Annotated in this window: 52 protein-coding genes (1 of these 52 cut by a window edge); 27 read left to right on the forward strand and 25 right to left on the reverse strand. The window is 66.3% G+C overall.

Features of this window, described 5'->3' with window-relative positions; translation table 11 throughout:
* Positions 1-77 precede the first annotated feature (77 nt).
* The 4 genes from PV781_RS14735 to PV781_RS14750 form a co-directional block, all read right to left on the reverse strand.
* The gene (locus tag PV781_RS14735; RefSeq protein WP_274776382.1) at positions 78-521 is read right to left on the reverse strand and encodes a cupin domain-containing protein; all 444 of its coding nucleotides are present in this window, start codon (positions 519-521) and stop codon (positions 78-80) included.
* A 19-nt stretch (positions 522-540) separates the two neighbouring features.
* Entirely contained in the window at positions 541-1779 is a 1239-nt protein-coding gene (locus PV781_RS14740; protein WP_274776383.1) for an FAD binding domain-containing protein, read from the reverse strand.
* 108 nt (positions 1780-1887) lie between these two features.
* On the reverse strand, positions 1888-2535 hold the full coding sequence (locus tag PV781_RS14745; RefSeq protein ID WP_274776384.1) for a TetR/AcrR family transcriptional regulator: 648 nt from the start codon (positions 2533-2535) through the stop codon (positions 1888-1890).
* 71 nt (positions 2536-2606) lie between these two features.
* Positions 2607-2795 (reverse strand): DUF3008 family protein, encoded by a 189-nt coding sequence (locus PV781_RS14750; protein ID WP_274776385.1) that lies wholly within the window; start codon positions 2793-2795, stop codon positions 2607-2609.
* A gap of 170 nt (positions 2796-2965) precedes the next feature.
* On the opposite strand from PV781_RS14750, the gene mbfA reads away from it, so the two are divergent.
* Together mbfA and PV781_RS14760 are read left to right on the forward strand one after the other, a co-directional pair.
* Positions 2966-3943 (forward strand): iron exporter MbfA, encoded by a 978-nt coding sequence (mbfA, locus tag PV781_RS14755; RefSeq protein ID WP_274776386.1) that lies wholly within the window; start codon positions 2966-2968, stop codon positions 3941-3943.
* Positions 3944-4029: 86 nt separating this feature from the next.
* Positions 4030-5013 carry a zinc-dependent alcohol dehydrogenase family protein gene (locus PV781_RS14760; RefSeq protein WP_274776387.1) on the forward strand — a complete coding sequence of 328 codons (984 nt, stop codon included), beginning with the start codon at positions 4030-4032 and terminating at the stop codon, positions 5011-5013.
* 24 nt (positions 5014-5037) lie between these two features.
* Here the strand turns inward: PV781_RS14760 and PV781_RS14765 are convergent, their stop codons facing one another.
* Complete coding sequence (locus PV781_RS14765) at positions 5038-6828, reverse strand: PHA/PHB synthase family protein (protein ID WP_274776388.1); 1791 nt, start codon at positions 6826-6828, stop codon at positions 5038-5040.
* 335 nt (positions 6829-7163) lie between these two features.
* Positions 7164-12353: a Calx-beta domain-containing protein gene (locus tag PV781_RS14770; protein ID WP_274776389.1), complete on the reverse strand. Its 5190-nt coding sequence runs from the start codon at positions 12351-12353 to the stop codon at positions 7164-7166.
* Positions 12354-12554: 201 nt separating this feature from the next.
* Here PV781_RS14770 and PV781_RS14775 point away from each other — a divergent pair, with 201 nt between their 5' ends.
* The 5 genes from PV781_RS14775 (at position 12555) to nadC (ending at position 17948) form a co-directional block, all read left to right on the forward strand.
* Positions 12555-13667, forward strand: a complete 1113-nt coding sequence (locus tag PV781_RS14775; protein WP_274776390.1) for a sensor histidine kinase — start codon at positions 12555-12557, stop codon at positions 13665-13667.
* Positions 13652-14368 carry a LytR/AlgR family response regulator transcription factor gene (locus tag PV781_RS14780; protein WP_274776391.1) on the forward strand — a complete coding sequence of 239 codons (717 nt, stop codon included), beginning with the start codon at positions 13652-13654 and terminating at the stop codon, positions 14366-14368. The genes PV781_RS14775 and PV781_RS14780 overlap by 16 nt, the downstream gene beginning before the upstream one ends.
* A gap of 198 nt (positions 14369-14566) precedes the next feature.
* Positions 14567-15562 (forward strand): quinolinate synthase NadA, encoded by a 996-nt coding sequence (gene nadA, locus PV781_RS14785; protein ID WP_274776392.1) that lies wholly within the window; start codon positions 14567-14569, stop codon positions 15560-15562.
* 5 nt (positions 15563-15567) lie between these two features.
* Entirely contained in the window at positions 15568-17088 is a 1521-nt protein-coding gene (locus PV781_RS14790; protein ID WP_274776393.1) for an L-aspartate oxidase, read from the forward strand.
* Positions 17088-17948 (forward strand): carboxylating nicotinate-nucleotide diphosphorylase, encoded by an 861-nt coding sequence (gene nadC / locus PV781_RS14795; protein ID WP_274776394.1) that lies wholly within the window; start codon positions 17088-17090, stop codon positions 17946-17948. The genes PV781_RS14790 and nadC overlap by 1 nt, the downstream gene beginning before the upstream one ends.
* A gap of 62 nt (positions 17949-18010) precedes the next feature.
* On the opposite strand, the gene PV781_RS14800 is transcribed toward nadC, so the two are convergent.
* A complete protein-coding gene (locus PV781_RS14800) occupies positions 18011-18274 on the reverse strand; it encodes a DUF2312 domain-containing protein (RefSeq protein ID WP_209100931.1) in 264 nt (87 codons plus the stop codon).
* Positions 18275-18485: 211 nt separating this feature from the next.
* Positions 18486-18812 carry a DUF1244 domain-containing protein gene (locus PV781_RS14805; RefSeq protein WP_274776395.1) on the reverse strand — a complete coding sequence of 109 codons (327 nt, stop codon included), beginning with the start codon at positions 18810-18812 and terminating at the stop codon, positions 18486-18488.
* Positions 18813-18995: 183 nt separating this feature from the next.
* Between PV781_RS14805 and PV781_RS14810 the strand changes: the two genes are divergently transcribed.
* A complete protein-coding gene (locus tag PV781_RS14810; RefSeq protein ID WP_274776396.1) occupies positions 18996-19529 on the forward strand; it encodes a DUF1036 domain-containing protein in 534 nt (177 codons plus the stop codon).
* Between the two features lie 44 nt (positions 19530-19573).
* Entirely contained in the window at positions 19574-20995 is a 1422-nt protein-coding gene (pyk, locus tag PV781_RS14815; protein WP_274776397.1) for a pyruvate kinase, read from the forward strand.
* 58 nt (positions 20996-21053) lie between these two features.
* On the opposite strand, the gene PV781_RS14820 is transcribed toward pyk, so the two are convergent.
* The 10 genes from PV781_RS14820 to PV781_RS14865 form a co-directional block, all read right to left on the reverse strand.
* A complete protein-coding gene (locus tag PV781_RS14820) occupies positions 21054-21272 on the reverse strand; it encodes a hypothetical protein (protein WP_274776398.1) in 219 nt (72 codons plus the stop codon).
* Between the two features lie 191 nt (positions 21273-21463).
* The gene (locus PV781_RS14825; RefSeq protein WP_274776399.1) at positions 21464-21715 is read right to left on the reverse strand and encodes a hypothetical protein; all 252 of its coding nucleotides are present in this window, start codon (positions 21713-21715) and stop codon (positions 21464-21466) included.
* 123 nt (positions 21716-21838) lie between these two features.
* Complete coding sequence (locus PV781_RS14830) at positions 21839-22060, reverse strand: hypothetical protein (RefSeq protein WP_274776400.1); 222 nt, start codon at positions 22058-22060, stop codon at positions 21839-21841.
* A gap of 41 nt (positions 22061-22101) precedes the next feature.
* A complete protein-coding gene (locus PV781_RS14835; protein WP_274776401.1) occupies positions 22102-22338 on the reverse strand; it encodes a hypothetical protein in 237 nt (78 codons plus the stop codon).
* A gap of 185 nt (positions 22339-22523) precedes the next feature.
* Positions 22524-22760 carry a hypothetical protein gene (locus PV781_RS14840; protein ID WP_274776402.1) on the reverse strand — a complete coding sequence of 79 codons (237 nt, stop codon included), beginning with the start codon at positions 22758-22760 and terminating at the stop codon, positions 22524-22526.
* 119 nt (positions 22761-22879) lie between these two features.
* Positions 22880-23083 (reverse strand): hypothetical protein, encoded by a 204-nt coding sequence (locus PV781_RS14845; RefSeq protein ID WP_274776403.1) that lies wholly within the window; start codon positions 23081-23083, stop codon positions 22880-22882.
* 187 nt (positions 23084-23270) lie between these two features.
* Positions 23271-23804: a tetratricopeptide repeat protein gene (locus PV781_RS14850; protein WP_274776404.1), complete on the reverse strand. Its 534-nt coding sequence runs from the start codon at positions 23802-23804 to the stop codon at positions 23271-23273.
* A 288-nt stretch (positions 23805-24092) separates the two neighbouring features.
* Complete coding sequence (gene ykgO, locus PV781_RS14855) at positions 24093-24218, reverse strand: type B 50S ribosomal protein L36 (RefSeq protein WP_029005012.1); 126 nt, start codon at positions 24216-24218, stop codon at positions 24093-24095.
* A gap of 168 nt (positions 24219-24386) precedes the next feature.
* Positions 24387-25067, reverse strand: coding sequence for a DsbA family protein (locus tag PV781_RS14860; RefSeq protein WP_274776405.1), 681 nt, complete (start codon positions 25065-25067; stop codon positions 24387-24389).
* 237 nt (positions 25068-25304) lie between these two features.
* Positions 25305-25778 (reverse strand): DUF721 domain-containing protein, encoded by a 474-nt coding sequence (locus tag PV781_RS14865; protein ID WP_274776406.1) that lies wholly within the window; start codon positions 25776-25778, stop codon positions 25305-25307.
* A gap of 80 nt (positions 25779-25858) precedes the next feature.
* On the opposite strand from PV781_RS14865, the gene mutY reads away from it, so the two are divergent.
* From mutY to PV781_RS14880, 3 genes are all read left to right on the forward strand, one after another.
* Entirely contained in the window at positions 25859-26956 is a 1098-nt protein-coding gene (gene mutY / locus PV781_RS14870; protein ID WP_274776407.1) for an A/G-specific adenine glycosylase, read from the forward strand.
* 553 nt (positions 26957-27509) lie between these two features.
* Positions 27510-28202, forward strand: coding sequence for a methyltransferase domain-containing protein (locus PV781_RS14875; RefSeq protein ID WP_274776408.1), 693 nt, complete (start codon positions 27510-27512; stop codon positions 28200-28202).
* Positions 28203-28366: 164 nt separating this feature from the next.
* Positions 28367-29722 (forward strand): APC family permease, encoded by a 1356-nt coding sequence (locus PV781_RS14880; RefSeq protein WP_274776409.1) that lies wholly within the window; start codon positions 28367-28369, stop codon positions 29720-29722.
* 68 nt (positions 29723-29790) lie between these two features.
* Here PV781_RS14880 and PV781_RS14885 read toward each other — a convergent pair whose 3' ends face one another.
* The 3 genes from PV781_RS14885 to PV781_RS14895 form a co-directional block, all read right to left on the reverse strand.
* Entirely contained in the window at positions 29791-30957 is a 1167-nt protein-coding gene (locus PV781_RS14885) for a site-specific DNA-methyltransferase (protein WP_274776410.1), read from the reverse strand.
* A 139-nt stretch (positions 30958-31096) separates the two neighbouring features.
* Positions 31097-31777, reverse strand: a complete 681-nt coding sequence (locus PV781_RS14890) for a Fe2+-dependent dioxygenase (protein ID WP_274776411.1) — start codon at positions 31775-31777, stop codon at positions 31097-31099.
* Between the two features lie 68 nt (positions 31778-31845).
* On the reverse strand, positions 31846-34083 hold the full coding sequence (locus PV781_RS14895) for a TonB-dependent receptor (RefSeq protein WP_274776412.1): 2238 nt from the start codon (positions 34081-34083) through the stop codon (positions 31846-31848).
* 339 nt (positions 34084-34422) lie between these two features.
* Between PV781_RS14895 and PV781_RS14900 the strand changes: the two genes are divergently transcribed.
* The 14 genes from PV781_RS14900 to PV781_RS14965 all read left to right on the forward strand — a co-directional run bounded on the left by PV781_RS14900 (position 34423) and on the right by PV781_RS14965 (position 51150).
* Positions 34423-35364 carry a CHAD domain-containing protein gene (locus PV781_RS14900; RefSeq protein ID WP_274776413.1) on the forward strand — a complete coding sequence of 314 codons (942 nt, stop codon included), beginning with the start codon at positions 34423-34425 and terminating at the stop codon, positions 35362-35364.
* Positions 35365-35597: 233 nt separating this feature from the next.
* Positions 35598-36083 carry a (2Fe-2S)-binding protein gene (locus PV781_RS14905; RefSeq protein ID WP_274776414.1) on the forward strand — a complete coding sequence of 162 codons (486 nt, stop codon included), beginning with the start codon at positions 35598-35600 and terminating at the stop codon, positions 36081-36083.
* The gene (locus PV781_RS14910) at positions 36080-39643 is read left to right on the forward strand and encodes a molybdopterin cofactor-binding domain-containing protein (RefSeq protein ID WP_274776415.1); all 3564 of its coding nucleotides are present in this window, start codon (positions 36080-36082) and stop codon (positions 39641-39643) included. Before PV781_RS14905 ends, PV781_RS14910 begins: the two co-directional genes overlap by 4 nt.
* A 141-nt stretch (positions 39644-39784) precedes the next feature.
* On the forward strand, positions 39785-40558 hold the full coding sequence (locus PV781_RS14915) for a ferredoxin--NADP reductase (protein ID WP_274776416.1): 774 nt from the start codon (positions 39785-39787) through the stop codon (positions 40556-40558).
* A gap of 100 nt (positions 40559-40658) precedes the next feature.
* Positions 40659-41858 (forward strand): amidohydrolase family protein, encoded by a 1200-nt coding sequence (locus PV781_RS14920; protein WP_274776417.1) that lies wholly within the window; start codon positions 40659-40661, stop codon positions 41856-41858.
* Between the two features lie 179 nt (positions 41859-42037).
* Positions 42038-43531, forward strand: coding sequence for a 6-hydroxynicotinate reductase (locus PV781_RS14925; RefSeq protein WP_274776418.1), 1494 nt, complete (start codon positions 42038-42040; stop codon positions 43529-43531).
* 31 nt (positions 43532-43562) lie between these two features.
* Positions 43563-44483 (forward strand): UPF0280 family protein, encoded by a 921-nt coding sequence (locus PV781_RS14930; RefSeq protein WP_274776497.1) that lies wholly within the window; start codon positions 43563-43565, stop codon positions 44481-44483.
* Complete coding sequence (locus PV781_RS14935; protein ID WP_274776419.1) at positions 44476-45060, forward strand: amino acid synthesis family protein; 585 nt, start codon at positions 44476-44478, stop codon at positions 45058-45060. Before PV781_RS14930 ends, PV781_RS14935 begins: the two co-directional genes overlap by 8 nt.
* Complete coding sequence (locus tag PV781_RS14940; RefSeq protein ID WP_274776420.1) at positions 45057-45641, forward strand: amino acid synthesis family protein; 585 nt, start codon at positions 45057-45059, stop codon at positions 45639-45641. Before PV781_RS14935 ends, PV781_RS14940 begins: the two co-directional genes overlap by 4 nt.
* Positions 45642-45704: 63 nt before the next feature.
* A complete protein-coding gene (locus PV781_RS14945; RefSeq protein WP_274776421.1) occupies positions 45705-46901 on the forward strand; it encodes an ABC transporter substrate-binding protein in 1197 nt (398 codons plus the stop codon).
* A gap of 307 nt (positions 46902-47208) precedes the next feature.
* Positions 47209-49113, forward strand: coding sequence for an ABC transporter permease (locus PV781_RS14950; RefSeq protein WP_274776422.1), 1905 nt, complete (start codon positions 47209-47211; stop codon positions 49111-49113).
* Positions 49110-49892 (forward strand): ABC transporter ATP-binding protein, encoded by a 783-nt coding sequence (locus PV781_RS14955; RefSeq protein WP_274776423.1) that lies wholly within the window; start codon positions 49110-49112, stop codon positions 49890-49892. Before PV781_RS14950 ends, PV781_RS14955 begins: the two co-directional genes overlap by 4 nt.
* Complete coding sequence (locus tag PV781_RS14960; RefSeq protein WP_274776424.1) at positions 49889-50593, forward strand: ABC transporter ATP-binding protein; 705 nt, start codon at positions 49889-49891, stop codon at positions 50591-50593. The genes PV781_RS14955 and PV781_RS14960 overlap by 4 nt, the downstream gene beginning before the upstream one ends.
* 98 nt (positions 50594-50691) lie before the next feature.
* Positions 50692-51150, forward strand: a complete 459-nt coding sequence (locus PV781_RS14965; protein ID WP_274776425.1) for a MarR family winged helix-turn-helix transcriptional regulator — start codon at positions 50692-50694, stop codon at positions 51148-51150.
* Positions 51151-51224: 74 nt separating this feature from the next.
* Here the strand turns inward: PV781_RS14965 and aptA are convergent, their stop codons facing one another.
* On the reverse strand, positions 51225-52577 hold the full coding sequence (gene aptA, locus PV781_RS14970; protein WP_274776426.1) for an omega-aminotransferase AptA: 1353 nt from the start codon (positions 52575-52577) through the stop codon (positions 51225-51227).
* Between the two features lie 222 nt (positions 52578-52799).
* On the opposite strand from aptA, the gene PV781_RS14975 reads away from it, so the two are divergent.
* Complete coding sequence (locus tag PV781_RS14975) at positions 52800-54602, forward strand: tetratricopeptide repeat protein (RefSeq protein WP_274776427.1); 1803 nt, start codon at positions 52800-52802, stop codon at positions 54600-54602.
* Positions 54603-54882: 280 nt separating this feature from the next.
* On the opposite strand, the gene PV781_RS14980 is transcribed toward PV781_RS14975, so the two are convergent.
* From PV781_RS14980 to sufD, 3 genes are all read right to left on the reverse strand, one after another.
* On the reverse strand, positions 54883-55257 hold the full coding sequence (locus PV781_RS14980) for an SUF system Fe-S cluster assembly protein (RefSeq protein ID WP_209102379.1): 375 nt from the start codon (positions 55255-55257) through the stop codon (positions 54883-54885).
* Entirely contained in the window at positions 55254-56510 is a 1257-nt protein-coding gene (locus tag PV781_RS14985; protein ID WP_274776428.1) for a cysteine desulfurase, read from the reverse strand. Before PV781_RS14985 ends, PV781_RS14980 begins: the two co-directional genes overlap by 4 nt.
* Positions 56511-56742: 232 nt before the next feature.
* A protein-coding gene (sufD, locus tag PV781_RS14990; protein ID WP_274776429.1) for a Fe-S cluster assembly protein SufD crosses the window boundary here: on the reverse strand, positions 56743-57671 show its 3' portion. 412 nt of this gene lie beyond the right edge of the window; 929 of the gene's 1341 nt are visible here — the last part of the coding sequence; its start codon lies beyond the right edge, outside the window; it ends in the stop codon at positions 56743-56745.

Consider the following 57671-nt stretch of genomic DNA (forward strand, 5'->3'; position numbering starts at 1 on the left):
TCGAGCGCGGTGAGGCGCTCGATTGGGGGTCGGAGCTCGGCGCCAGCAGGGTGCGAAAACCCTTCACGCCAAACCTGTCAGGCTGCGTCACGCAGATGGGCCGTCACCTCCTGCGGAAGTGGAAGCGGGGCGTTGGCACTGTCGAGAAATTCGACGGTCGTGAAGACGAGTTCGGTGTCCCCGGTATTTTCAAGGTCATGAATCATGAACCCACCGGCCGGGAAGCTGAAATGGCGCGTCTCGCCGGGCGCATAGGTGACTTCGGCAACACGCCCGTCCGCGTAATGCGACCGGGCAGAGCCCCCCGTCACGGCGGTCCAGAAATAATCGAGCACATGGGTGTGGAACGAGATCCGCTCGCCCGGCTTCAAGGCCAGGTGCCACACCCGCACCCGCTCCGTCTGAGAAACAAGCCGCGACCCCACCTGCCCGATGCCCACACGCGCCTGAAACTCCGCGCGTCGTGCCGCATCCCAGCTGGCGGGCGGCTCCGGCCAGGCTTTGATCACATGCTCTCCCATGGCGTTTCTCCCTTTGTTTTCAGGCGGCGATGCCGACAGCCACCGCCGTCTCGGCCATGACGCATTCGGGCTGGCGATGATGCTCGGCGGCGGCGCGATCGGCCTCGCTCAACGGTTCGGTTTGCATATAGGCACCCAGGCGACGGGCGCGGCGCACCACCGCTTCGCCATAGGCCACGCGCTTGCGCGAGAAATCCGCCAGGGCAGCGGGAATGTCGTTGCCGTGCCGCTCCAAGGCCGCAACCAGCTCGGCCGCATCGCTCGCCGCCTTGGTCACGCCCATGCCCACATGGGGCCGCGCCACGAAGGCGGCATCGCCCAGAATGACTGTGTGCGGGGCAAGATCGAGCCGGGGCGTCTCAAGGTCGCGGATCACCTGGATGAAGGGTTGCGCCGTGCGCTCCACCACCTCGGCGAACTGTGGCGACAACGTCTCCCGCGCCGCTTGGCGGGCGGCATCCACCACGTCGGGTCGGATGCGGTTCGGCGGTATGGAGACGGGATGGGCCACGCCGTCGATGTCGGTGAGCAGGTCCTTCAGCACGTCGGGCGGTGCAGGTCGGTACCAGACGAAATTGAAACGCCTCTGGCCCCATTCCATGGATTCGTCGGCACCTGCCACCGGATAGCCGAGCATCTGCTCGGTGGCCGGCAGGCTGAAAGCGAAGTGGTCGCACAGAGCGGCGCGGGTGGCGTCGCTCAGCTCGTTCTCAACCACCATGCCGCGCCAGGCGATATAGCCGGCATAAGCAGGCTCGGCCTCAGGCAGGAATTGAGCGCGCACGGTGGAGCCGATGCCGTCGGCCCCCACCAGCAAGTCGCCCTCCGCACTGCTGCCGTCGGCGAAATGCGCCCGCACTCCGCCGGGCCCATCTTCCACTCGCACGAGGTCGAAGCCGTGATGATAGTGTTCGTCCGGCAGGACCGCGCGCAGCAGCCCGTAGAGATGCCCCCACGAGGTGACGATCTGTTCGAGCGGCAATTCGTGGGTCAGCCGCCCGTCGCGCGCGAAGACACGCCGGCCGGCCACATGCACCCCCACCCGGGCATCGGCGGCGTCCACGCCGCAGGCATGCATGAGATCCAAGAGTTCCGCATGGGTGACGATGCCAGCGCCGCGGCCCGACAATTCGCTCCCGGTGCGTTCATACACATCGGCCTGCCATCCGGCGCGACGCAGCAGCAGAGCAGCGAACAGCCCCGCCATGGAGCCACCGATGATGATGGCGCGTCGCCCCGCGCCGAGGTTCTCGCCCATGGTCCCCTCCTTGGCCGCCCGCCACCAGAGGCAACGGACATATTGATCATTTGATCAATCATCACCCAAGGAAGGGGCGCCGTCAACAGATATTGATCATCTGATTATTTAATGCGCCCCGTCCAGGTCGGCGAACACGGCGGGTGCACCGGACAGGAAGGCCCGCACGCGCAAGGCGATGTCCGCGTCGAGGTTCACCGGACGTGGAATTCCGTAGATGAATTCCCGCACACCCAGATAGAAGATCGCAGCGTGCAAGCCCCAGATGAGTTCCACTTCCTCGTCCCGCACGGGGGGATCCAGGGGCAGCCCGCGCTCATGTCGGATCTCCCGTGCAACACGGTCGAAGGCGGCGCCGCGCAGAAAAGCGAGATAGCGGGCGTTGAAGTCGAGCCCCTTGAGACCTGCGAACATGAACAGGCGCACCCATTCATGGGTCAGCAGCAGACGGGAATAGTCCCGATAGAACCGAACCAGCCGCTCCTCCAGCGAGAGGCTGCGATCTTCGAGCTGCGCCTCCCATTCCCGCCGCCACGGCATGAGGAAGACTTCCTCATAGACCCGATCAAGCAGGGCTTCCTTGCTGGGGAAGTAGCGATAAAGAAGGGACTGCGTGATCCCGGCCTCCGCCGCCAGATCGCGCGTGGTGCCGTCGAAGCCTTGCCGCGCGAAAAAGGAGATGGCGGCACGCAGGATAGCTGCCTCCCGCGCCTTGGGATCAAGGCGACGAGGGCCGGGCGGGCGGGGCTGCGGCATGGTCGTCGATGCGGTCCTGTTTTTCCCGCCATAGCACACGACACCCGCACCGGGGGAGCCCGTTGGGTCCCTCAGTCCTTCTTCACATGATCCGGCTTTCCAGCCCGCTTCGTAGACGCCATTTTTTCCAACTCCTTTTCGTCCATGCTTTCATACATGGACTTGGATGCCCCCTGCAGATCGGAGACCTTCTCTTCGCCCCGCTTGGCCGACAAGGCGGCGCCGGCGGCTTTCTGCTGGGCCTTGGACTTGGCAGGCATGACACCCTCCTTCTTTATGGGTCATATGCGGGCAACGCGGGCATGGCGCCTTGGGTTGCGTACCGGCAGACCGGCATGCGCGCGGGAGCGAGGAGGCCAGCTTCATTGTCATACCACCGACGTACAGTTTCGTAATAAACTGGAATTATTACAAACTAGGCAAATGCGTCATGCTCCCTGGCTTCGCCGCCCGCCGGCAGTTTTCCGATCTGAGTGAAAAGGAAATCCTGGCCCTCGCCATCTCCTCCGAGGAGGACGATGCCCGCATCTATGCGGACTATGCGGAAGCGGTGCGGGCGGATTATCCAGCGACGGCGCGGGTGCTGGACGGAATGGCCGCAGAGGAGGGCCGACACCGCCGCGCCCTCATCGCGGAGTTCGAGCGCAGGTTTGGAACCCACATCCCACTCATCCGCCGCGAACACATCTCCGGCTATTATGCCCGGCGACCGGAATGGCTGGTGAAGAACCTCGGCATCGAGCGCATCCGCGGCGAAATCGCCCGCATGGAAGAAGATGCCGCCAATTTCTACCTGAAGGCGGCGCAGCGGGCGAGCGATACCGGCACCCGCGCCCTTCTTGGCGACCTCGCGGGCCAGGAACAGGGGCACCAGGCGACGGCTGAGGCCTTGGAAGCGGCCAACCGGCCCGAAGAGATTCGCAATGAGGAGAGCGAGAAGGCCCGCCGTCAATTCGTCCTGACCTGGGTGCAGCCGGGCCTTGCCGGCCTGATGGATGGGTCCGTCTCCACCCTCGCCCCGATCTTCGCCACTGCCTTCGCCACCCAGGACTCCCAAACCACTCTTCTCGTCGGCCTCGCCGCTGCGGTGGGCGCAGGCATCTCCATGGGCTTCACCGAAGCCGCCCATGATGACGGGGTGATTTCCGGACGCGGCTCGCCGCTGAAGCGCGGCTTCGCTTCCGGCATCATGACGGCCGTGGGCGGCCTCGGCCATGCCCTGCCCTACCTGATCCCGGAGTTCTGGACCGCCACGATCCTCGCCTGCATCATCGTGTTCGTGGAATTGTGGGCCATCGCCTGGATCCAGAACCGCTACATGGAAACGCCCTTCCTGCGCGCCGTGATGCAGGTGGTGGTGGGCGGAGCCTTGGTACTGGCGGCCGGCATCCTGATCGGCGGGAGTTGACGCCCATCGCTCTGCGTCCTTGAGGCAGGTCATGGTCCCGCCGTTCGGAGCCGGCAAGCTGCCGGTGAAACCATCTGGAGGCGGCGATGCGGGCAATGGTGCTGGAGAGGCCCAGCCAACGTCTTGTGCTGCGCACCTTATCCGATCCTGAACCGGGTCCGGGGGAGGTGCTGATCAAGGTGGGGGCCTGCGGCGTCTGCCGCACAGACCTGCATGTGGTGGACGGCGACCTCACCGAGCCCTCTTTGCCCCTCATTCCCGGCCACGAGATTGTCGGCCGCGTGGCAGCGCTGGGCGCGGGGGTCAGCCATCTCAGGCTTGGCGACCGGGTGGGCGTGGGCTGGCTTGGGCGCTCCTGCCAGTGCTGCAGCTATTGCCGCGCGGAGGAGGAAAACCTCTGCGACCACCCTCTCTTCACCGGCTACACGCGCAATGGCGGCTTCGCCACCCACACGATCGCGGATGCCCGTTTCGCCTATCCACTCGGCGAAACCGGCACGGACGCGGAACTGGCCCCGCTCCTATGCGCGGGGCTGATCGGCTGGCGCACCCTGGTGATGGCCGGTCCGGGCAAGCGGCTGGGCCTCTACGGCTTCGGCGCCGCCGCCCACATCGTCGCCCAGGTGGCTCTCTGGCAAGGGCGCGAAGTCTATGCCTTTACCCGGCCGGAAGACGAGGCAGCACAGGACTTTGCCCGAAGCCTCGGCGCGGTGTGGGCCGGCAGTTCCCAAGCCTTGCCACCCGTCCCGCTGGACGCCGCTCTCCTCTTCGCCCCGGTGGGCGCCCTGGTGCCCGCGGCGCTGAAGGCCGTACGCAAGGGCGGACGGGTGGTGTGCGGCGGGATCCACATGAGCGATATTCCGAGCTTCCCCTATCGCTGGCTGTGGGAGGAACGAAAGATCTTCTCGGTGGCGAACCTCACGCGCCGGGATGCCCATGAGTTCCTGTCCATCGCCCCCGAGATCGGCATCGAAACCGCCGTGACGCCCTATCCGCTCGAGGCTGCCAACACAGCGCTCGACGACCTGCGCGCGGGCCGTCTCCAGGGGGCCGCCGTGCTGGTGCCGTGAAGACAGCCTCAGCGCTGCACCAAGTTAGCGCTGCATCACATAGGTGCCGGGCGCGGCCATGAGCGGCGGGTAACCACCGTCTGGCGCTCCCATGGCCGGGGGCGCGACTTCGGCGGTTGAATGGGCCGCAAGAAAACCCTCCCACGCCCCCCACCAGGAGCCATCCGTCGGCGCGGTGCCCGCGAACCATTCCTCCGGCCCGATATAGGCATCGCTTGCCGCGTGGTGACGCACCCGGTAGTGGCGATGGGGATGGCCCGGCTCACTCACGATGCCGGCATTGTGGCCACCGCTCGCCAGCACGAAAGTCACGTCCGTATCGGTGAGATAATGGAGCTTGTAGACCGAGTGCCAGGGCGCCACATGATCCCGCTCGGTGCCCACCGCGAAAATGGGCACGCGGATGTTCGGCAGGGCCACTGGATGGCCGTCCACCAGATAGCGGCCGGTGGCGAGGTCGTTCCGCAGGAACAGCTCGCGCAGATATTCCGCATGCATCCGGTAGGGCATGCGGGTGGAATCCGCATTCCAGGCCATCAGGTCGATCATGGGAGCACGATCGCCCATGAGATAGTCCCGCACCAGCCGCGACCAGACGAGGTCATTGGACCGCAGCATCTGGAATGCGCCCGCCATCTGGTCCGCGGAGAGATAGCCCTGGTCCCACATCATGCTTTCCAGGAAGTGCAACTCACTCTCGTCGATAAAGAGCTGCAATTCACCCGGCTCGGTAAAATCGGTCTGGGCCGCGAACAGGGAAATGGTGGCGAGCCGGTCATCCTTGACGCGGGCCATGGCAGCGGCGGCTATGGCCAGCAAGGTGCCACCCAGGCAATATCCGGTGGCGTGAATCTTCGCGCCCGGCACGATGGCGCCGATGACATCCAACGCTGCCATGATGCCGAGGCGGCGATAATCGTCGAGGGCAAGGTCCCGATCCTCGGCGGTCACGTTTCGCCAGGATATGCAGAAAACGGTGTGGCCCTGCGACACCAGATAGCGCACCAGCGAATTCTGGGGCGACAAGTCGAGAATGTAATATTTCATGATCCAGGCGGGCACGATGAGAACCGGCTCCGCCTTCACCGTGGGCGTTGCGGGCGCATACTGGATCAATTCGATCAGGTGGTTGCGATAGACCACCTGCCCGGGCGTGACCGCCACCTCCTGCCCCGGCACGAACTGGTCCGCCCCCACGGGGGGCTGGCCGCTGCCGGTCCGAGCGAGATCCTCCATTAGGTTGCGCGCGCCCTGGATGAAATTCTCGCCGCGCGTCTCCTTCGCCCGCCGCATCACCTCGGGATTGGTGAAGGGATTGTTGGAGGGCGAGAACATGTCCAGCATCTGCCGGGCGGTGAACGAAACCACGTCCTGGTGATGCTCGGAGACGCCGGGCACCTCGCGGGTGGCGTTGTGCCACCATTGCTGTGTCAGGAGAAAGCTCTGCGCCATCAGGCAATAGGGCCAGGCCTGCCAGGCCGGATCGCGGAACCGGTCGTCCCCCGGGAGCGGGGTAATGCAAGGCGGCGCCGACCGGTCGAGGCGGGCACGCATGGCATAGCCTTGCAGCCGCGCGACCTTGCGGGCGAGCTTGAACCACAGCTCCATCTGCTTGCCCGGCGCTGCCGCCAGATGCGCGCTCCAATCCATGAGGGCCAGGCCGAGCGAGACCGGGGAGAGGCCCCCCGTCCCGCGCGCCGCCAGCGCCTGGACCATGCGATCGAAGGCGCGGAAGCCCTCTTCTCCCAAGGGCGGCTCGAAGCCGGGCGCGGTTTCGGGAGAAGCGGGAGGCGCGTTGCGCACAGGTGCGGGCATGAAACCATCCTGCGGGTGACCGTTCAGGGCGCGAGAACAGGTTCGCCGCACCCCAGACCGCAGAAGCGATCCGGCGTGCGCGGTGAACCCTCTCGCCGTCCATGCGGCGCCCGTAATGGCCCCACATGCTCGGCTCGCGCCCTAAGTGCCAGCAGGAGATGGCCACGACCTTGCCCCATATCAAGAATGCGGCAATGCGAGAAATCGGCGGCCAAGGAAGAGGAGAGGCTCCAGGCTGTGCGCGGGGAATTCCACCTGGAGCCTCGTCCCACGCCGTGCCCCTTGGAACATGGGGCCGGTGCGCGGGAAAGGCGGGCTGAGCGTCGGGCGGACGCTCAGATGATCAGGTCCACCTGGGCGGGATCGAGAGTGCCGATGCCCACGAAGCCGAACGACACCTCGCCGCCCGCCCCGATGGTGCCGTTCCAGTCGGCATTGCCGATCACGTAGCCGGAGGCATCATGGGAGATGATCTTGGCATTCCAGATGTTTTCGATCTGGTAGGGCATGTCCACATGCACCTGCCAACCCGTCACGGCGGCTCCGTCATTGTCGATGACGATGGTGGCGTTGAAGCCGTTGCTCCAGGAATCCGCCACCTTGAGCACCGCCTCCAGGTCTCCAGAGGGCGTGGGATCGGTCGGGGTCGGATCCACCGGCGGGGTCGGGGTGGCGGCATCATCATCCACGATGGTCGCTGTCCCCAAGGCGACCCCCAGGACCGCGCCATGGGGGTCCGTGAGCATGACGGTGAAGGTCTCGTTCCCCTCGTGATTCAGGTCTGAAACGATGGGAATAGAGATCACCTTGGTCTGCTCGCCGGCGGCAAACAGGAGCGTACCGCTCTTGGACACGAAATCCGTATCCGACGCCGTGCCGGGCATGGTGTGATAGTCCACCGTGACGGCCCCGGTAGCCGGCTCAGAGAGGCTCACCTCGAACTGCGCGAAGACGGTCGGCGTGCCGTCCCCGCCGCCGGCCACGTCCGTGTCGAAATCGAACTGGATGGGCTTGAGATAGGCGAGCTTGGCGGTGTTAACCGAGGTCCAATCGCTGTTGAGGATGCCACCCGTATCGCCGGAATTGGGGTTCCAGGACCAGAAGGTCCAGCTCGGTCCCTTGTCGCCGGCCGCCAGGTCCGACACCCCATCATTGTCGAAGTCGCCCGACAAGTAGGAGGTGATGGCCTCCAGCCAGGGAGCATCCTTGGGATCGGTCAGGCTGGTGCCGAACTCGCCGATATAAACCGGCGCGATGCCTTCCCGATAAATGTAGCCCCACATCTGGTCGAACTTCTCCGGCAACTGGGCGGCGAAGTCGGAGGACTGGAACCACGGCTGGGCATAGACGGAATTGGGATAATCGTGGGCCGAATAGACCAGCTTGTTGGTCGCGTCGAGATCGATGGGCCGGTCGCGCACCCCCATGAGGTTGCCGCCCCACCAGTAATTGTTGCCCTCATACGTGCCCACGCCCTCGACGAAGATCAGCCAGTTGGCATTGACGTCGCCGATCGCATTGCCGGCCCGCTCGGCCGCCGCGGCCCAATCCTTGGCGCCGCCGCCCCCCCATGTGCCATTATAGGGCTCGTTGTGCAGGTCAGCGCCGATGACGGTCGGATCGTCCGCATAGCGCTGCGCCAGCATCTGCCAGTCGGAGATCCAGGCCGCCTCGGTATATTTGCTGTTGTACCACAGGCCGTTGTCCGATGTGCCGGTCCCCGAGTCCGAGCGATGATGGTCGAGAATGATCTTGAGCCCGATTTCGCCGGCATAATCGACGATCTTGTCCATGATCTGCAGGGCGGACAGGCCCTTCAGGTCCGGGTTCTTGTTGAAATCGATGCCGTTTGGCGCCGCTGAGGTGTGCAGCATTTCCGACGAGAAGGGCAGGCGGATGGTGTTGAACCCCTCATCCACCATCTGGTCCATCATCTCCTTGTAGTTCCGGGTCCACAGGCCGTGGGGCGCGAGGGTGGAACTCTCAAAGCCGAACCAGTTCACGCCCGCGATCTGGACCGAATTGCCATCCGCATCGACGATCTGGTTGCCGGACGTGCTCAGCCAGCCGGAAGCGGCCGCGCCGGTCGCGGGGTCGCCCTCCTTCACCTGGACGTCGGAAATGCTCACCTTGGGCGTCTGCCCCGGCGGTGTCGCCACGTCGTCATTGGTGATGGAGCCGGTGGCCGAGGCCTGGGCGATTGTGGCGCCTTTGGCCGAGGACAAGGTGACCTTGAAGGTCTCGTCCGGCTCGACCGTTCCATCCCCGAGGGCCGCCACCTGGATGACCTTCTGCGTCTCGCCCGCCGCGAAGGTGAGCGTGCCGGTCTGGGCCACATAGTCGGAGCCGGCCACAGCCGTCCCGTCGGCCGTGGCGAAGGAGACGGTGACGGCGCTCGTGGCCGCCTGGGAGAGGCTGACCACGAACATGCCATGGCCGGGGGTCGCCGCGCTTCCCTCCGCAAAGCTCGCGCCGGCGATGGAAAGCGTGGGCAGCGGAGCCACGTCGTCATTGACAATGGTGCCGGTGCCGGCGCCATCCGCCAGGGTCGCGCCGGAGGGATTGGTGAGGTTGAGGGTGAAGGTCTCGTTGCCCTCAACCGCCGTGTCGCCGTTCACCAGCACCTTGACGACCTTCGAGGTCTCACCTGCCGCGAAGGTCAGAGTCCCGCTCTTGGCGGTATAGTCCGAACCCGCAAGGGCGGTGCCATCCGCCGTGGCATAGGCCACTGTCACCGGGGCGGTGGCGGCGGACGAGAGCGAGACGGTGAAAGCCAATTCCTTGGTGCCCGAATTGCCTTCAGTCACGGACGCATCCGTCACCGAGAAAGCGGGCAACACAGGCTCCGGATCGCCGCCCACCGCCACGCCGTTCAGGAGAAAACCGCTCGCGTCGTGGCCAGCGGCGCCCGAATTGGCCTGGAAGCCGAACGCCGCCTGCTTGCCGGCGCCCAGGGTGCCGTTCCAGGAGGCGTTCTTGATCACATAGTGATTGCCCACATGGCTGACGATGACCGCGTTCCAGATATTGGTGATGGTGAAGGCAGCATCGAATTCCACCGTCCATCCCTTGAGGCCGCCAGGGCCCGCCTCCACCTTCATATCCGCCACAAAACCCGCGCCCCAGTCGTCGCGGACCACATAGTCCACATCGCCTGCAGCCACCGGGGCCGCGTCGTCGTTGCGGATGGTGCCGGTCGCCGAGCCATCGGCGATGGTGGCGCCGGAGGGGGAGGACAGCTTGACGGTGAAGGTCTCGTTCGCCTCCACATTCCCATCCCCGATGGCTGACACCGTGATGGTCTTCTGCGTCTCGCCCGCGGCGAAGGTCAGCGTGCCGGTTTTGGACGTGTAGTCGGACCCGGCCACGGCCGTTCCATCGGAGGTCGCATATTTCACTGTCACAGGTGTCGCCGAGGCGGCGGACAGGGTGACGACGAACGTGCCCTTGCCGGGCGCGCCGGCAGACCCCTCCGCGAAGGAGGCATCGGCGATGGACAAGGTGGGAAGAACCGGCGCCGCGTCATCGTTGCGGATGGTGCCGACCGCCACGCCGTCAGCGATGGTGGCGCCCGAAGCGGCGGTCAGGGTGACGGAGAAGGTCTCGTTCGCCTCCGACACCGCATCGCCGATGGCGGCGACCGAGATGGTCTTCTGCGTCTCGCCCGCCGCGAAGGTCAGCGTCCCCGTCTTCGCCGCATAGTCGCTCCCGGCCACAGCCGTCCCATCGGAGGTGGCATATTTCACCGTCACCGGCGTCGCCGAGGCGGCGGACAAGGTGACGACGAACTTGCCCTTGCCGGGCGCGGCGGCAGACCCCTCCGCGAAGGAAGCGTCGGCGATGGACAGGGTGGGCAGCACAGGCGCTGCATCGTCGTTGAGGATGGTGCCCTCCGCGACGCCGTCGCCAATGGTGGCGCCCTTCGGCGCGCTCAGAGTGACCTTGAAGGTCTCGTTGGCCTCAAAGGTCGCATCTCCCATGATGTCCACATGGACCATCTGCGAGGTGACGCCCGGCGCGAAGGTCACCGTTCCGGTGGTCGCCTGATAGTCGGACGCGGCCTTGGCGGTGCCGTCCGAGGTGGCATATTGCACCGTCACGGTCTCGCTGGAGGCCTTGTCCAGCGTCACCATGAACATGAAATGCATGTGCTCGCCATTGCCTTCGCTCACGGCGAGATCGGCAATGGACACCTTGGGCGGCGTGTTCGGGGCACTGTCCAGATCGTCATTGCGGATGGTGCCCACCGCCGTGCCATCCTTGATGGTGGCACCGGAGGGCGAAGACAATTGCAGCGTGAGGGTTTCGTCCACCTCCACCTGCGTGTCCCCGCGGACGGTCACCTGCACGGTCTTGGCGGTCTCGCCGGGGGCAAAGGTGATGCTGCCGACGGCGGAGTCATAGTCCGTGCCGGCGGTGGCCGTGCCGTTGAGGGTGGAATAAGAGACGGAGACCGGGGTCGTCGAGGCGGCGGAAAGACGGACGGTAAAAGTCAGCAGTGTGGTTCCGGATGATCCCTCCGCCACCGTGGCATCGTCCACTGAGAGCGTGGGCAAGCCCGCCGGCGGGGTGGCGGCATCCAGGAGGCCCTGCCATTCGGCACGAGCGGACGTGTCGAGGGCCACGATGTTGCTGAGATCGAGCGCATAGAGGGACACGCCCGGCAGCGTATAGGTCTGCTTGTTGCCCTCAATGGAGATGACGACCGCGCCGTTCTGCTCTGTCACCGAGAATTCGCTCGCCTTGAACCAGCCGAAGTCGAGCTTGTCCGTGGCTGGATGGAAGTCGAGCGTGGTGTTGACGCCATAAAGCCACTTGATCTCAAAGGTCGTCCCCACCTGCCCGCTCGGCGGGGCGCCAGTGCCCGCCTGCGTGGGCCAGGCCTCCGTGCCGGCGATGGGAATATCGCGTGCAATCACCTGCGAGGCCGGCACCGTGCCCGAGAAGCCCAGTTGCTGGGACACTCGGTCCTCATAGACCTGCGCCGAGTGGAAGACGAAATTCTGGATCGTCAGATCCGAGACCTTCACTCCAAGCAGGATCAGCGCTTGCCCGGTGCCCGAGTTGGAAATGACCACCCCTTCGGAGCTGTTGGTCATATAGATTTGCTCGCGGGTTCCGAAATACCGGAAGTCCACGATGTCCTTGGCCGGGTCAAAGCTCACCCGGTCCACCTGCCCGATCTCATGGGAGCGGGCATAGACAGTGTGCGGCGCCTGAACGATGCCGTGCTCCCAGGCCAGCGCTCCGCTCACATCCTGGCGCAGATGATCGTTGATGATGGGCGTGAAGCTGTCGATGGTCAGTTGGCCGAGGGAGACCCCTTGGACGATGGCAACCTCTCCCGACCAGGGATTCATGAAGCCGACGCCCTGCGGCGTGTCTACGATGATGAAATTGTGGACGGAATAGTCGCCCAGATCGAGCTTGTCGCGCGCCGGATCGAAACCGACAATGTCCGCGCCACCGGGATGCACCGCAAAGACCCGCCCCGTCGAGGTGGCCTGATTGCTCTCGCTTGCCATGTCCCGTCTCCGTCAGGGTGTTCCGCTGCCCTATGGAGTGCTTCTAGACACGGCGACGCGCGCGCCGCACCAGCTCGGGCGCCACCATTCGACGATCCCGGCGAAATACTCGACGGAACAGGCAGGCAATGCACGCAAGCGCTTGTCCGCACGAAGCTTTGCTTTATTCCTCTGCGTCGGACGCGCCCGTTGGGGGGAAACGTGAGCATCGAGAAGGTCCGGCGCCGCTGGAGAAACGCCACCGCTTTTCAGCGGGTGCAGGTGGCAGGCTGGGGCGCGTTCATCGTCATCGACCTGGTCATCCGTCTGGTCACATATGGCGATCCGACCATCTCCGTTGTCCTGACCATTATCTCAGTGATGCTCTTTGCCGGCGCGGCCTATCTTCTCCGCGCCTTCTATCGCCAGAGCGTTTTCACCCAGGACATGTCCACCGGCACTGCGCTGCGCGTCATTGGCGCATCCTTCCTGGCCGCTTTCCTCATCATCACCGCCATCTACACGCTTCGCCAGTCCATGGGATGGGACATTCCAGCCTGGCGGCCCATGCAGGAATATTTCGCCCCGCTCATCTATTACTTCACCGTGGTGTGTGGCGGCAGCTTTGCCTATTTCTGGGTGCGGACCGACTGGCGCCGCCGCGCCGAGCACCAGCGGGCGGTGCAGGCCGAGGCCGAAGCCCTGCGGGCCGAACTCCTGCAATTGCGTCTCCAGCTCGATCCTCATTTCCTGTTCAACGCCTTGAACGGCGTTGCGGAAGAGATTCCCGAGCATCCCGATGCGGCGCTGGCCATGCTGCGGCAGCTCTGCACCTATCTGCGCCACTCGCTGGACAGCATCGGCGAGCCGGTAACGACGGTGGCCGCAGAGGCGGATGCGCTCGCCGCCTATCTCAAGGTGCAGGAAGCCCGCTTTGGAGAGCGCCTCACCGCGCGCCTAGTGGTGGCGCCGGAGGCGCGGCAGCGGCCGATCGTCAGCTTCCTGCTTCAGCCACTGGTGGAAAACGCCATCAAGCACGGCACGCGGCGCCATGGGCTGCGCCTCACGGTATCCATCCTCTGTGTCGGCGACGCACTACACGTCCGCATCGAGAATTCCGGAGCCCTCGCCGAACGCACGCGCCCCTCGCGTCTGCGGCCCGGCGTCGGCTTGCCCAATCTTCGCCGCCGGCTCGCCCTCCACTACCCGACGCGGCACCGTTTCCAGCTCCGCGAAGGCAATCGGACCATATCGCCGGGAGAAGCCGCCCGGGAAGGGGACAGGGTGGTGACCGCAGAACTGGTACTGGAGGGAACACCATGCTCCGGGTGGTGATCGTCGACGATGAACCGCTCGCGCGCCGGGCACTCCGACGCTTGCTGAAGCCTCATGCAGGCGTCACCGTCGCCGGAGAGGCCGATACGGTCGCCGCAGCAGCAGCCTTGGTGGCACGGGAGCGGCCGGACCTGGTGCTGCTCGACATCGAGCTGGGTCATGGGGACGGGTTCGATCTCCTCGCCGCGCTCTCTCCGACACCGCGCGTGGTGTTCGTGACTGCCCACCCCCAGCATGCGGTGGAAGCCTTCAAGGTCCGTGCCGTTGACTATCTGCTCAAGCCCATCACCCAGGAGCGCTTCGACGAGGCCCTGGACCGGGTCCGCGCACTAGTGGCCCGCCAGAATGAGGCCTCGCAGGACACAGGCACCCTTGAGCTGCGCACCCCATCCCGCACCGTCATCGCGGCCCCGGGAGACCTGTGCGCCATCCGGGCGGAGGGGGATTTCTGCCACGTCCTGCTGGCGGACCAGCCCGCCTTAATGATCCTGCGCTCCCTATCGCAATTCGAGACCCAACTCCCGAACCCGCCGTTCCTGCGCCTCGACCGCTCCATCCTCATCAATCGCGACCGCCTGCGCCGGATCGATGCCCGCACGCGGGACGAGGTCCATCTCAGCTTCCAGGGCCTTGCGGACACGCTCCAGGTCGGCCGCACCGCCGCCATCCGCCTGCGTGACGCTCTGGCCGCAACGCGCTGATCCATCGGACGCATTGATCGGCCGTTCGAGGCCGAGGGGGATCGAAACCACACCACTTCGCCGGTAAATGCTCAAAATGAGCACTGCCTCTTGACGCCTATTTATGCTCACTTTAAGCATAAAGATAGAAAGCCGACTTCGCTTCGGCTCATTTTTTGACGCCAAATATACTCAGATCGAGCATATGGGAGGAAAACCATGCTGCAACAGGTGCCAATGCCCGAGCAGGCGATGCCCCTGCCCCATCTCTATGAAAAGGTGCGGCGCCACGTGCCGGCCATGGAATGGTCCATTCTGTCGGATGACGTGGAGGCGATCCTGCGCCTGAAGCGCGAGCGCAACGCCATCCTGCTGGCGCACAATTACCAGGCTCCCGAAATCTTCCACACGGTGGCAGACATCGTCGGCGACAGCCTCGCCCTCGCGCGGGAGGCGGCGGCGACCGATGCCGATGTGATCGTGCTGGCCGGCGTCCACTTCATGGCCGAGACAGCCAAGATCCTGAACCCGCACAAGACCGTCCTTATCCCCGACGAGAAGGCTGGCTGCTCGTTGGCCGAGAGCATCACGCCCGCCGACGTGCGCGCCCTGCGCGCCAAGCATCCCGGGGTCCCTGTGGTGACCTATGTGAACACCTCGGCCGCGGTGAAGGCGGAATCCGATGTCTGCTGCACCTCGGGCAATGCCCTCAAAGTGGTGGAGGGGCTCGGCGTGCCCCGCGTCATCATGATCCCCGACGAATATCTCGCCCGCAACATCGCCGCCCAGACCAAAGTCGAGATCATCACCTGGAACGGCCACTGCGAAGTCCATGAGCGCTTCACGCCCATGGACATCGCCGAAATTCGCGATGCCTATGCCAACGTCACGGTCATCGCCCATCCTGAGTGCCCGCCAGACGTGGTGGCCGCCTCGGACTTTGCCGGCTCCACCGCCGAGATGGTCTCCTTCGTCGCCAACAAGCGGCCTGAACGGGTGGCGCTCGTGACCGAGTGTTCCATGGGCGACAATGTGGCGGTCCATTATCCCGAGATCGACTTCGTGCGGCCCTGCAATCTGTGCCCGCACATGAAGCGCATCACGCTGTCCAACATCCGTCGGGCGCTGGAAACCATGGCGCCGGAAGTGACCGTCGACCCCGCGCTCATCCCCGGCGCCCGCGCCTCGGTCGAGCGCATGCTGGCCATCCGGTGACCGCCATGACCGACCCGAACGATCGCGTCATCGTCGTCGGAGCGGGGATCGCAGGGGTGGCCACCGCCCTCGCGCTCGCGCCCCTCCCCGTGCTCGTCATGGCGCCCACCGGCGTGAGTGCCGACGCGGCCACCACCCTCGCCCAGGGTGGCATTGCCGCCGCCATCGGCGCGGATGACGATCCCACCCTGCACGCGGCGGACACCCACGCCGCCGGGGCCGGCCTATGCGAAGCCGATGCGGTGGCCCGTGTCACGGCAGAAGGCCCGGCCATCATCGCCCACCTGGCCGCCCTCGGCATTCGCTTCGACACGAATGCGAGCGGCGCCATTGCCCTCGGCCTGGAAGCCGCCCATGGCCGCCCCCGCATTGTCCACGCCAATGGCGATGCCACCGGACGGGCGGTGTTGGAGGGGCTCATCGCCCGGGCCCGGTTGGCCCCGCACATCAGCCGGCGCACGGACCTCGTCGCCGTCCGGTTGGAGGCGCGGGACGGCCGGGTTCATGGCGTCTGGTGCCGCGACGGCAGCGGACGGCTGCTGCATCTGACCGGCCGCGCCGTGGTGCTCGCCACCGGCGGCATCGGCGGGCTCTATGCCTCCACCACCAATCCGCGCAGTGCCGTGGGCAGCGGCCTCGCCATGGCGGCGCGCGCCGGGGCGGTGTTGCGGGACCTGGAATTCGTGCAGTTCCACCCCACCGCCATCGCCACCGCCAGAGATCCCATGCCCCTTGCCACCGAAGCCCTGCGGGGCGCCGGCGCCATCCTGGTGGACGAGACGGGGGAACGCTTCATGGCCCACGTGCCGGGCCGGGAACTGGCGCCGCGCGATGTGGTGGCCCGCGCCATCCATGCGCGCATCCTGGCCGGCCATCGGGTGTTCCTGGATGCCCGCCCGGCGCTCGGCGCGCACTTTGCGCGCCATTTCCCCTCGGTCGCCCAATTGTGCCGCACCAACGGCATCGACCCGGAGAAGGACGCCATCCCGGTCCGCCCGGCCGCCCATTATCACATGGGCGGCATCAAGGTGGACGGGGCGGGACGAACCTCCCTGGGCGGGCTCTATGCCTGTGGCGAGGTGGCCTCCACCGGCCTTCACGGCGCCAACCGGCTCGCCAGCAACTCCCTGCTGGAAGCGTTGGCCTATGCCCAATGGATCGCGGCGGACATCGCCAACCGGGGCGCCTCCATGCCGTCGGTCGCCTCCGCGCCGCCGGCTCACCTGCCGCCCTCAAGCCTTGAACCGATGCGCGTCCTCATGGATCGCCAGATGGGCGTGGTGCGGGAGGAAGAGGGGTTGCTGCGGGCTCTGCGCCACCTCGCCCCCCGCATGCACGAAGACGACACCGCCTTGGTGGCCGGGCTCGTCACGCTCTGTGCGCTGGAGCGGACGGAGAGCCGGGGCGGGCATTACCGCGCCGACCACCCCGCGACCGGCGCCCCGCGCCACAGCGACATCACCCTTTCCGCCGCCACCGCGCGCCTCGCCGCGCATGTGGGGCACACGTTTCGGGAAGCCGTCTGATGAGCCTCAGAACCCTTGATCCCCTCCCCGCCCTCCTCACCGAGCCTTTGGTGCGTGCGGCGCTCCTGGAAGACCTCGGCCGGGCCGGCGACATCACCACCGAGGCGGTTATCGCCGCCGATGCGCGCATGGCCGTGCACATGGCCGCCCGCCAAAGCGGTGTGGTGGCGGGACTGGACCTTGCCATCCAGGCCTTTCGACTGATGGAGCCGACGCTCGCCATAGAGGTGCTCAAGGGAGATGGCTCATCCGTCGGCGCCGGCGAACCTGTGCTGCGCATCGAAGGACGAGCGCGTCCCATTCTGAGCGCGGAGCGGGTCGCCCTCAACTTCGCCTGCCGCCTGTCGGGCATCGCCAGCGCCACCGCCGTGCTGGTGGAAGCGGCCCGCGCCCATGGCCATGCCCGCATCACCTGCACCCGCAAGACCACGCCTGGCCTCAGGGCGGTGGAAAAATATGCGGTGCGGGCGGGGGGCGGTGCCAATCACCGCTTCGGGCTCGACGACGCCATCCTCATCAAGGACAACCATGTGGCCGCGGCCGGCGGCGTGGCTGTCGCCATCCGCCGCGCCCGCGCTTATGTGGGCCATCTGGTCAAGATCGAGGTGGAGGTGGATACGCTCTCCCAGCTGGAGGAGGCGCTCGGCGTCGGCATCGATGCAGTTCTGCTCGATAATATGGGGCCGGACGCCCTCAAGGAGGCGGTGCGCATGGTCGACGGGCGCGCCATTACTGAGGCGTCGGGCCGCGTGACGGCCGCGACCGTCCCCGCCATCGCCGCCTCGGGGGTCGACGTCATATCCTGCGGATGGCTGACTCACAGCGCCCCGATCCTGGACCTGGGGCTGGACGACATCTGAGTGGGCGGAGATCGCGCCGGTGGCAAATAGCGTCCATGGGCGATCCCCATGGACGCAGAGTCTCACATGAAGACGCCGAGCGCCTGGAGATAGAGCTCCACGATCGCCTCGTGCTCGCGCCGCTTGTCCACGTCTTCCTTGCGGATCTTGAGGATGGTGCGCAGGGCCTTCACGTCGAAGCCATTGGCCTTGGCTTCCGCGAACACGTCCTTGATGTCGTCGGCAATGGCCTTCTTCTCTTCCTCGAGGCGCTCGATGCGCTCGATGAAAGACTTGAGCTGTTCCTTGGCGAAGCCCGCCGGGGCGTCGGAAGCATCGTCCGTCACGGGAAAACCTTCTGGTCCTGCGAACGCGCCCGCCGCTCCGCAAGAAGCCGGCGGATCGGCGGGCGCGCCTGAATTGAGCGAGGCGGACAGCCGGAAGGCGCCCGCGCGAGAGGCAGGATAGAGCGCAAATCACGACGCCCGCGTCAAGGAAGCTTCCCCGCTATCCACCCTGTGGGCAGAGGGAATCGACACGCGCGGCGCAGCGGATCGTTCAGTGCGACGGCTTGGCCTGCTCAAATGCCGCCTTCTGCTCCGGCGTCGCCTCGCTCTGGTGAAGCGCCTTCCATGCCTCGTAGCTCATGCCATAGACCGCTTCCCGGCTCTCGCCCTTCGTCAGCGGCAGACCGGCTTCCTGGGCTGCATCCAGATACCAGTTGGACAGGCAGTTGCGGCAGAAGCCGGCCAGATTCATCAGGTCGATATTCTGAACGTCGGTCCGCATGCGCAGATGGGACACCAGGCGACGGAAGGCAGCGGCCTCCAGCTTCTCGCGTTCCGCATCCGAAAGCGCCCGCGGGGCGTCAGCTTGTTCGCTCATGGGGAAATCCTTTCTGCGCCAAAGCTGGGCTCTCCCCGGCAATGCCGCAAGAGGTTATCCAGGGCCTGCCTCTCTCTTGCCCCGATCACCGAAGACAAAGCCGGCGCGCGGCCCCCCGCGCAGTTCCGCCTGCCAAGCTCGGGCATTGACGCTCGCCCCCGGCAGGGGCACACCAGGGAACCGATGCGCCGTAGAGACCTGCCCTCTCCCACTCTGCCACCTCTGCCATCGCCGCGCACCCTTGCCGCGCTGTGCGCCCTTGCGCTCGTGCTGCTTCCGGAGGTGGCCTTGGCGGATTTCCGCCTGTGCAATCGCACCCAGAGCCGCATCGGCATCGCCGTTGGCTACAAGGACAATGAGGGCTGGATGACGGAGGGCTGGTGGAACGTGGCCTCCAACTCCTGCGAGACGCTGCTGCGCGGCGATCTGGTGGCACGTTTTTATTACATTTACGCGGTAGATTACGACCAGGGTGGGGAATGGTCCGGCAAGGCCTATATGTGCACCCGCGACAAGGAGTTCACCATTCGCGGCGCCGAGGACTGCCTTGCCCGCGGCTTTGAGCGCACCGGTTTCCTGGAGGTGGACACCAAGCAGCAGAAGGCCTGGACGGTCCAGTTGACCGAGCAGAACCAGACCCAGGCCGACAAGGCGCCCTTGCCCCCGCCGCTGCCAGGCGGCGTGCCCATGCCCACACCCGCCATAAGGCCCAAATAGGCGGCACGCTCAGCGTCCGCCCTCACGAAAAACTGGAGGATGCCATGAGACGCCAGCGCCGCACCAAAATCGTCGCCACCCTGGGCCCAGCCTCCTCCGATCCCGCCATCATTGAAAAGCTGTTCGTGGCCGGCGCGGACGTGTTCCGCATCAATATGAGCCACACGCCCCACGACAAGCTGCGCGCCTTTGTCGGCGCCATCAGGGACATTGAGGCCAAGCACAAGCGACCCATCGGCATCCTGGTGGATCTTCAGGGGCCGAAGCTGCGCCTGGCCACCTTCGAGAATGGCTTTGCCATGCTGGAGCCGGGCGCCACCTTCGTGCTCGATGCCGATCCTGCCCCCGGCAACGGGCAGCGGGTGCACCTGCCTCATCCCGAAATCCTGGCGGCCCTGGAGCCTGGCCACGGGCTGCTGCTCGACGACGGCAAGATCCGCCTCGACGTCATCGAGGCGAGCCCCGGCCGAGCCGTCACCCGCGTGGTTGTGGGTGGGCGCATTTCCGACCGCAAGGGTGTGAGCCTGCCGGACACCACCATCCCCTCCTCCGCCTTGACCCCCAAGGATCGCGCCGACCTGGACGCCGGCCTGGAAGCGGGCGCCGACTGGATCGCGCTGTCCTTCGTTCAGCGCCCCGAAGACGTGGCCGAAGCCCGCAAGATCGCCCGCGGCCGGGCAGGCGTGATGGTGAAGGTGGAGAAGCCCCAGGCGGTGGCGCGGCTCTCCGAGATCATGGAATTGTCGGACTCGCTGATGGTTGCGCGCGGCGACCTTGGCGTCGAGATGCCCCTGGAGCGTGTGCCCGGTGTTCAGAAGCAGATGACCCGCGCCGCCCGCCGCTCCGGCACGCCGGTGGTGGTGGCCACCCAGATGCTGGAATCCATGATCACATCACCGGTGCCCACCCGTGCGGAGGTGTCGGACGTGGCCACTGCCGTGTTCGAGGGGGCAGACGCCATCATGCTCTCGGCGGAAAGCGCGGCGGGCAAGTATCCGGTGGAGGCGGTCGCCACCATGAACCGGATCGCCGAGGAGGTGGAGCGGGACCCGACCTATCGGGCAGTGCTGAACGCCCAGCGCTGCGAGCCCGAGGCGACCACCGCCGATGCCATTGCCGCCGCCAGCCGGCAGATCGCCGAGACCCTGGACCTCGGCGCCATCGTCTGCTGGACCTCCTCGGGCGCCACGGCCCTGCGCGTGGCCCGCGAGCGGCCCAAGCCCCTTACCATCGCCCTCACCCCCAATGCCGGCACCGCCCGGCGGCTCGCGCTTGTGTGGGGGGTGCATTGTGTCGTCACCGAGGACGCCCACGATGTGGACGACATGGTGGAACGGGCCAGCCGCAACGCCTATTCGGACGGCTTCGCCAAGGCGGGGCAACGCATCATCGTGGTGGCCGGCGTCCCCTTCGGCACGCCAGGCGCCACCAATATGATGCGCATCGCTTTTGTGAAGGAGAGCTGACAGACGCAGAGGCCGCACCGGCCCGGCACCAAGCGAACCGGTGCGGACCCTTCAGAATTCAGCGGCCGGACGCCTTGATGATCTCGCCAGTCTGCGGGTCGAGTTCATTGCCCTTCTCATCATGAGTCCTTGCCCATTTGAGGAAGGCGCGGTCATTGAAGCACATGCCACCAGCCGCGGCCTCAGCCGCCGCGTCGGTCAGCGCCTCGGCTTCGACCTGAGGGTCATTCTGGACCTCAATCGGCGCCTTGGCCGCCGGCGCAGTATCGTGTTGCATCAGCCATCTCCGCTCGTCGAAACCAATACACGCCTCGTCCCTTCTCACGGGTCCTTGCCGCCGGAGCCAGGAGCGCGGTGGGCCCCTTTGGATGCCATGCCAGTCCAGTTCCCTGCGTGCGATGCGAGGAGCGTCGGCCAACAGACCGCGCTGGGCGTCGGCAAAACGAGCATCAGGCGGCGTTCGGCGCCTCACTCCTCCTTGAAGGGGATGGAGCCCGACAGCTGGACCGGGTATGCGCCCGCAAATGATGGCCCCAGATGTGGGGTCGGTGTAGCCGGCTCATCAACCTTCTTGGTGGACCTCCAGAAATTGCGCTGGAATTCCCCAAGGTTCGCCACCACACCACCCGCCGCCGCCTCGGCACTGGCGTCAGACAGGATGGCGGCGTCCTCGGGAGCCTCGGCTGAAGCCTCTGCGCTCTGTTCACTGTCGCGCTGCATCTTTGTCCCCCATCATCTCGCCCGCGAGAGGCCTTACACGCCGCAAACATCCCTGCCGAAGGGAAAGAAGTTTGAGCGAGGCCTGCTTTGCGCCATCACATCGGGCAACCATGTTCAGGCGCCTCATTCCTCTGGTACGGAGATCGATCCCGACAACTGGACAGGACATGCGCCGGCGAGTGGTAAATCGAGGCGGGGGGCCGGCGTTGTCGTCTTTTCGACCTTAATACGGACGCCGGGAACGCGGCCACCCACCACATCCTCGGCGGCGGCGTCGGAGAGGGAGGTGCCGCATTGCGGTGCCTCGGTTGAAGCCTCCGCTCCCAGTACATTGTCGCGCTGCATCTGAGGTCTCCATCATCTTTGCGCGGGAAGGCCGGCCCTGGTCAGACATCCTTGCCACCGGGGCCGGGAAGCGGGGCGGGCACGGACGGCTTGGCGTTGTGCCGATCCATCACCTCGCGGAGCATGTCCGGATTGTTCGCCCACAGGCCGCGCTGCACATCGACAAAAAGCGTCTTGAGGGAGCCGCCTCCAGCAGCAGCCTCCACAGCCGCGTCGGTCAGCTGCGCGGCGTCGACGGGCGCTTGATCCTGGCTCGCGGGAACTGGCTTGCCGTTCATAATCCTATTCCTTCTTGGACGATGCCCGATCTGGGGCTGATGAGCTTCAGTCCTTGCAGTCCAAGGCACCGGTGAGGTGAAGCCCACCCAATCCGGCCTCCCGCCTCCGGCAACAGCTTCGGCGGCCTCTTCGGCCACGAATTGCACTGCCTGCCCCAAAGCCGAACAGACTCTCTCGCAGGAAACTATTGTCCCGTCTCGCTGGTGGGAACCGCGGACCACCGCTCCTTGAGAAAGTCTCGGGCCTTTTCGGGGGTCGAGATGTCGCCCCGGAGCGACCCACGAAACACGATCTTGGAGACCTCAAAGATATCGAGGAGCCCCCCGCCGGCGATCGCCTCAGCTTCCGCGTCGGTCATCAATGCGGCGTCGGTCGGCGCGGCGACCGCATCTTTGCCATCACCCTCAGGATCGTTTCCCATCCTACCCCCCTCAAACCACTACCCAGGTCGCATCAGCTTCAGCAGGATTTGCGCGCTGAGCAGGTCACGCGCCTGTCATTCCGCATGCCAATGCGCCACGCGCCCGGCTGGGTCGCGCATCAGCGCTTCTTCTGGCCGGGCGTGGCCTGGATCGACTGCATGACCTGGTCCAGCAGCATCTTGCCGCGCGACACCTTCGTGTGCGTGAGGCGGTAGAAGTAATGACGCATGCTGTTTCCGCCGGAGATGTGCTCCAGCTCGGTCTCATCCAGCTGCCGGCCAAGCGGCGCCGAACCGGTCTTTTCGGCCTCTTGCTTTGACATGGTACGACCTCCACCATGGCGCACATCTGTTGCGCGCCAACGTGTTCTGCCCAAACCATGCGGCACGGGTGAGGATGAGATCAAGGCCGAATTGGTAAAAAATCAAGAATTTTGACGGCAACACCAAGAACAGACAGATAGAAAAGGCGCATTCTTACTTATTATTTCAAAACCTTTCCTTTGCCGTTCAAATATCCCGACCATCCACCGTAACGGCGAGCTCTTTGACCATGTCCTTCGCACCGTCGAGGTGCGGATTGATGGCGAGTGCACGCCGTGCGGCGGCAAGGGCGGCCTTGTCGTCGCCCAACTCGCGCATGATCAAGGCAAGGCCGAACAGCGCCGTATAGTGCCGGGGCTCGCGCGCCAGCACTTCGCCGATATCGACGAGGGCATCTGAATAATCGTCCTGGACATAGAAAATCGTGGCGCGACGGGTCAGGGCAGCCAGATGGTCCGGCGCGATGGCGAGCACCGAGTTGAGCAACTCCACCGCCAGGTCATATTCCTTGGCCTCTGCAGCCGCCTCTGCGCGGGCCATCAGAAGATCGGCGCTGGCACTGCCGGACTGAGCGAAGATGGCATCGATTCGATTGCCCACCGCCTTGGCGCTTTCATCGTCCGGGGCGATCTTCAGCGCCTCGAAGAGCGCATCAAGCTGCGCCCGGCGATCCCGCTGCGGGCGGACCCGCGGCGCGGCGCCATCCCGCGGCCCGCTCACCTCTGGCGCGCCAGGGCGAGGAGCGGCCGGTCCCGTGGTCTGCGCCACCGCAACGGGAGCCAGAAAGAGACAGACGGCGGCGGCAAGACCTGCGCGACCAAAGCGCCGCCGCACTGGACGGGAGATCGAGCGGCCAAAAGCCGAATGCGGCGACATGGAGCAGGGGCGCATGGGGGGAGTGTCAACCGCACATGCAAAAGCGTCAACCGCCCCGTCCCTTTCGGGCGGAGCGGCTGAAATCACGAACTCTCGATGAGAAGAACGCGGCGGGCCATCAGGCCCGGATCATCAACCCTGGCGCGCCTTGTAGCGCTTCTGGGTCTTGTTGATGATGTACATGCGGCCCTTGCGGCGAACCAGACGGTTGTCGCGGTGGCGGCCGAGGAGCGACTTGAGCGAATTACGGATCTTCATGACACACTAGCCTTCGGCCGACCGCGGCGCGCTTGCCGCGCGGCTCGTCGACACGTCTTGATGGATCGAGCCGGCGTGATACGGGCCGAGGGGCGCCTTGTCAACGCCCCGCGGCCGTAAATGCCCGGCTTTCCCCTCAAAGGGAGCGCGCGAAAGCCCCGCCCCGACTCACTTTCCCTGCAGCAGGGGCGCCAATTCCTTCTCCAGGTCCTCGGGGGTCAGAGCGCCCGACACCTTCTTGCCGTTGATGAAGAAGGTCGGGGTGGAATCCACGCCCAGCTCCTTGTTCGCATATTGGGCGCTGGCCTGGACTTTCTCCGCCAACTCCTTGTCCGTGAGGCACTTCTCGAAATCCGCCTCGGTCATGCCGGCCTGCTTGTAGACCGCCAGAAGCCCCTGCGCTGGATTGGAGCTGAACGCCCAGCTCTTCTGGGTGTCGAACAGGCTCGACACCATGGGGAAATACTTGTCCTGGGGCATGCAGCGCGCCAGCATGAAGCCTGCGGTGGCCACCGGGTCGAAGGGGAATTCGCGCAGGATGAAATAGACCTTGCCAGTGTCGATATATTTCGACTTCAGCTCGGGAAAGGTCTTGGCGTGGAAAGTGGCGCAATGGCTGCAGGTCAGCGAGGCATATTCCACGATGGTCACCGGCGCGGACGGATTGCCCAGTGCCTGGGGCGGCAGGGGGCTTGCGGCGGGCGCCATCAGCTTGGCCTGGTCAATGGCCTGCGCCTGGGCCGGCGTGATCGGCCCCAGCCCCGCCACATGCGCCAGGGGGCCGGCGATCGCGGCGAACAAGGCGATCTGGCTTGCGCCCTTCAGGAACCGGCGACGGTGCAACAGCATGGAATTCTCCGAACAATGGAAGCGCATGACGGCCGCTTCCAGGCCGTCCAACGGGAAGACCGGATGAGAGCCCGCAGCCCAACGGATGGCCTTTCCGATCGCGAGAGGACAACCCTCGTCCCGATCGACCACCTCCGTGCCGGACAGGACCCGACCAACCGGCGGCACCGCGTTATCCCTCAAAGATCAGACGTGGGCGTTTAACATGGCGGTCTTGGGGCGCCAATGCGCGCCCGTTCAAGATTTCCGGCGCTCCCGCCGCACCAGGGCGCCAAGCCGCGCGAGGGATGCGGCGAGCCCCTCGTTTTCGAACGCGCCGATCTGCCGGCGCGCCTCAGCCACGGCGGCAGGATCAGGCTCCACCGGACGAGGGGGAACGCGGCGCGGCGGCACCGGACCCTGGCGGAGCGCGATGCGCGTGACGCAGCGCCAGCCGAAATAGGTGTTGATCCGCTCCACGATCTGGGCGGCGGCATATTGCATTTCGATGGCGTATGGCCCCTCCACCCGCACCACCAAGGTGGCCTCCTGGTTGCCGTCGCGTGGCCATTGCAGCTTCACCGGCATGCTGCGGGGACCCAGCTCCGGTCCGGCGATCTCGTCCCAGTGGGTCACGATCTCGACAGTGGAAAACCCGGCGCGTCCACAGGCGTCCGCGATGGTGGGGCCGACCAGGTCAGCCAGGGGCCGGGGGCCGAACCTTTTCTTCATCCTCACCCTTCCACGGCGGACCGCATACCCATTGCCAAGCGCATCTTGCGGGCCGCGCCTTGCCCCGTCAGGGTGCAGGCATGACCAGCGCCATCCTATCCGCTCAGCACACGACAATGAAGGCTCAGCCCGATCCCGCCGCTCTCCTCGCCTGGTATGATCGCCATCGCCGGCGCCTGCCCTGGCGGGCGGAAGAGGGGCGGATGGCCGATCCCTATCACGTCTTTCTGTCGGAAATCATGCTCCAGCAGACGACGGTGAAGGCGGTTGGGCCTTATTTCGTGGACTTCCTGCGCCGCTGGCCACGCGTGTCCGACCTTGCCGCCGCGCCCCTGGAGGAGGTGCTCTCGGCTTGGGCGGGCCTTGGCTATTATGCCCGTGCGCGCAATCTCCATGCCTGCGCCAAGGCGGTGGTCGAGCGGCATGGCGGCGCATTTCCGGCCGATGAGGCCGCGCTCCTCGACTTGCCCGGCATCGGTCCCTACACCGCCGCCGCCATCGCCGCCATCGCCTTCAATCTTCCGGCGGCGCCAGTGGATGGGAATATCGAGCGCGTGGTGAGCCGGCTTTACGCCATCGATACACCCCTCCCCAAGGGCAAGGTCGAAATTCGCGCACGCACCGCCGCTTTGGTTCCTCCGGCGCGCCCCGGCGACTTCGCCCAAGCCTTGATGGATCTCGGTGCCACCATCTGCACGCCCAAGTCTCCGGCCTGCAGTCTCTGCCCCTGGATGGAACCGTGCATTGCCCGAGCGGAGGGTGACCAGACGCGCTATCCGGTCAAGGCCGCGAAGGCAGACAAGCCCCATCGGCAGGGCATCGCTTTCCTGGCGGTTCGGGGCGACGGGGCCGTGCTTCTGCGCACGCGGCCGCCCAAGGGCCTTCTGGCGAGCATGACCGAAGTGCCCTCCACACCCTGGGGGGCCGTTCTCCCGCCCCCGGAGCCCCACGCCCCGCTGGCGGCGCGCTGGCGCACGCTTCCCGTGACGGTGGAACATGTGTTCACGCACTTTTCCCTGACCTTGCGCGTCCTGCGGGCGGACCTGCCGGCCCAGACGCCCGCGCCCGACGGACACCGGTGGGTCCACCCGGACCGGCTTGCGCAGGAAGCGCTCCCGTCCGTGATGCGCAAGATCCTCGCGGCCGCAGAGCCTTCGCCTGATCGACGGCCAGCCTAGGGCGGATCCCTCACCCTTGAACCGCACACGCGGATTTCATGTGAGAGGCGAACCCCTGCCTACTCGCCCCTCGCCGGCTTAATACCTTAAGGGATTGGCCCGACCACGCGGTCGGATGCCTTTGCTCCGGCTCGCTTCCGGGCAGAACGGGCTGCGTGCTTCTCATCGCGAAGCGCGTTTGTGCCGCAGGCAACATGCCGCAAGGGAACTATCTTAGCGTTACGTCGTTTTGCGATGTTGATCCACATTCTGCAAATCTTACGCACGGGAATGTGAGTTTAAATTTTCCATTTTCATTTATATTTGAAATCAAATCCCAATAAAAATAGACAAAAACGTCTATTAAAATGGAATTAATTCACATCTAAACACAAATTAATCACTCAACAGGATGAAACCGATGGAAATTTCCGCCTCCTTCGACCGCCAGTCCTGTCGCCGGCTTTCCCGCCTCCCCGCGCTTGTGGCTGCTCTTGCGCTCGGGTTCTCCCCCTCGGCCATGGCGCAAGCGATTGCACCTGCGGGACCCCAGCCTCGACTTGACGTCCCTTATGTGCCGACACCCAATGATGTGGTCGCTCAGATGCTCGCCATGGGTGATGTGGGAGCCGAGGATTTCGTCATCGACCTGGGCTCCGGCGACGGTCGCATCGCCATCGCCGCCGTGCGGGATCGGGGTGCCAAGGGCGCCTTCGGTGTGGACATCAACCCGGAGCGCATCGCTGAGGCGCGGGAAAATGCCCGTGCGGCCGGGGTTGCAGACAAGGTGACCTTCGAGCAGCAGAACCTGTTTGAGACGGACCTCAGCAAGGCGACGGTCGTGACCATGTACCTGCTTGAGACCGTGAATGCGAAGCTGCGCCCGAAGCTATTGGAACTGGAGCCGGGGACACGCATCGTTTCCCACGCCTTCTCCCTGGGCGACTGGACGCCCGACCAGAGCGCAACGGTGAATGGTCGCACCGTCTATATGTGGACAGTGCCCGCCAGCGTGGAGGGGCGTTGGACCCTGACTGACGGAAGCGAGCGCCTCACCCTCGACCTCAAGCAGTCCTTCCAGAATGTTCAGGCCAGCGCGGTCTCCGGCGGACGCAAGGCGCAGGTGAAGGAGGTCAAGCTCTCCGGCGATGTGATTGAGTTCACCCTCGCCGGAAGCAAGGGTGAACGCACCTATAGCGGCACCGTGGCGGGCGACGCCATCAGGCCGTCGCATGGCAGCGGCGACTGGACGGCCGCCCGCAGCTGATCCGTCATTCCCAAACGAGGCTGACGCCCTTTCCGACGGCGTGGACGCTCCGCCGGGAAAGACGTCAGCCTGCCCTGCCAGATAAGCCTGCCGCGCAAGAGGGGCAGGATCGTGATCCGGCAACGCCTCGCCGCCGCCCCCTGTGCGCCCTCCGGAGATCCAGCATGCAAGTGGAAGCCAGCCGGCGCTCCGGCAATGGACTGTCTGTCGTCGATGGCGTGGCCTTCATGCTGGGGGTGGTTTTCGGGGTGGGCATCTTCAAGACGCCTTCGCTGGTAGCAGCCAATGTGGCCGGCGAACTTACCTTTCTGGCGGCCTGGGTCGCCGGCGGCCTGATCACCCTCGCCGGCGCCTTGTGCTATGCCGAACTGGCATCCGCCCATCCCCACCGGGGCGGGGAATATCATTTTCTCTCGCGTGCCTATGGCCGGCCGCTTGCCGTCCTGTTCGCCTGGGCGCGAGGCATGGTGATTCAAACCGGCGCCATCGCCGCTGTCGCCTTCGTCTATGGCGAATATGCCCAGGCCCTGCTCCCGCTCGGCGGTCGCGGCGCCGACCTTCATGCCGGGCTGGTGGTGATCGCCCTCACCGCCCTCAACATGGCCGGCACGCGCCGCGCCAGCCTTGGCCAGCGCATCTTCACGCTCCTGACAATCTTCGCCATTGCCGCAGTGGCGGTTGCCGGCTTTCTGGTGGAGGAGACGGTGGCGGCTGCGTCCCTCCCCACGCGCACCGATCCGACCGCCGCCTTTGGCATGGCCATGGTGCTGGTGCTGCTTACCTATGGCGGGTGGAGCGAAGCGGCCTATCTCGCCGGAGAAATGAAGGATGTGGCGCGCACCATCACCCGCACGCTGATCTTCGGCACGCTGGCGGTGGTGGTGACTTATGGGCTCTTCAACCTCGCCCTTCTCAATGCATTCGGCCTGGAGGGGCTGCGGGAGACCCAGACACCGGTTCCCGATCTGATGCGGGCCGTATTCGGCCGAGCAGGGGAAGTCGCCCTTGCCCTGGTGGTGGCGACCATGGCGGTGAGCACCCTCAATGCCACCATCGCGACGGGCGCCCGCGCGTTCCATGCACTGGGCGAGGATGTGCGGCCTCTCGCCTTCCTTAGCCGGGCGGACCTAAAGGTCAGCCCCCCTGTGGCCGCGCTGGCGATCCAGGGCGTACTGGCGCTTGTCCTGATCTTGTTCGGCTCGCTGGCGCGGGATGGCTTCCAGACCATGGTGGATTTTACGGCCCCTATTTTCTGGGCCTTCCTGCTGCTGGTCAGCCTGTCCCTGTTCCTCTTCCGCATGCGCGAGCCGGAGCGGGCGCGGCCGTTCCGCGTACCTCTCTATCCGTTCACGCCGCTTCTGTTCAGCGCGGGCTGCGGCTATCTGCTCTATGCCAGCCTCGCTTATACCGGCACGGGGGCGCTGGCGGGCCTCGCGATGGTGGCGGCCGGCGTGCCGCTGCTGTTCTTCATCACGCGCCGTCCGAAGGTCGCACCATTGACCGAGACCCCCGCGGAATAGGTGCGAATGCCAACGCGGACAATGCCTTCAGCGTCGTCCGCGCCGGCCTCAAATATCGCTTCTGGGCTTCACTCCGAGCGCACGCCCATTTCCTCGCGCAGACGGGCGCGCAGCATGTCGATGGGATGGCGACGGCCTTCCTGCTCCACATGCCAGAAGGTCCATCCATTGCAGGCCTCCGCCCCCTGGGCGAGGGCACCCATGCGGTGGATGGAGCCCACCGCCTGGGCATTGGCCAGCGCGATGGTGCCATCGGCGCGCACGACGGCGCGCACCTGACCCTTGGAATCGGTGAGTTCCAGGCCCGGCGTCACGAGCCCGCGCTCCACCAGGGCGGAGAATGCAACGCGCGGCGCCTCCCGGGCGCTGGGCGGGGCGATGAGGGCGGATTCAGGCAGGGGCTCCACCGCATCAATGCGGGCCTGGGCTGCCTGGGCATAGGTCTCGTCCCGCTCGATGCCGATGAAGCGCCGGCGCAGGCGCTTGGCCACGGCTGCAGAGGTGCCCGAGCCGAGGAAGGGATCGAGGACCACATCCCCCGGGCGGGAGGCCGACAGCAGCACGCGCGCGAGCAACGCCTCGGGCTTCTGGGTAGGATGGGTCTTGCGGCCCTGGGCATCCTTCAGGCGCTCATGGCCTGTGCACAGCGGAATCAGCCAGTCCGAGCGGACCTGCACATCCTCATTGCCGCCCTTCAGCGCCTCGTAATTGAACACATAGCCCTTGGCGCCGGGATCGCGCGCGGCCCAGATCAACGTCTCATGCGCATTGGTGAAGCGCCGGCCGCGAAAGTTCGGCATGGGGTTTGACTTGCGCCAGATGACGTCATTCAGGATCCAGAAGTCCAGGTCCTGCATCAGCGCGCCGACGCGGAAGATGTTGTGATAGGAGCCGATCACCCACAGCGTGCCGGTGGGCTTGAGCACCCGCTTGGCGGCGAGCAGCCAGGCGCGGGTGAAGGCGTCATAAGCCGAAAAGCTCTCGAACTGGTCCCAGTCATCGTCCACCGCGTCCACGCGGCTTTCGTCTGGGCGCTTCAGTTCGCCTTGGAGCTGAAGATTATACGGCGGATCGGCAAAGATCAGGTCCACCGATCGGGGCGGAAGGCTCGCCATCTGGGCGATGCAATCGCCGATGAGGATGCGATCCAGGCTCGAAGGGTCAACGGCAGTGTCCGGCTTCACCCGAGACTGGCGGGGCGCCCGGACGGGCGCCCCTTTACGCACCACACTCATATCGCATTCCCATACGCTACGCGGAACACGAGGGCAGTGTCGGGGGGCGGAGTGAAGAAGGGGTAAAGCGTGGACGCAGCGGGAGGTTTTTTTGGCCGATCACCCGAAAACCTCTACGCCGCCTCACGCTCAGCCGGCTTTAAACCTCCGACCACTGGCGCAGGAGGTTGTGATAGACGCCCGTCAACTGCACCGCTGAGGGATGGTTCGGAACGTCGTGGTTCAGGCGGATGATCGCCATGTCCATATCGAACAGCAGCGCCCGCCGCGTCACGTCCCGCACGAGGCTCTGCGTCCAGAAGAAGGAGGCCACCCGTGCGCCCCGTGTCACCGGCGTCACATGGTGGAGCGAGGTGGCAGGATAGATGATGGCATCCCCCGCCGGCAGCTTCACCGCATGGGTGCCATAGGTGTCCTCCACCACCAGTTCGCCGCCCTCATATTCCTCCGGGTCGGAGAGGAAGAGCGTGGTGGAGACATCCGTGCGCATGCGCTCGCCGGTGCCGCGCAGGGTGCGGATGGCATTGTCCACGTGGGAGCCGAAGGTCATGCCCTCCTCATAGCGGTTGAACATGGGCGGCAGGACGCGGCGCGGCAGCACCGCCGACATGAAGAGCGGCGAGCGCTCCAGCGCGGTGAGCACCATGTCGCCCAGTTCCGCCGCCTCCGGCCCGCCATCGGGAAGCTGGAGGTTGCGCTTCACCGCGCTCGACTGGAAGCCGGCGGTCACGCGGCCATCAGCCCAGGCGGCCCGGTCCATCACTTGGCGACAGCGCGCCACCTGCTCACGGCTCAGCACGTTGGGAATGTGGATCATCATGGCAGGGCATCCGAAACGGCAAAGCCCGCGCCGGGGGACCGGCGCGGGCAAGACTTTGAGGAGGGCGCTCAGAAGGTGGCGCGCGCCGTCAGCGAGGCATAGCGCCCGGCCGCCGGAACCGCATGACCACCATAATATTGCGCGTAGTACAGCTCGTTGGTCAGGTTGTAGACGTTGAGCTGGAGCTGAAGGTTCTTCGAGACCTGATAGCTCGCCATGGCATCGAAGTTCCAATAGGACGGCACATAGACTGTATTATTGGCATTGGCGAAGGTGTCGTCCGCATAGGTGATGCCGCCACCGACGGTCAGCTGGGGCGTGATGTCGTAAGTGGTCCAGAGCGAGAAGGAGTTGGGCGGGGTGTTCGGCAATTCCTTGCCCACCGTCTGGAGGCTGGCGATGGTGGGGTTGGAGCCCACCGACAGGATCTCCGACTGGAGATAGGTGTAGCTCGCCGTCAGGTTCCACTGCTGCGTGATGGCCCCGCCCGCACTGAGAGAAATGCCCTGCACCCGCTGCTCTCCACCCAGCACTGTCGGCGGCAGGCCGGCGGCGGGATCGGTGGGCACGCGGGTATTGGTCTTCATGGTGCGGAAGACGGCGCCGGTGAGGGTCACGCGCCCGTCCAGCACTTCCGCCTTCACGCCGGCTTCCAGCGTATTGTTGCTCTCGGGAGCCAGGGTGACCGTGCCAGTCTCCAGCACGCCATATTCCGAGGAGGGGTTGGAGGAGGTGCCGTAGGTCACATAGAGATTGACGGTCTTGATGGGGCTGTAGACCACGCCAAGCCGATAGTTGAACAGGCTCTCATCACTCTGGAGCGCCGAGGTGACGCCCGCATTGGTGAAGGCGTTATAGGTGGTGTCGGCAATGTCCCAGCGGACACCACCCATGACCTGCCACTGGTCGTTGATCTTGATCTGATCGCCCGCATAGAAGGCGACATCCGTCATGTCGGTATTGTTGTTGGACGGCAGGTAAGTCGCGAAACCGCCCACGCCGCCGGTCAGGGACACATTGTTTGGATAGGCCAGCGAGGTGCGGCAGACGGCGGCCGTCGGGCTGCACAGATTGGTGCGCCACTGTTCGCGGGTTTCCTTGGTCAGCTCAATTCCCGCATTGAGCGTGTGCTCGAACGCCCCCCATTTGAACTTCGCCACCATGTCCGTGAGGTTGGTGAGCTGGGTGTTGTCGGTGACGGTGTTGAAGCGTTGCATGCCAATGGTCATGGCATTGACGGGATAGTTGTAATAGGCGGCCGGCAACGGGCTGGCGAAGGCGGTGTTGTTGGCCGGGCCAAGGCTCCGGGGTGCCGTCACCGTGGCGTTGCGGTCGTTCGACGTGTAGCGCGTGCTATTGCTCAAGGTGACGAAGTCATTGAGCTCATGCTCGATGATGAGCGTCGCCATATTGGTGTCGGTGAGCAGGCGGTCCCGGAAGGGCCCGTTGGTCACGCCATACCAATTGCTGCGATTGACCGGCACCGGCGGCGTCGCCTGGCCGTTGCCGTAATAGCCGCCGACCGGCTGCCCGAAGGTGGCGGGATTGGAGCTCAGGGTCGGCTGCGGCAGGTAGGGCACACCATAGTCCGGCACGCTGTCTTCGTGCTGGTAATAATAGGAGGCGGTGAGCGTGGTCTTGTCGCTCAGATTGACAGTGAGCGAGGGCGCCACGCCCCAGCGGCTGGCGTTCACATTGTTGCGGTCGGCAGTGTCGACATCCTGCGCCATCACATTGATGCGGGCATAGACATTGTCGTTGTACTTGCCGTTGGCATCGAGCGTCGCCCGCCAGCCCTGGCTGGTATAGCCGGTGACGTCCGCCTCCACGAAGGTGGCGTTCTTGGGCAACTTGGACACCATGTTGATGACGCCGCCCGTGGACCCGCGCCCGAAGGCGAAGGAGGACGGCCCCATGAAGACCTCCACCGCCTCGATGTTGAACATGTCGCGGGTGTACCAGCCGGTGTCCCGAATGCCGTCCCGGAAGATGTCGCCGCGGGCGGAGAAGCCGCGGATGATCGGCGCATCGCCCTGGGTGCCACCCTCGCCGGCCGAGAAGGTGATGCCGGAAATGTTGCGGAGCGCCTGCTCCAGCGTGGTGGCATTCTCTTCGCGGATCACCTCCTGGGTGACCACATTCACCTGCTGCGGCATGTCGAAGAGCGGCACCGGCAAGCGCGTGATGCCGGTGGACGTGGCCACGTAGCCACCTGTGTCCGTCTGCACCTGCACGGTGGGCAATTCGATCTCGCCAGCAGGGCTCGCCTGCTGGGCCAAAGCGGGGCCGGCCATGGCTGAAGCCATGCCAACGCCCAATTGAAGGGGTCCCAATAGGCCCAAACGGCCTGCATCCGCATGCTTGGAAGCGCGGATGCCTCCAGAAAATCCAGCCGAACCCATCCCCAAACTCCGTCGCAATATAAAATATGGAATGGCTTGTCGTAACGTCGCCCTATTTCCCTTCTATGCGAAACGTTTCTCGAACATCAATAAGCAACACAAAGATACGAATTAGACATATGATAAACTGGTGGCAGTTCCAGTTTTTAGTTATTTTAATTTGAACTTCTTTTGATGCGGGACGAGCGGCCGAACCTCGCCCAAATGCAGACGGGACAAGCGGTTTATGCAAGACTGCCCGCCATGAGCCAGAGCCCCACTCCTTCGCCCGCCGCACTCAGCCCCTCGGCTGGAGATGCTCCCGCTCCGCCCAATGCGAGCCTTGCTTTGGTGGCGCGCATCAGCCGGACCTTGCGAAAGCTGGAGCGGACATTGTCGGAAGGCGCGAGCGCCAGCGGCATCCATGACGTACGCAAGGCGGTGAAGGAGTATCGCGCCTTGCTCCGGCTCGTGGACAGCGCGCAGGCCCGGCAGGCGCGACGCGCCGCAGGCGCCGCCGCACGTGCCCTGTCAGCGACCCGCGACCGGCAGGCGGCGCGAGATGCGCTGGCGGTTTTGCACAATGCCGGACGGCTGGGTGCGCCGGAGATGGACAGGCTGCTGCCGGCCATCGGAAACGACGAGACCGCTTCTGACACTGCCACCTCAGGCTTGGCGGGCCTCATGCAGTGGGTCCGCGATGCCCGGGCGCTTCATGCCGCGGTTCTCGACCAGCAGATTCTCGATGCCAATCTGATGCACGGCCTGCGCCGCGGCTATGCCCGCGCCCGGGCCGCCGGGCGCTGGGACACCCCCGAGCACATTCATGACCTGCGCAAGCGCGTGGTCACCCACCGCTACCAGATGTCCTTCTTCGCCAAGCTCCATGGCGGCGTGGGTCTCAACCGGGCCCAGAAGGTGCAGGATTTGCGGGAAGTCCTCGGCACATGCCAGGATATCGAGGCGCTCGGGGCCGTGATGGAGCGCGTCCGGGAGGACGACCCGGATGCCGTTCCGCCCTCGCTCCTCGCCCGGCTTGCCGAGGCGGGCAAGGGGCAGCAGGCCCATCTGGTGCGGCAGGCCAAGCGAGCCCATGGACGGCTCTTCCACCGCAAGCCCAAAGCCTTCATCGCGCGCCTGGAGCGCAAGTGGCGCGCGGCGCAGAACAATGCCGAGGAACAGGCTGGCCTCCCGGCTCCAGCCTGAGCCGGCCGGCCGCGCACCCCCCCGACAACCCCGAGATCTTCCAGGCAGCCTGCCGGGCCGTGGCGCGCTTGACAAGAATCGTTCGTATAGAAACAATCTAAACCACGGGAAGCATTTCGCGACTTTCCGAACCGCCGAAAACCAGAGGGGCGGAGCATGTCATTCCATCGGAAGGATGCTGCGCGCCGGCATGCGCGGCAGCAGCAGTGTCGTGCCGCGTTTGGGGCCAGGGCATGCCCGCTCCGGTAACGTTGACGGTGAACGGCACCGAGCATGCGTTCGCCTTGCCGGGCGAAACCCCTCTTCTTTACGTGCTGCGCAACGACCTCAGACTGAACGGCCCGAAGTTCGGCTGCGGCCTCGGCGAATGCGGGGCTTGCACGGTGCTGATGGATGGCATCGCCACCCGAGCCTGCGTCACCCGCCTCGCCAGCGCCGAGGGCCGGCAGATCGTCACCCTGGAAGGCCTCGGCTCGGCCGAGGCGCCCCATCCGGTTCAGGCGGCCTTTATCGCCGCGCAGGCGGCCCAGTGCGGCTATTGCCTCAACGGCATGATCATGACCACCGTCGCCTTTCTCGCCCGCACCCCACACCCCACAGAGACCCAGGCGCGCGAGGCGCTGCGGCACAATCTGTGCCGGTGCGGCACCCACGTGGAGATCCTCAAGGCCGTCCTCCTGGCGGCGGAAAGCCTTGCCGACGCAGGAACCGCGCCATGAACGGCGCCGTAACCGAGCCCCTCGCCGACCCCAAGGACCTGCTCTCCCGCCCGGGCACCCTGGCGGTGCTTCGCCCGGCGCAGGTGGTTGGCGGGCTGGTGCGCACAGCGGCGCCGGCCGAGGGCGCCCTCGACCTCTTCCTGTTCCTGGACGAGACGGGTCGCATCCTCGCTTTCAACGGCCATGTGGATCTCGGCACCGGCATCCGCACCGCGCTCGCCCAGATGGTGGCCGAAGAACTCGACGTGCCGTTGGATCGCGTCACCATGGTGCTCGGCCATACCGGAGGCACGCCCAACCAGGGCGCGACCATCGCCAGCGACACCATCCAGGTCTCCGCCGCGCCGCTGCGCCGCGCCGCTGCGCAGGCGCGCCATCACCTGGTCGCGCTGGCCGCGCAGGCGCTGGACCTGCCGCCGGAGGACCTCACTGTCACCGAGGGCATCGTCCATCCCAAGGCCGGCGGAAATGCGGGCCTGTCCTACGCCGCGCTGCTTTCAGGCCGCACCGAACGGCTGATGCTGGCGGATGCGGTGGCGCTGAAGCCCGTCTCGGAGCACCGCATTATCGGCCAGCGGGTGCCCCGCGTGGACATCCCCGCCAAGGCGCTCGGTCAATTTACTTATGTGCATGACGTGCGCGTGCCCGGAATGCTCCATGGGCGCGTGGTGCGCCCACCTTATGCGGGGCTCGACGCGGGCGACTTCATCGGCACCAGCCTCCTGAAGGTAGAGGAGGCCTCCATCGCCCACATTCCCGGTGTGGTGGCGGTGGTCACCATGGGTGACTTCATCGGCGTGGTCGCCGAACGGGAAGAACAGGCCGCCCAAGCCGCCCGCGAACTGGTGGTGCACTGGAAGCCCACCCCGCCTTTGCCGGACCTCTCAGACGTGACGCAGGCGCTGCGCGCCAATCCCAGCACACCCCGCCTGCTCCTCGACCGGGGCGACGTGGACACCGCCCGCGCCGCCGCTGCCCGGCCCATGGACCGGACCTATGCCTGGCCCTACCAGATGCATGCCTCCATCGGCCCGTCGTGCGCCGTGGCGCACGTGGGCACGCACGGTGCCACCATCTGGGCGGGCACGCAGAACCCCTATCCGCTGCGTGCCGACATCGCGCATCTCCTGGGCCTGCCCGAACCTGACATCGAGATCATCCGCTTCGAGGCGGCCGGCTGCTACGGGCGCAATTGCGCCGACGACGTGGCGGCCGATGCGGCCTTGCTTTCCCGCGCGGTGGGGCGGCCGGTGCGGGTGCAGCTCACCCGCGAGCAAGAACATGCCTGGGAGCCCAAGGGCGCGGCCCAGCTCATGGAGGTGAGCGGCGGGCTGAATGCGGACGGAACGCCGGCCGCCTACGACTTCTCCACCCGCTACCCTTCCAACGCGGCCGTCACCTTGGCGCTGCTGCTCACCGGTCGTGTCCCCGCGAACAATCCCGTCTTCGAGATGGGCGACCGCACCGCCATCCCGCCCTATGACTACGGCCATATGCGCGTGGTGGTCCATGACATGGCGCCCATCGTGCGGGCAGCCTGGCTGCGGGGCGTCTCGGCGCTGCCCAATTCCTTCGCCCATGAAAGCTATATCGACGAACTGGCCGCCGAGGCTGGCGTCGATCCGGTGGAATATCGCCTGCGCCACCTGCACGACCCGCGCGCCGTCGACCTGGTGAAGGAGGTGGCGGACCGCGCCGGCTGGGTCCATCGCACCGGGCCACGCCGCGAGGCGGTGGAGGGTGACATCGTGCGCGGGCAAGGCTTTGCCTATGCGCTCTATGTGCATTCCAAGTTTCCCGGCTACGGCGCCGCCTGGTCCGCCTGGGTGGCGGACGTGGAGGTGAACACCACCACCGGCGATGTGGCCGTGCGCAAGGTGACGGTGGGCCAGGATTCCGGGCTCATGATCAACCCGGCGGGCATCGAGCACCAGATCCACGGCAATGTCATCCAGTCCACCAGCCGGGCGCTGAAGGAAGAGGTGGCCTTCGGCGAGACGGCGGTGACCAGCCGGGAATGGGGCGCCTATCCCATCCTCACCTTCCCCGAGGTACCGGTCATCAATGTGGTGCTGATGCCACGGCCGGACGACCCGCCGCTCGGGAGCGGGGAATCCGCCTCGGTCCCCTCCGCCGCCGCCATCGCCAATGCCATCTTCGATGCCACTGGCGTGCGCCTGCGCGAGCCGCCCTTCACACCGGACAAGGTGCGCGCCGCGCTTGCGGGCGAGCCGCCTCCGAAGCCCACCCGGCCGGAAAAGGCCAAGCGCAAATGGTTCGCGCTGGCCGGCGCGACGCTGGCCGGCGCCCTCGGCATGGCCGCCATCGCCCTGCCCCTGCGCGGTACCATCGCCCCCATCACGCCCCCCGATCCGGCCTCCTTCTCCGCCGACATGATCGCGCGTGGCCGGCAATTGGCGGCGGTGGGCGCCTGCGCGGTCTGCCACACCGTGCCCGGCGGGGTGGAGAATGCCGGCGGGCGGGCGCTGGAGACGCCGTTCGGCACGGTCTATTCCACCAATCTCACGCCCGACCCGGAGACGGGCCTCGGCCGCTGGTCCTATGCCGCCTTCGAGCGGGCCATGCGCGAAGGCATCTCGCGGGATGGGCGGCATCTCTACCCCGCCTTCCCCTACCCCTCCTTCACCAAGACCTCGGACACAGACCTCCAAGCCCTCTACGCCTATTTCATGTCGCAGCCGGCGGTGAGTGCGCCGACGCCTGAGGCGCGCATGATGGCGCCGCTCAACATCCGCCCGCTCATGGCGGGATGGAACGCGCTGTTCCTGAAGCCCGGCCAATTGGAAGCGGACCCGACGCAAGCCCCCCAATGGAATCGCGGGCGCTATCTGGTGGAGGGCCTCGGTCATTGCGGCGCCTGCCACACGCCGCGCAACGCACTGGGCGCCGAGAAAACGGGCGCCGCGCACCTGTCCGGCGGATGGGCGGATGGCTGGGAGGCACCCGCTCTCACAAGCCTGTCCGCCGCGCCCATTCCTTGGACGCAGGACGAGCTCTTCTCCTATCTGCGCACGGGCTTCTCCCGTTTCCACGGCACAGCGGCCGGCCCCATGGCGCCGGTGGTGCAGGAATTGGCTCACCTTCCCGACGCCGACATCCGCGCCATGGCCACCTATCTTTCCTCCTTCTCCGGCCCGGCGGCGGCCGAGCCGGCGGCGCGGGCGGCGGAGCTGGAAGCGCAGGCGCAGGCCCGTCTTCGCCCCCTCGATACGCTGGGCGGCAAGCTCTATGAGGGCGCCTGCGCCGCCTGCCATGCCCAGGAGGGGCCGACCTTGTTCGGCGTGCGCCCGGCGCTCTCCCTCAACACCAATGTGCACGCGGCCCGACCGGACAATCTCATCCGGGTGATCCTCGACGGCATCCCCTCCCCCGCCGCCCGCGATCTGGGCGACATGCCCGCCTTCCGCGACGCGCTGGACGACACCCAGGTAGCGGCGCTCGCCCGCTATATCCGGGCCACCTTCGCCCCCGAGGCGCCCGCCTGGGAGGGCCTGGAGGCGCGGGTGGGGGAAGTGCGGGCCATGAAGACAGCCCACTGAGACCCGCATCGCAAAAAACCTAGGGTCAGCCCCCGCCTTTGGCCGGCAAGGCAATTGACAAGGCGGCGCGCATCCATTTTCATTAGTATACAAACAATTTTTCACACTACCGCCACGGCCCCGAACCTGCCCGGAAGTCCCATGAGCAATTTGATGGAAGAGCGCGTCCTGAGCGTGCGCCACTGGACCGACCGCCTGTTCAGCTTCACCACCACGCGGGACCCCAGCTTCCGCTTCCGCAATGGCGAGTTCACCATGATCGGCCTGAAGGTGGATGGCCGGCCGCTGCTGCGCGCCTATTCGGTGGTCAGTCCCAATTACGAGGACACGCTGGAATTCTTCTCCATCAAGGTGCCCGACGGCCCTCTGACCTCGCGCCTCCAGCATGTGGTGGAGGGCGATCCCATCATCATCGGCCGAAAAGCCACCGGCACGCTGGTGCTGGACAATCTGAAACCCGGCCGCACCCTCTATCTGCTCGGCACCGGCACCGGCCTTGCGCCCTTTCTGGCCCTCATCCGCGATCCCGAGACCTATGAGCGGTTCGAGAAGATCGTGCTGGTGCATGGCTGCCGGGAGGTGGCGGAGCTGGCCTATGGGGAGGAGATCGTCAGCGGCCTGGCTTCCCACGAACTGCTCGGAGAAGAGGTCTCGGACAAGCTCATCTATTACCCCACCGTCACCCGCGAGCCCTTCCGCAATCGCGGCCGCATCACCGACCTGATCGAAAGCGGCAAGCTGTTCGAGGATGTGGGCCTGCCCATGCTGGACAAGGCCACGGACCGGGTGATGCTGTGCGGCTCGCCGGAAATGATGGTGCAGCTGCGCCACATGATGGAGGCGCGCGGCTTCGAGGAAGGCAGCAACGGGGAAGCCGGCGACTTCGTCCTGGAAAAGGCCTTCGCCGAGCGCTGAATTTTTGTCACGCCCGCTCCCGAGGCTGCTTCCCAAGCCTTGGGACCGGGCGTAACATTCGTATGCTTACAAATAAAACAAGCCTTCCAGGAACCCGAATATGGCCCATGATGCCCCGGGCGGTCCCACCGGCCCCACCAAGCTCGTCATCCGCAATATCGGCCTTCTCCTGTCCGGTGATCTGGAAAGGCCGATCCTCGATGCGGACACCATCGTCGCCGAGAATGGCCGTATCACCGCCATCGGGCGCCTGAAGGACGTGGACACCGAGGGCGCCACCACCACGGTGGATGCCAATGGCGCGGCGGTCACCCCCGGCCTCATCGACAGCCATGTGCACCCCGTGGCCGGCGACTGGACGCCCCGTCAGCAGCAGCTCAACTGGATCGACAGCTTCCTCCATGGCGGCGTCACCACCATGATCTCAGCGGGCGAGGTGCATTATCCCGGCCGCCCCCGCGATGTCATCGGGGTGAAGGCCCTGGCCATCACCGCCCAGCGCACCTTCACCGCCTTCCGGCCCGGCGGCGTGAAGATCCATGCGGGGGCACCCGTCATCGAGCATGAGATGGTGGAGGAAGACTTCAAGGAACTGGCCGCCGCCGGCGTGAAGCTCTTGGGCGAAGTGGGCCTCGGCGGCGTCAAGGACGGCCCCACCGCCCGCAAGATGGTGGGATGGGCCCGCAAATACGGCATCCAGTCCACCATTCACACGGGCGGCCCTTCCATTCCCGGCTCCGGCCTCATCGACAAGGATGTGGTGCTGGAGGCGGACACCGACGTGGTCGGCCATATCAATGGCGGCCACACCGCGCTGCCCGACGGGCAGATCCGCTGCATCTGCGAGGGCTGCAAGCGCGGCCTGGAACTGGTGCACAACGGCAATGAGCGCGCCGCGCTCTATACCCTGCGCATCGCGCGGGAGATGGGTGACCTTCACCGCGTGATCCTCGGGACGGACGCGCCCGCCGGCTCCGGCGTGCAGCCGCTCGGCATCCTGCGCATGGTCTCGCTGCTCTCCTCCCTCGGCGACCTGCCGGCCGAACAGGCCTTGTGCCTGGCCACCGGCAACACCGCGCGCATGCGGGCGCTGGACTGCGGCATCATTGAGGTGGGTCGCTCGGCCGACTTCGTCATCATGGACACGGCCCAGCATTCGGCCGGCACCAACCTCCTGGAGAGCATCCAGCTGGGCGACCTGCCGGGCATCGGCATGACCATTATCGACGGCATCGTGCGCACGGAACGCTCGCGCAACACGCCGCCGGCGACCCGCGTGCCCTTCCTCGTGAAGGCCTGACGGCATCGGGATTTGCGTGCGGGCGGACCCTTTCCGCCCGCATTCCACATAACAGCCGCCCTTTAAAGCAGCATGCCCATTCCTTGCGCTTGACACTGCGGCCTATGTTCATTTTCATTAGTACACATATGAACTGAGCCGCAGGCCCGCTTGCGCCAGTTCATGCCCGGAGCCCCGCCATGCGCGACGACACTGCCCCTGCACCAAGCCCGGCGGACGCCAAGATCCGCTGCGATGCGTGCCCGGTCATGTGCTACATCAAGCCGGGCATGACGGGCGCCTGCGATCGCTATGCCAACCATGCGGGCGAACTGGTGCGCGTCGATCCGCACGTGGTGCTGGACCGCACCCTCGCCCAGGGCGGCACGGTGGTGCCCTTCAGCCGGGGCGATGACTGGGACGGCAAGATCCTCTCCAGCCCGGAGACCTTCGTCACCGCCATCGGCGCCGGCACCACCTATCCCGACTACAAGCCCGCCCCCTTCATCGTCTCCTCCCAGGTGGAGGGAGTGGACATGGTGACCGTCGTCACCGAGGGCATCTTCAGCTATTGCGGCGTGAAGGTGAAAATCGACACCGATCGGTACCTCGGCCCTGAGCAGGCCACGGTGCGCGCCCAGGGCGAGGCGGTGGGCCATGTGACCACCAGCGAATACGGCTCCCAGATGCTGTCGCTCGGCGGCGTTCATCACCTCACCGGCGGCGGCAAGAAGGAAGGCCGTGTCACCTGCGACGCCTTGCTGGACCTGTGCAATGGCAAGGCGGTGGAACTGGCCATCGATGGCGGCTCCACCGTTGTGGTCCAGGCTGGCAAGGCGCCCATCGTCAACGGTGTGGTGGAAGAACGCATGCGGGTGGGCTGCGGCTCGGCCACCATCGGCATGTTCGCCAAGCAATGGCTCGGCAAGGTGGACGAGGTGGTGGTGGTGGACGACCACATCACCGGCGTCCTGTCCGAGCACCAGGCCGGCAAGCTGCTGGATATTCCCGACACCGGCATCAAGATGAAGGGGCGCCGCTCCACCCCCGGCCGCTATTTCCAGGTGGCCGAGCCCGGCACCGGCTGGGGTGGCACCAATCTCACCGATCCTCTCGCCATCATCGGCCCGTTCGATCCCAAGGTGGCCTGGCCGGGCCTGCGCCTCTTCTTCATCTCCACCACCGGCGAGCACAGCGCCTATTTCGAGCTGGACGAGGCGCTCGTGCCGGTGGAGAAGCCGCTGCCGCCGGATCTGGCCGCCTCTGCGGAGCGGGTGAAGGAAAATTGCGAGCCGGCTCTGTCCACCGTGCTCTTCATGGCCGGCGCGGGCGGTTCCCTGCGGGCCGGTGTCACGGAAAACCCGGTGCGCCTCACCAAGTCGGTGAAGGATGCGCTGACCTATGTCACCAGCGGCGGCGCGCCGGTCTATGTCTATCCGGGCGGCGGCATCACCTTCATGGTGGACGTGACCCGCCTTCCTGAGAACGCCTTCGGCTATGTGCCGACCCCGGCTCTGGTGGCGCCCATCGAATTCACGCTGAAGCTCTCCGACTATGAGGCCCTCGGCGGCCATATGGCGGAGGTGCGTCCGGTGGAAAGCGTGCGCGGCCATGACGGGCTGCTGCCGCTGGCTCCGCTCCACGACAACCCCTGGCCGCTGGCGCCCGAAGGCGCCAAGCGCTCCCACGGGTGACACCATGGCCCTCGCCCGCCCCCTCCCCTCCATATCGCGCGCGCCCCAGGTGGCGCGGCTTGCCGATGGGCGGCGCCTGCATCTGCAGGACGGCCCCATCGACCTCGTGATCGAGGCGGACGGGCCGGCCGGCGTGGTGGAGGCGGCCTATGCCGCCGCCGCCCGTCGCTTTGCCGGCCTGCTGGACGCATTGTGCGCGGAACTGCCGGCCCTGCGGTCACCCGCCGAACCGGACGCCTCGCCCCTCCAGGGCACGGTGGCCCGGCGCATGTGGCAGGCGGTGCGGCCCTTCGCCGGCACGCATTTCATCACCCCCATGGCGGCAGTGGCCGGCGCGGTGGCGGAGGAGGTCTTGGCCGCCATGGTGCGGCCGGGCCTGACCCGCGCCTATGTGAACAATGGCGGCGACATCGCCCTCCATCTGGAGGCGGGCGCGACCTTCACCGTCGGCCTTGTGGACCGGCCGGACCAGCCGCGCATTGTCGGCACCGCCCTCCTCCAGGCCACCGAGCCGGTGCGCGGCGTGGCCACCAGCGGCTGGCGGGGACGCAGCTTCTCGCTGGGCATCGCCGATGCGGTGACCATCCTGGCCTCGACCGCCTCAGGCGCCGATGCGGCGGCCACCATCATCGCCAATGCGGTGGACCTGCCGGGGCATCCGGGCATCCTGCGGGCGCCCGCGTCTCACCTCCAGCCCGACAGCGACCTGGGCGACCGCCTCGTCACGCGCGCGGTGCCTGAGCTTTCCTCTGACGAGCGCGCCCGCGCGCTGGAGGCGGGCCTTGCTCGCGCGCAGGACCTCGTCCGCCAGGGCCTCATCCAGGCCGCCGCGCTCCACCTCCAGGGGGAGAGCGCCGGCACCGACCCTGAGCTGAATTTGAACGCCCCTCTTCCGGCCCTGGCCGGCCATTCCCTCGCGCACCGCCAACAACAAGGGCCGTCCCATGCCTGACGTGAAGATCCGCAAGCGCCTGCTCATCCTGGAAGAGACCCTGCACGAAGGCGGGCCAGTGGCCGCCGTGCCGCGCAAGCGCGGCGCCATCCTCACCGTGATCGAGAATCCCTTTGCCGGCCGCTATGTGGAAGACATTGCCGGCTTCATGGATGACCTCACTCCGCTGGGCATCGCCATGGCCGGCGACCTCCTGAAGGCCCTGGGCGGCGACAAGGCGGCGGTGGACGGCTATGGCAAGGGCGCCATCATCGGCGCCGCCGGCGAATTGGAGCATGGCGCGCTGTGGCACGTGCCCGGCGGCTATGCCATGCGCGAGATCCTGGGCGATGCCAAGGCCATCGTGCCCTCCACCAAGAAAGTGGGCGGTCCCGGCACCCGGCTCGACGTGCCCGTGACCCATGTGAACGCCTCCTATGTGCGCAGCCATTTCGACGCCATGGAAGTGGGTGTGCCGGATGGCCCCAAGGCCGACGAGATCGTGCTCGTCCTGGTGATGACCTGCGGCGCGCGGGTTCACGCCCGCGTCGGGGGCCTGGCCGCCGACAAGATCAAGGGAGAGGACGGCCTGCGATGAGCGCGAAGATCCGCAAGATCCTGGTGGTGGTGGAAGAAACCCTCACCGAGATGGGTCGCCCCGTACCCCAGCCCGCCAAGCGCGCGGCGGCGGTGGCCGTGATCGAGAACCCCTTTGCCGGCCGCTATGAGGAGGACCTCTCCCCCCTCATCGCCATGGGCGAGGAACTGGGCGGGCTGCTGGCCGAAAAGGCGGTCGCCGCCCTCGGCATCGCCGGCCCCGACGCCCAGTCCTACGGCAAGGCGGCCTTGGTGGGCGAGAATGGCGAATTGGAGCACGCCGCCGCCCTCCTCCATCCCAAGATGGGCACGCCCGTGCGCCAGGTGCTGGGCAAGGGCGCGGCGCTGATCCCCTCCTCCAAGCGCCGGGGCGGGCTTGGTGCCGAGCTGGACATTCCGCTCGGCCACAAGGATGCGGCTTATGTGCGCAGTCATTTCGACGGCATGCAGGTGAGCGTGCCCGATGCGCCGCGTGCCAACGAGATCGTGGTGGCCGTCGCCGTGACCACGTCCGGCCGCCCCCTCCCCCGGATCGGGGGATTGAAGGCGGAAGACATCAAAGGAGAGGACGGGTTGCGTTAGAGTGGCGCCGGGTTCGGCGCCAAGGTAGCGGCGGTACGTCGAATAACCAGAGGGGACGATCGCATGAAGAAGTCGATTTCAGTAGCACTGGCGGCCCTTGCGCTTGCGGCCGGCCTCGGCCGGGCGACGGCGCAGGAGATCAAGGTCGGGGAGATCAACTCCTATTCCGGCCTTCCCGCCTTCACCGAGCCCTATCGCAAGGGCTGGCAGCTCGCGGTGGACGAGATCAACGCGGCCGGCGGCGTGCTGGGCAAGAAGTTCACGGTCATCTCCAAGGATGACGGCGGCAAGCCGGCGGACGCCGTCACCGCGGCGAACGAGCTGGTCTCCAGCGACAATGTGGTGATGCTGACCGGGACCTTCTTCTCCCATATCGGCCTGGCCGTGGCCGACTATGCTGCGCAGAAGAAGATCCTGTTCCTGGCGGCCGAGCCGCTCACCGATGCCATGACCTGGGCGAAGGGCAACAAATACACCTTCCGCCTGCGGCCCTCCAACTACATGCAGGCCGCCATGCTGGCCGAGGAGGCCGCCAAGCTCCCTGCCAAGCGCTGGGCCACCATCGCGCCCAATTACGAATACGGCCAGTCGGCCGTGGCGGTGTTCAAGCAGCTCCTGTCCGCCAAGCGCCCCGACATTGAGTGGGTGAGCGAGCAGTGGCCCCCGCAGGGCAAGATCGACGCCGGCGCCGTGGTGCAGGCGGTGGCTGCGGCCAAGCCCGATGCCATCTTCAACGTCACCTTCGGCCCCGACCTCGTGAAGCTGGTGCGCGAGGGCAATACGCGCGGCCTGTTCAAGGACCGCACGGTGGTGAGCCTGCTCACCGGCGAGCCGGAATATCTCGACCCGCTGAAGGAGGAGACTCCCGAAGGCTGGATCGTCACCGGCTATCCCTGGTACGACCTGAAGACCCCGGCCCATGACGCCTTCCTGAAGGCCTATCAGGCCAAGTTCAACGACTATCCCCGGCTCGGCTCCATCGTCGGCTACCTGACCATGAAGGCGGCCGCCGCCATCATCACCAAGGCCGGCTCGACCGACACCGACAAGATGATCGCCGCCGCCGAGGGCCTGTCGCTGGACACCCCGTTCGGCCCCATCCTCTTCCGTGGCATCGACCATCAGTCGACGCTGGGTGCCTTCGTGGGCAAGACGGCGGTGAAGGACGGCAAGGGCGTGATGGTGAATTCCGTCTATCGCGACGGCGCCGCCTACCTGCCCTCCGACGAGGAAGTGAAGAAGCTGCGTCCGCAGAACTGACCGGACGAAGCAGGTCAAACGACGGCACCGCCCGGCCCGGCTTGCCTCCGGGTCGGCACTCCTCCTCTGCTCACGCATGGGCATGGCCACGTCATGGCCGGGCTTGTCCCGGTCATCCACGGGGTTCCGCTAGGTGCGGGCATCAGGGAGAAGCGTCGATGCGCGGGACAAGCCCGGGCATGACGTTAAAGGGGTGCCGGTCCCTGGCCTTTGTCTGATCGCCGGCCGGCTCTGTTGAAAATGGGCCCGGTCCATCGAGGGCGCGCTTTGCCCCACTGAACCTGACGTCTCAACGAAAGGCCATGCCGTGGATTTCATCGTCGTCCAGGCCCTGACAGGTCTTGCCAGCGCAGCTTCGCTGTTCCTGGTCGCCTCCGGCCTGTCGATCATCTTCGGCGTGACGCGGATCGTGAACTTCGCCCACGGCGCCTTCTACATGCTGGGGGCGTATCTCGCCTATACGCTCACCGAGCAACTGGCCGGAACCTGGGGCTTCTGGGGCGGCATCGTGATTGCCGCCTTCGTGATTGCGGTCCTGGGTGCCCTCCTGGAAATCGTGCTCTTGCGCCGCATCTACCGGGCGCCGGAACTCTTCCAATTGCTCGCCACCTTCGGCGTGACGCTGATGGTGCAGGACATCGTGATCCTGATCTGGGGCCCCGAGGACCTCATGGGACGCCGCGCCCCCGGCTTCCGGGGCGCGGTGGACATCATGGGCCAGATGGTGCCGGCCTATGACCTCCTGCTCATCGGGCTTGGCCCGGCCGTGCTGGGCCTCCTGTGGATCGTCTTCCACCGCACCCGCTGGGGCGTGCTGGTGCGCGCGGCGACCCAGGACCGCGACATGGTGGCGGCGCTGGGCGTCAACCAGAAATGGCTGTTCACCAGCGTGTTCGCCCTCGGCGTATTCCTGGCGGCGCTGGGTGGCGCCCTCCAGATCCCGCGCGATGCGGTCAACCATTCCATGGACTTGCGGATCATTGTCGACGTGTTCGTGGTGGTGGTGATCGGCGGCCTTGGCTCGGTCACCGGCGCCTTCATCGCAGCGGTTCTGGTGTCCGAGCTGAACGCCTTCGGCATTCTCATCTTCCCCAAGATCTCACTGGTGCTGGTGTTCCTGGTGATGGCGGTGGTGCTGGTGATCCGGCCCTACGGCCTTTTCGGCAAGCCGGAAGGCCCGCAGCGCTCGGCCATCGGCCTGTCCGTGCGCCCCTGGCGCCCCTTCTCCCAGGCGGAGCGCCTGGCGGTGGGCGCGGCGGTGCTGGTGGCCGCGAGCATGCCCTTCTTCCTCGGCAATTACGCACTGACCGTGGGCTCGGAGATCCTCATCTTCGTGCTCTTCGCCGCCAGCCTGCACTTCCTGATGACGGTGGGCGGTCTCGCTTCCTTCGGCCATGCGGCCTATTTCGGCCTCGGCGCCTATGGCGCCGCTTTCATGGTCAAGCTCATCGGCGCCCCCATGGAAGTGGCCCTCCTGGTCGGCCCGTTTCTCGGCCTCGTCGGGGCGGTGCTGTTCGGCTGGTTCTGTGTGCGCCTGTCGGGCGTCTATTTCGCCATGCTGACGCTGGCCTTCGCCCAGATCACCTGGTCCGTGGCGTTCCAGTGGGTGGAAGTCACCGGCGGCGATAATGGCATGCTCGGGATCTGGCCCGCCGGCTGGGCGTCCCGCCCCGCACCTTTCTTCTGGATGGTGCTGGCGGTGGTGACATTGGGCGTCGGCGTGCTGCGCCTCCTGGTCTTCTCCCCCTTCGGCTTCTCGCTGCGCGCGGCCCGCGACAATGCCCTGCGCAGCGAGGCGGTGGGGCTCGACCGCAACGGCACGCAATGGGTGGCCTTCATCGTGGCCGGCACCTTCGCGGGCATTGCCGGTGCCCTGTTCGCCTTCCTCAAGGGCTCCGTCTTCCCGGACAATTTGGCCATTCCCATCTCGGTGGATGGCCTGGTCATGGTGCTGCTCGGCGGCATTGAGACGGTGTCGGGGGGCGTGGTGGGGGCGCTCGTCTACAAGGCGCTCTCCATCTGGCTCATCAGCAAGACCGAATTGTCCAAGCTGGTGCTGGGCGGGGTGATCGTTCTGCTGGTGGTGGCCTTCCCGAAGGGGATCGTGGGCTTCCTCGAAGACCTGCGCCATCGCCGCCGACCGAAGGCACCGGACGGAACTGGTCCGCAGACTGCGCCCCTTGGCGCCCAAAAGGCGGAGGCGGCCCGATGACCCGTCTGTTGGAAGTGGAAAAGCTCGCCAAGTCCTATGGCGGCGTGCATGCGGTGCGCGGCGTCTCGTTCGGGCTTGAGGCGGGCGAGATCCTCGCCCTCATCGGCCCCAACGGCGCCGGCAAGAGCACCTGCTTCAACATGCTCAACGGCCAGATCCGCCCCAATGGTGGCGCCATCCGGCTCAAGGGCGAGAACATTGTCGGCCTGCCGCCGCGAGCCGTGTGGCGGCGGGGCGTCGGCCGCACCTTCCAGATCACCGCCACCTTCCCCTCCATGACGGTGCGGGAGAACGTGCAGGTGGCGCTTCTGTCCTTCCATAAGCGGGCCTGGTCGCCGCTCGGCTATGCGGGCGCGGCCCATCGGACCGAGGCCGACCGCTTGCTCGCCATGGTGGGCATGGAGGCCCAGGCGGACCGGCCGTGCGGGGAACTGGCCTATGGCGACCTGAAGCGCCTGGAACTGGCGGTGGCTCTCTCCAACGATCCCGGCCTCCTGCTCATGGACGAACCCACCGCTGGCATGGCGCCCAAGGAGCGCGTGGACCTCATGCGCCTCACCGCCGCCATCGCGCGGGAAAAATCCATCGGCGTGCTCTTCACCGAACACGACATGGACGTGGTGTTCGAGCATGCGGACCGGGTGATGGTGCTGAACCGGGGTGAACTGATTGCTGCCGGCACGCCTGCCGAGGTGCGCCAGGACCCCCAGGTGCGTGCCATCTATCTGGGCGAGGGCCTGCTCTATGACGCCCGCCACCGCGAGGGGAGCGCCGCATGAAGCTCGAAGTCTCCAGCCTTAACAGCCATTACGGCCCGGCCCATATCCTGTTCGACGTGACTTTCGAGGTGGGCGCGGGCGAAGTGGTGGCGCTGCTGGGCCGCAACGGCGCAGGAAAGAGCACCACGTTCCGCTCGGTGGTGGGGCTGGTCGCCGACCGCTCGGGCCAGATCCGCTTCGACGGCGCCGACATCTCCCGCTTGCCCACCTATGAGATCGCCCGCCGGGGACTGGGCTATGTGCCCGAGGACCGCCGCATCTTCACCGAGCTGACGGTGGAGGAGAATTTTGAAGTGGGCCGTCAGCCACCCCGCTCAGGGGTTGCCGCCTGGACGCCCGAGCGCATCTACAAGCTGTTCCCGAACCTCGGCGAGATGCGCCGCCGGCCGGGCGGCCATATGAGCGGGGGCGAGCAGCAGATGCTCACCATCGGGCGCACCCTCATGGGCAATCCGTCCCTCGTGCTTCTGGACGAGCCGTCGGAGGGCCTCGCCCCCAAGATCGTGGAGCAGATGGCGGATGCCATCCTGACCATGAAGCGCGACGGCATCAGCGTTGTGATTTCCGAGCAGAACCTTCATTTTGCCAAGCTGATCTCGGATCGCGCCTACATCATCGAGAAGGGGCGGATGCGCTTTTCCGGGACCATGGCGGAGCTGGAGGCCAATCCGGAAATTCGCGACGCCTATCTTGCAGTGTGAGGGAGGCCCTCACCATGACACGGACGCCTGGCGGCCGGAGCACTGAGATCCCGGGATCTCGGGGCTCGGACCCGGCGGCCCGAGAAAGAGGCCGGGGAGTGAGCACGAAGACAAAGGCGGGCGCGCGTCAAAGGGCACGCGGGGCTCCGCCCTACCAACTCGACGCCCAGGTGGGTTTTCTTCTCCGCCAGGTCTCCCAGCGGCACACCACCATTTTCGGCAGCCTGATCGGCGAGGACTTGACCCCCACCCAATGGGCGGCGCTGGCGAAGCTCCAGGAAAAGGGCCCAAGCTCCCAAAATCTCCTGGGCCGCCTGACCGCCATGGACGCCGCCACCATCAAGGGCGTGGTGGATCGTCTGGTGAAGCGGGGACTGGTGGAGACGCGTCCCGATCCCGAGGACGGCCGGCGGCTCGTGGCCGTCTTGACCTTGGCGGGCGAGCAGACCGTGGCGCGGGCGACCCCGAACGCCCTGGCCATCACCCAGGAAACGCTGTCGCCCCTGACGCCCGAAGAACAGGCCCTGTTTCTGGCCCTGCTGGAACGCCTGCGCTGACGCCACCTCGGACCGCTTGAAAACCAGAGGCCGGCGTGGGATCCACGCCGGCCCCTTTGCCTGACGCGCCGGCCTCAGGCCGTAGCGGTGATGGCGGCGCCCACCTTCTCGATCAGCTCGCCCACTTGCGCCTCGGAAATGATGAGGGGCGGGGTGAGCGCGATGGTGTCGCCGGTGGAGCGCACCATGATGCCCTGGTCGTGGAAGGCGGTCTCCAGCGTTGCATAACCGCGCAGCCCGGGCGTGCCCGCCTTGGGGGCGAGATCGATGCCGGCGGTGATGCCCACGGTACGGATGTCCACCACGCCCGGCTTCTCGCGCAGGCTCATGACCGCATCTGCCCACAAGGGCTCCAGGCGCTTGGCGCGGGCGAACAAATCCTCGCGGGCATAAAGGTCCAACGTCGCCAGAGAGGCGGCGCAGGCGAGCGGATGGGCAGAATAAGTGTAGCCGTGGAACATCTCGATGACGTGTTCCGGGCCCTTCATGAAGGCGTCGTGGATCTTGCCGCGCACGATGGCGCCTCCCATTGGCACAGCGCCGGCGGTCACCCCCTTGGCGAAGGTGATGATATCCGGCACCACCCCATAGCGCTCGGCGGCGAAGGCATGGCCGAGGCGCCCGAAGCCGGTGATGACCTCGTCGAAGATCAGCAGGATGCCGTGCTTGTCGCAGATCTCGCGCAGGCGCTTCAAATAGCCCTTGGGCGCGGGAATGACGCCCGTGGAGCCGGCCATGGGCTCCACAATCACCGCCGCGATGGTGGAGGCGTCGTGCAGGGCGACGATGCGCTCCAATTCGTCGGCAAAGTGCGCGCCATAGTCCGGCTCGCCCTTGGTGAAGGCCTGGTGGGCGCGGTCATAGGTGGTGGGCAGGTGGTCGACGCCCGTGAGCAAGGTGCCGAACGCCTTGCGGTTGGGCACGATGCCGCCCACTGAGATCCCGCCGAAGCCCACGCCGTGATAGCCGCGCTCACGGCCGATCAGGCGGGTGCGCGAGCCCTGACCGATCACATTCTGGTAAGCGAGCGCGATCTTCAGCGCGGTATCCACCGCCTCCGAGCCGGAATTGCAGAAGAAGACGTGGTCAAGGTCCGCCGGCGCCAGGGCTGCGATGCGGCTCGCCACCGTGAAGGCGGCGGGGTGGCCGAACTGGAAGGTGGGCGCGAAGTCCAACTCCGAGGCGGAGGCGCGGATGGCCTCGACGATCTCGGTGCGGTTGTGGCCGGGATTGGTGCACCAAAGGCCGGCGACGCCGTCCAGAATGGGTTTCCCCTCCGGCGTGTAATAGTGCATATCCTTGGCGCGGGCGATCAGTCGCGGACGCTTCTTGAAAGCCCGGTTTGCAGTGAACGGCATCCAGAAGGCTTCCAGATCGTTCGGCACGACACCCGTCACCACCCGGTCCGTCACGTCATCCAAAGCCATGATTATCTCCTTGCCGCCCTCAGGGCGGATTCCACCGGCCTCACAATCGCCGCGGTGGTGGAAGGCTATCAGGGCGCGGGACGGGAGGAAACACGTCACGCACAGCCGCCGGGGCCGGCCCGACGGACAGGCTCGAAAAACGCCGCGAATTGACTTAAGGTCAAGTGCCGCATCGGGGCCCCCGATCGTGGTGGCCCGCTCAGACAATGTGTGAAGAACAACGTGACGAATGCGTCCCTGAGTCCAGATCTGCCCGAGGACCAGAGCACCCCGCCTGACGAGGCGCGCGCGGCATTGGCGCGGGTGCTCGGCTCGGAAGAATTCGTCTCCTCCCCCCGTCTGGCGGATTTCCTGCGCTATGTGGTTGAGACCACGTTGGCGGGCCGGGCGGACGAGATCAAGGGCTACACCATTGCCGTTGAAGCCCTGGGGCGCCCGACCTCCTTCGATCCGCAGTCCGATCCCATTGTCAGGGTAGAGGCCACCCGCCTGCGCCGATCGCTGGAGCGCTATTATTCCGGCGCCGGTGCCGGAGATGGCATCGAGATCGTCATTCCCAAGGGGGCCTATGTCCCCCTTTTCCGCAATCGTGGGCAAAGGCCCGACCAATCGGAGGAAGCCGCGCCCCCGCCGGCCCTTGCGGAGACGCCGGCACCCCTTTTGCCGCGGCGCCGCCGCCTTTGGCCGATCCTGATCGGCGCGGGTGCCGCGCTCGCCGCGGCGGCGGTCGCTCTTCTCTCCCCCACCCTTGAGAGCGGGCCTTCCTCTTTTACCATCGCCTTCGGCAACCGCACCCTCAGCGCCGCCGATCTCGCGGACCGCATGGGCATGCCCATCCTAGAGGTTCGGCCCTTCGAACTGGCGGGCAACCCCGCCCCGCCGCCCGACGACATCCATGCGCTGGAAGCGCGCATGCGCGATGCCTTTGCCCGCTTCGACTTCGTCGACGTGGTCGCGCCCGGGGGCGAGGCCTCCGCCGGCGAATGCCGCGGCGCTCCCTCGCGCCCCGTCTTTTCACTGGGTGGCCTTGCCGAAGGCCATGACGACGGCACGCAGTCCCTCTTGCTGCGCCTCACGGACCGGTGCAGCGGCGTCATCGTCTGGTCCACCGAGATGGACGGGCTCAAGCGAAGCGCGGATCTGGAGCAGAAGGTGGTGCGCGACGTGGCGACCGCCTTGATGCAATTCCATGGCGTCCTCCCCACCCGGGCCCGCGCGCAGGCGAGGCTGGATGCGCCGGGGTCCGGCTTTGCCTGCATCGCGCAGACCTTTGGCGTGCTGAAGGGCGAAGACGGAGCCCAGCGCTCCGCAGCCCATGCCTGCATCGATCGCCTCGTTGCCCATGACAATGGCTATGGGGTGGTGCATTCCCTCAAGGCCCTGCTGCTGCTGAGCGAGGCGCGCGCCGAACCGGAGCGCGAACCCGATCCTGCTGTGCTCGCAGCCATCTCCCAGGAAGCGGATATGGGGGCGGACCTCGCCCCCACCAGCGCCTTTGCGGCTCGCATACTCGCCCAGTCCGCCTATCTGGAGGGCGATACAGAAACCGCACTCGTTGCGGCGGACAAGGCGCTCACCCTCAATCCGCTCGACTACGACACGATGGCCTCCATGGGGGCCATTCTCATTGGCCTCGGCCAGCCAGAGCGGGGGGAGGCCCTCATCCTGGCTGCCCGCGAACACGGGGCACCGCGCAGCACCACGCAGGACGCCTATCTGGCCATTGCCGCCTTCCTGACATCCGACACGCGGATGGCAGGAGCGGTGCTACCCCAGCTCAGCGGCAAGCCCGGCCTCGTCAGCCGCATCGCCCTCGCGCTGGCCCTGCGCACGCTCGGCCGCATGGAGGAGGAGCAGCAAGTGGTGGCGACCCTGGTGCGGGAGGCACCCGGCGGGTTTTCCGGCGTTCGGCGCGCCATCCGCAGCCTTCTGCCCGCCGGGCATACGGCGAACCGCGTTCTCGGGGAAATCGAGGCCGCAGCGCACCTGCAGGACGAGTTCAACGTCCACACCTCGCGCGGCTAGAGCCGGGTCCCATCACGTTGAAACGCATCGGAGGTTCAATGTGAGGGGTGGATCCTTTCCTATCCAATAGGCGAGAGGGCGATTCACTGACCGGATGGAACGGGAAGCGGTTCCATCCGGTCGGATCGGGTGCGGCCCGCCGAATGCTCCAACGACACCGCTTGCGCGGGCTACGCTCCACTCAAGACATGAGCCACCTCAGAACGCACGACGCCCGCCGCTGCGGCTGCAGGGCGGGCGTCGAAAACGTCAGGTCAGCCCCCGGCTCAGCCGGCGCGGGTCACCACAGATTGAGCGTGGCGCGGGCCTCTTCCGACATGCGGCCCTGGTCCCACGGCGGGTCGAAGGTGATGTCCACGGTGACGCCGGCGACGCCGGGCACGGTGTTCACCGCCCCTTCCACCATGCCGGGCAGTTCCGCCGCAGAGGGGCAATTGGGGGTGGTCAGGGTCATCTCCACGGCCACGGTGCGGTCGTCGGCGATGTCCACCTTGTAGATGAGGCCCAGCTCGTAGATGTCCACCGGGATCTCGGGATCGTAGACGGTCTTGAGCGCGCCGACGATGTCATCGGTCAGGCGCGTCAATTCCTCTTCCGGGATGCCGGACTGGAACTGCGGGACGTGGGGCGTTTCGTTGGTCAGCGTATCGGTCATGCGAACAAATCCTGCGCCTTCACGAGCGCCTCGGCAAGGCGATCCACGTCGGCACGCGTATTATAGAATGATAATGATGCGCGACAGGTGGCTGTCACCCCATATCGGGCGAGCAAGGGCTGGGCGCAATGGGTGCCGGCGCGCACCGCCACCCCATAGCGGTCCAGCACGGTGGCGACATCATGGGGATGGGCGCCCTTCAGCTCGAAGGAGAGGATGGCCCCCTTCCCCGCCGCCGTACCGAAGATGCGCACGGAATTGAGCGCGCCCAGCTTTTGGTGGGCATAATCGGACAGTTCCGCCTCATAGGCGGCGATGGCCGGGCGGCCGACCACTTCCATATAGTCCAGCGCCGCGCCGAGGCCGATGGCCTGCACGATGGGCGGGGTGCCGGCCTCGAAGCGGTGGGGCGGGGCGGCATAGGTGACGCGGTCCTCGCTCACCTCGCGGATCATCTCGCCGCCACCCTCATAGGGCGCCATTTCGGCCAGCAGCTCCCGCTTGCCATAGAGCGCGCCGATGCCGGTGGGCCCATAGAGCTTGTGGCCGGTGACCACGTAGAAATCCACGTCCAGGTCCCGCACGTCCACCGGCATGTGGACCGCGCCCTGGCAGCCATCCACCAGCACCTTGGCGCCCACCGCATGGGCGGCGCGCACGATCTCCTTCACCGGGGTCACCGTGCCCAGCACGTTGGACATCTGGGTGATGGCGACGATGCGGGTGCGCGGGGAGAGCAGCGCCTTGAAGGCCTCGAGGTCGAAGCTGCCATCCTCCTGCACCGGCGCCCAGCGGATCACCGCACCCTTGCGCTCCCGCAGGAAGTGCCAGGGCACGATATTGGAATGGTGCTCCATGATGGACAGGATGATCTCGTCTCCCGGCCCGATCTCCTGCCCCAGGCTGGAGGCGACGAGATTGATGGCGCCGGTGCCCGAGCGGGTGAAGATGATCTCGTCGGGGGAGGCCGCGTTCAGGAACACCCGCACGCTCTCGCGCGCCGCCTCGAAGGCCTCGGTGGCGGCATTGGCGAGATAGTGCAGGCCGCGATGAACGTTGGAATATTCGCTCTCATAGGCCTGCCGCATGCGGTCCAGCACCTGGCGGGGCTTCTGGGCCGAGGCGGCATTGTCCAGATAGGTGAGCGGATGGCCGTTCACCACGAGGGAGAGGGCGGGAAAATCGGCACGCACCGCCTCCACGTCGAAGGGACGGGTGGCGGGCGGGGCGGCGGACAAAGAGGCGTGGGTCATGGATTGATCATCCAACCATCTGAGTGACCGTCATGCCCGGGCTTGTCCCGGGCATCCACGGCTGTCCCTTAGAGGGCGGTCATCAAGCGAGCGCTCCGCCCACCCTCGATTGCGGTGAGAGACGGATCCCCCGCTCGTGTTGGACCGCCATGCGCCCCAACAGGCTGGACTCCGTCCCCGGCGGCGCCTCATGGATGGCCGGGCCAAGCCCGGCCATGACGCGCCCGCGTCTTCAGCCGGCGCGCTTCTTCAACCAGGTGACGGCGCGGGTCATGAGGGCCTCGCGCAATTCGTCATGCTCCACGAACTCGATGGCCTCGCCCACGAAGGCCTGGATCAGCAGCGCCTCCGCTTCCTTGGCGGGGATGCCGCGCGCCATGAGATAGAAGAGCAGGTCCTCGTTGATGGCGCCGGCGGTGGCGCCGTGGCCGCACTGGACGTCGTCGGCGAAGATTTCCAGCTCCGGCTTGTTGTCCATCTCCGCCGCCTCGCCCAGCAGCAGCGACTGGCTCATCATGCGCCCGTCGGTCTTCTGCGCCTCGCGATGGACGATGATCTTGCCCTGGAACACGCCCTTGGCCTCGTCCGCGAGCACGGTCTTGAACAATTCCCGGCTCTCGCAATGGGGCACCACATGGTCGAGCAGCAGGGTAATGTCCGCATGCTGCCGGCCGCGCGCCAGGGTGGCCCCGCGCAGCGCGCCCTCCGTATGGGCGCCGGCGAAGCGGCCATAGACGGACAGGCGAGAGGCCGCCGCGCCCGAGGTGAGCGCGAAGGAATGGAACTTCGCGTCCTTGCCCAGATGGGTCAGGAAGGTGCCCAGATGCAGGGCGGCATCGCCCTCCTCCTGCACCCGCACATAGTCGACGTGGGTGTGATCGCCCACGAACAGCTCGATGGCGTCATTGGTCACATAGGCCCGGCCATCGAGGCCCTGGAAGCTCTCCACCAGCGTCAGCTTTGCGCCGTCAGCCACATCCACCAGGCGGCGGGAGAACAGGGTGGCCGGCTCGTCGCCGGTGAAGATGTGAGCGACGTGAAGGGGACGCTCGATCTTCGCGCCCTCGGCCACATGGATCACCAGCCCCTCGCCCAGATAGGCGGTGTTGAGGGCATAGGGACCGTCATAGCGCTCGGGCGCGAGCATGCCGAGCCTTTCAA

Source organism: Aquabacter sediminis (assembly GCF_028863665.1).
In the GTDB taxonomy this organism is placed as follows: domain Bacteria; phylum Pseudomonadota; class Alphaproteobacteria; order Rhizobiales; family Xanthobacteraceae; genus L1I39.

Coding starts and splice junctions, on each gene's coding strand:
- PV781_RS14895 (WP_274776412.1), bottom strand. CDS start 34,083: ATGGCTTCAGCCATGGCCGGCCCCGCTTTGGCCCAGCAGGCGAGCCCT.
- PV781_RS14885 (WP_274776410.1), bottom strand. CDS start 30,957: ATGAGTGTGGTGCGTAAAGGGGCGCCCGTCCGGGCGCCCCGCCAGTCT.
- PV781_RS14805 (WP_274776395.1), bottom strand. CDS start 18,812: ATGAGCGAACAAGCTGACGCCCCGCGGGCGCTTTCGGATGCGGAACGC.
- PV781_RS14955 (WP_274776423.1), top strand. CDS start 49,110: ATGACCCGTCTGTTGGAAGTGGAAAAGCTCGCCAAGTCCTATGGCGGC.
- PV781_RS14820 (WP_274776398.1), bottom strand. CDS start 21,272: ATGCAACACGATACTGCGCCGGCGGCCAAGGCGCCGATTGAGGTCCAG.
- PV781_RS14760 (WP_274776387.1), top strand. CDS start 4,030: ATGCGGGCAATGGTGCTGGAGAGGCCCAGCCAACGTCTTGTGCTGCGC.
- pyk (WP_274776397.1), top strand. CDS start 19,574: ATGAGACGCCAGCGCCGCACCAAAATCGTCGCCACCCTGGGCCCAGCC.
- PV781_RS14880 (WP_274776409.1), top strand. CDS start 28,367: ATGCAAGTGGAAGCCAGCCGGCGCTCCGGCAATGGACTGTCTGTCGTC.
- PV781_RS14985 (WP_274776428.1), bottom strand. CDS start 56,510: ATGACCCACGCCTCTTTGTCCGCCGCCCCGCCCGCCACCCGTCCCTTC.
- PV781_RS14910 (WP_274776415.1), top strand. CDS start 36,080: ATGAACGGCGCCGTAACCGAGCCCCTCGCCGACCCCAAGGACCTGCTC.
- PV781_RS14745 (WP_274776384.1), bottom strand. CDS start 2,535: ATGCCGCAGCCCCGCCCGCCCGGCCCTCGTCGCCTTGATCCCAAGGCG.
- PV781_RS14770 (WP_274776389.1), bottom strand. CDS start 12,353: ATGGCAAGCGAGAGCAATCAGGCCACCTCGACGGGGCGGGTCTTTGCG.
- PV781_RS14960 (WP_274776424.1), top strand. CDS start 49,889: ATGAAGCTCGAAGTCTCCAGCCTTAACAGCCATTACGGCCCGGCCCAT.
- PV781_RS14915 (WP_274776416.1), top strand. CDS start 39,785: ATGAGCAATTTGATGGAAGAGCGCGTCCTGAGCGTGCGCCACTGGACC.
- aptA (WP_274776426.1), bottom strand. CDS start 52,577: ATGGCTTTGGATGACGTGACGGACCGGGTGGTGACGGGTGTCGTGCCG.
- PV781_RS14780 (WP_274776391.1), top strand. CDS start 13,652: ATGCTCCGGGTGGTGATCGTCGACGATGAACCGCTCGCGCGCCGGGCA.
- PV781_RS14935 (WP_274776419.1), top strand. CDS start 44,476: ATGCCTGACGTGAAGATCCGCAAGCGCCTGCTCATCCTGGAAGAGACC.
- PV781_RS14840 (WP_274776402.1), bottom strand. CDS start 22,760: ATGGGAAACGATCCTGAGGGTGATGGCAAAGATGCGGTCGCCGCGCCG.
- PV781_RS14765 (WP_274776388.1), bottom strand. CDS start 6,828: ATGCCCGCACCTGTGCGCAACGCGCCTCCCGCTTCTCCCGAAACCGCG.
- mutY (WP_274776407.1), top strand. CDS start 25,859: ATGACCAGCGCCATCCTATCCGCTCAGCACACGACAATGAAGGCTCAG.
- PV781_RS14900 (WP_274776413.1), top strand. CDS start 34,423: ATGAGCCAGAGCCCCACTCCTTCGCCCGCCGCACTCAGCCCCTCGGCT.
- mbfA (WP_274776386.1), top strand. CDS start 2,966: ATGCTCCCTGGCTTCGCCGCCCGCCGGCAGTTTTCCGATCTGAGTGAA.
- PV781_RS14735 (WP_274776382.1), bottom strand. CDS start 521: ATGGGAGAGCATGTGATCAAAGCCTGGCCGGAGCCGCCCGCCAGCTGG.
- PV781_RS14740 (WP_274776383.1), bottom strand. CDS start 1,779: ATGGGCGAGAACCTCGGCGCGGGGCGACGCGCCATCATCATCGGTGGC.
- nadC (WP_274776394.1), top strand. CDS start 17,088: ATGAGCCTCAGAACCCTTGATCCCCTCCCCGCCCTCCTCACCGAGCCT.
- ykgO (WP_029005012.1), bottom strand. CDS start 24,218: ATGAAGATCCGTAATTCGCTCAAGTCGCTCCTCGGCCGCCACCGCGAC.
- PV781_RS14905 (WP_274776414.1), top strand. CDS start 35,598: ATGCCCGCTCCGGTAACGTTGACGGTGAACGGCACCGAGCATGCGTTC.
- PV781_RS14790 (WP_274776393.1), top strand. CDS start 15,568: ATGACCGACCCGAACGATCGCGTCATCGTCGTCGGAGCGGGGATCGCA.
- PV781_RS14860 (WP_274776405.1), bottom strand. CDS start 25,067: ATGCTGTTGCACCGTCGCCGGTTCCTGAAGGGCGCAAGCCAGATCGCC.
- PV781_RS14810 (WP_274776396.1), top strand. CDS start 18,996: ATGCGCCGTAGAGACCTGCCCTCTCCCACTCTGCCACCTCTGCCATCG.
- PV781_RS14830 (WP_274776400.1), bottom strand. CDS start 22,060: ATGCAGCGCGACAATGTACTGGGAGCGGAGGCTTCAACCGAGGCACCG.
- PV781_RS14845 (WP_274776403.1), bottom strand. CDS start 23,083: ATGTCAAAGCAAGAGGCCGAAAAGACCGGTTCGGCGCCGCTTGGCCGG.
- PV781_RS14865 (WP_274776406.1), bottom strand. CDS start 25,778: ATGAAGAAAAGGTTCGGCCCCCGGCCCCTGGCTGACCTGGTCGGCCCC.
- PV781_RS14825 (WP_274776399.1), bottom strand. CDS start 21,715: ATGCAGCGCGACAGTGAACAGAGCGCAGAGGCTTCAGCCGAGGCTCCC.
- PV781_RS14750 (WP_274776385.1), bottom strand. CDS start 2,795: ATGCCTGCCAAGTCCAAGGCCCAGCAGAAAGCCGCCGGCGCCGCCTTG.
- PV781_RS14945 (WP_274776421.1), top strand. CDS start 45,705: ATGAAGAAGTCGATTTCAGTAGCACTGGCGGCCCTTGCGCTTGCGGCC.
- PV781_RS14920 (WP_274776417.1), top strand. CDS start 40,659: ATGGCCCATGATGCCCCGGGCGGTCCCACCGGCCCCACCAAGCTCGTC.
- PV781_RS14980 (WP_209102379.1), bottom strand. CDS start 55,257: ATGACCGATACGCTGACCAACGAAACGCCCCACGTCCCGCAGTTCCAG.
- nadA (WP_274776392.1), top strand. CDS start 14,567: ATGCTGCAACAGGTGCCAATGCCCGAGCAGGCGATGCCCCTGCCCCAT.
- PV781_RS14835 (WP_274776401.1), bottom strand. CDS start 22,338: ATGAACGGCAAGCCAGTTCCCGCGAGCCAGGATCAAGCGCCCGTCGAC.
- PV781_RS14925 (WP_274776418.1), top strand. CDS start 42,038: ATGCGCGACGACACTGCCCCTGCACCAAGCCCGGCGGACGCCAAGATC.
- PV781_RS14940 (WP_274776420.1), top strand. CDS start 45,057: ATGAGCGCGAAGATCCGCAAGATCCTGGTGGTGGTGGAAGAAACCCTC.
- PV781_RS14890 (WP_274776411.1), bottom strand. CDS start 31,777: ATGATGATCCACATTCCCAACGTGCTGAGCCGTGAGCAGGTGGCGCGC.